The organism is Cupriavidus oxalaticus, assembly GCF_016894385.1.
In the GTDB taxonomy this organism is placed as follows: domain Bacteria; phylum Pseudomonadota; class Gammaproteobacteria; order Burkholderiales; family Burkholderiaceae; genus Cupriavidus; species Cupriavidus oxalaticus.
Genome location: NZ_CP069812.1, coordinates 787,047 through 843,772 on the forward strand (window position 1 = coordinate 787,047; position 56,726 = coordinate 843,772).

52 protein-coding genes and 1 other RNA gene (2 of these 53 cut by a window edge) are annotated in these 56,726 nt (G+C 65.6%); 36 read left to right on the plus strand and 17 right to left on the minus strand.

The window, feature by feature from the left end; all coding sequences use genetic code 11:
• Both cphA (JTE92_RS15945) and cphA (JTE92_RS15950) read right to left on the minus strand, forming a co-directional pair.
• Positions 1-540, minus strand: partial view of a cyanophycin synthetase gene (gene cphA / locus JTE92_RS15945; RefSeq protein ID WP_063237061.1) — the beginning only. It extends 2,031 nt beyond the left edge of the window; only the first 540 of its 2,571 coding nucleotides appear in the window; it begins with the start codon at positions 538-540; the stop codon falls past the left edge of the window.
• A 43-nt stretch (positions 541-583) separates the two neighbouring features.
• A complete protein-coding gene (cphA, locus tag JTE92_RS15950; RefSeq protein ID WP_063237062.1) occupies positions 584-3,220 on the minus strand; it encodes a cyanophycin synthetase in 2,637 nt (878 codons plus the stop codon).
• Between the two features lie 253 nt (positions 3,221-3,473).
• Here cphA (JTE92_RS15950) and JTE92_RS15955 point away from each other — a divergent pair, with 253 nt between their 5' ends.
• Together JTE92_RS15955 and JTE92_RS15960 are read left to right on the plus strand one after the other, a co-directional pair.
• Complete coding sequence (locus JTE92_RS15955; protein WP_063237063.1) at positions 3,474-5,771, plus strand: cyanophycin metabolism-associated ABC transporter; 2,298 nt, start codon at positions 3,474-3,476, stop codon at positions 5,769-5,771.
• Complete coding sequence (locus JTE92_RS15960; protein ID WP_063237064.1) at positions 5,761-6,267, plus strand: cyanophycin metabolism-associated DUF1854 family protein; 507 nt, start codon at positions 5,761-5,763, stop codon at positions 6,265-6,267. The genes JTE92_RS15955 and JTE92_RS15960 overlap by 11 nt, the downstream gene beginning before the upstream one ends.
• A gap of 38 nt (positions 6,268-6,305) precedes the next feature.
• On the opposite strand, the gene JTE92_RS15965 is transcribed toward JTE92_RS15960, so the two are convergent.
• From JTE92_RS15965 to ompA, 6 genes are all read right to left on the minus strand, one after another.
• Positions 6,306-6,707, minus strand: a complete 402-nt coding sequence (locus JTE92_RS15965; RefSeq protein WP_063237065.1) for a hypothetical protein — start codon at positions 6,705-6,707, stop codon at positions 6,306-6,308.
• Between the two features lie 117 nt (positions 6,708-6,824).
• Positions 6,825-7,793, minus strand: coding sequence for a fimbrial protein (locus JTE92_RS15970; protein ID WP_084254435.1), 969 nt, complete (start codon positions 7,791-7,793; stop codon positions 6,825-6,827).
• Between the two features lie 183 nt (positions 7,794-7,976).
• Positions 7,977-8,334: a transfer-messenger RNA gene (ssrA, locus tag JTE92_RS15975) on the minus strand.
• Positions 8,335-8,422: 88 nt separating this feature from the next.
• A complete protein-coding gene (gene gph, locus JTE92_RS15980; RefSeq protein ID WP_063237067.1) occupies positions 8,423-9,097 on the minus strand; it encodes a phosphoglycolate phosphatase in 675 nt (224 codons plus the stop codon).
• Positions 9,094-9,840, minus strand: a complete 747-nt coding sequence (ubiG, locus tag JTE92_RS15985) for a bifunctional 2-polyprenyl-6-hydroxyphenol methylase/3-demethylubiquinol 3-O-methyltransferase UbiG (protein ID WP_063237068.1) — start codon at positions 9,838-9,840, stop codon at positions 9,094-9,096. Before ubiG ends, gph begins: the two co-directional genes overlap by 4 nt.
• 111 nt (positions 9,841-9,951) lie before the next feature.
• Entirely contained in the window at positions 9,952-10,605 is a 654-nt protein-coding gene (ompA, locus tag JTE92_RS15990) for an outer membrane protein OmpA (RefSeq protein ID WP_063237069.1), read from the minus strand.
• A gap of 433 nt (positions 10,606-11,038) precedes the next feature.
• Between ompA and gyrA the strand changes: the two genes are divergently transcribed.
• From gyrA to aroA, 7 genes are all read left to right on the plus strand, one after another.
• On the plus strand, positions 11,039-13,690 hold the full coding sequence (gene gyrA, locus JTE92_RS15995) for a DNA gyrase subunit A (RefSeq protein ID WP_063237070.1): 2,652 nt from the start codon (positions 11,039-11,041) through the stop codon (positions 13,688-13,690).
• A 113-nt stretch (positions 13,691-13,803) separates the two neighbouring features.
• Complete coding sequence (locus JTE92_RS16000) at positions 13,804-14,367, plus strand: DUF2059 domain-containing protein (protein WP_029045717.1); 564 nt, start codon at positions 13,804-13,806, stop codon at positions 14,365-14,367.
• Positions 14,368-14,525: 158 nt separating this feature from the next.
• Positions 14,526-15,683 (plus strand): 3-phosphoserine/phosphohydroxythreonine transaminase, encoded by a 1,158-nt coding sequence (gene serC / locus JTE92_RS16005; protein WP_063237071.1) that lies wholly within the window; start codon positions 14,526-14,528, stop codon positions 15,681-15,683.
• 103 nt (positions 15,684-15,786) lie between these two features.
• Entirely contained in the window at positions 15,787-16,935 is a 1,149-nt protein-coding gene (pheA, locus tag JTE92_RS16010; protein WP_063237072.1) for a prephenate dehydratase, read from the plus strand.
• Between the two features lie 29 nt (positions 16,936-16,964).
• A complete protein-coding gene (hisC, locus tag JTE92_RS16015) occupies positions 16,965-18,092 on the plus strand; it encodes a histidinol-phosphate transaminase (protein ID WP_063237073.1) in 1,128 nt (375 codons plus the stop codon).
• Positions 18,093-18,197: 105 nt separating this feature from the next.
• Entirely contained in the window at positions 18,198-19,097 is a 900-nt protein-coding gene (locus JTE92_RS16020; RefSeq protein WP_116386757.1) for a prephenate dehydrogenase, read from the plus strand.
• A gap of 104 nt (positions 19,098-19,201) precedes the next feature.
• Positions 19,202-20,506 (plus strand): 3-phosphoshikimate 1-carboxyvinyltransferase, encoded by a 1,305-nt coding sequence (gene aroA / locus JTE92_RS16025; protein ID WP_063237074.1) that lies wholly within the window; start codon positions 19,202-19,204, stop codon positions 20,504-20,506.
• Here aroA and JTE92_RS16030 read toward each other — a convergent pair.
• The gene (locus JTE92_RS16030; protein WP_063237075.1) at positions 20,496-20,732 is read right to left on the minus strand and encodes a DUF2061 domain-containing protein; all 237 of its coding nucleotides are present in this window, start codon (positions 20,730-20,732) and stop codon (positions 20,496-20,498) included. The genes aroA and JTE92_RS16030 overlap by 11 nt on opposite strands.
• 125 nt (positions 20,733-20,857) lie before the next feature.
• On the opposite strand from JTE92_RS16030, the gene cmk reads away from it, so the two are divergent.
• The 11 genes from cmk (at position 20,858) to cysM (ending at position 32,321) form a co-directional block, all read left to right on the plus strand.
• Positions 20,858-21,526 (plus strand): (d)CMP kinase, encoded by a 669-nt coding sequence (gene cmk, locus JTE92_RS16035; protein ID WP_063237076.1) that lies wholly within the window; start codon positions 20,858-20,860, stop codon positions 21,524-21,526.
• Positions 21,527-21,696: 170 nt separating this feature from the next.
• Positions 21,697-23,391, plus strand: coding sequence for a 30S ribosomal protein S1 (rpsA, locus tag JTE92_RS16040; RefSeq protein ID WP_063237077.1), 1,695 nt, complete (start codon positions 21,697-21,699; stop codon positions 23,389-23,391).
• Positions 23,392-23,421: 30 nt separating this feature from the next.
• Positions 23,422-23,832 carry an integration host factor subunit beta gene (locus tag JTE92_RS16045; RefSeq protein ID WP_063237189.1) on the plus strand — a complete coding sequence of 137 codons (411 nt, stop codon included), beginning with the start codon at positions 23,422-23,424 and terminating at the stop codon, positions 23,830-23,832.
• A gap of 274 nt (positions 23,833-24,106) precedes the next feature.
• Positions 24,107-24,454: a LapA family protein gene (locus JTE92_RS16050; protein ID WP_063237078.1), complete on the plus strand. Its 348-nt coding sequence runs from the start codon at positions 24,107-24,109 to the stop codon at positions 24,452-24,454.
• A gap of 3 nt (positions 24,455-24,457) precedes the next feature.
• Positions 24,458-25,693, plus strand: coding sequence for a lipopolysaccharide assembly protein LapB (gene lapB, locus JTE92_RS16055; RefSeq protein WP_063237079.1), 1,236 nt, complete (start codon positions 24,458-24,460; stop codon positions 25,691-25,693).
• 37 nt (positions 25,694-25,730) lie between these two features.
• Positions 25,731-27,146, plus strand: coding sequence for a UDP-glucose dehydrogenase family protein (locus JTE92_RS16060; RefSeq protein ID WP_063237080.1), 1,416 nt, complete (start codon positions 25,731-25,733; stop codon positions 27,144-27,146).
• An 80-nt stretch (positions 27,147-27,226) separates the two neighbouring features.
• Positions 27,227-28,171, plus strand: coding sequence for a D-glycero-beta-D-manno-heptose-7-phosphate kinase (gene rfaE1, locus JTE92_RS16065; RefSeq protein ID WP_063237081.1), 945 nt, complete (start codon positions 27,227-27,229; stop codon positions 28,169-28,171).
• Between the two features lie 27 nt (positions 28,172-28,198).
• Positions 28,199-29,194, plus strand: a complete 996-nt coding sequence (gene rfaD / locus JTE92_RS16070; RefSeq protein WP_063237082.1) for an ADP-glyceromanno-heptose 6-epimerase — start codon at positions 28,199-28,201, stop codon at positions 29,192-29,194.
• 169 nt (positions 29,195-29,363) lie between these two features.
• Positions 29,364-29,741 (plus strand): ComEA family DNA-binding protein, encoded by a 378-nt coding sequence (locus JTE92_RS16075; RefSeq protein ID WP_063237083.1) that lies wholly within the window; start codon positions 29,364-29,366, stop codon positions 29,739-29,741.
• Between the two features lie 253 nt (positions 29,742-29,994).
• Positions 29,995-31,296 (plus strand): solute carrier family 23 protein, encoded by a 1,302-nt coding sequence (locus JTE92_RS16080; protein WP_063237085.1) that lies wholly within the window; start codon positions 29,995-29,997, stop codon positions 31,294-31,296.
• A 122-nt stretch (positions 31,297-31,418) separates the two neighbouring features.
• On the plus strand, positions 31,419-32,321 hold the full coding sequence (gene cysM / locus JTE92_RS16085) for a cysteine synthase CysM (RefSeq protein ID WP_063237086.1): 903 nt from the start codon (positions 31,419-31,421) through the stop codon (positions 32,319-32,321).
• A 69-nt stretch (positions 32,322-32,390) separates the two neighbouring features.
• On the opposite strand, the gene mltB is transcribed toward cysM, so the two are convergent.
• Positions 32,391-33,497 (minus strand): lytic murein transglycosylase B, encoded by a 1,107-nt coding sequence (mltB, locus tag JTE92_RS16090; protein ID WP_063237087.1) that lies wholly within the window; start codon positions 33,495-33,497, stop codon positions 32,391-32,393.
• A gap of 225 nt (positions 33,498-33,722) precedes the next feature.
• Here mltB and JTE92_RS16095 point away from each other — a divergent pair, with 225 nt between their 5' ends.
• From JTE92_RS16095 to JTE92_RS16125, 7 genes are all read left to right on the plus strand, one after another.
• A complete protein-coding gene (locus JTE92_RS16095; protein WP_063237088.1) occupies positions 33,723-34,646 on the plus strand; it encodes a histone deacetylase family protein in 924 nt (307 codons plus the stop codon).
• A 12-nt stretch (positions 34,647-34,658) separates the two neighbouring features.
• The gene (locus JTE92_RS16100) at positions 34,659-35,462 is read left to right on the plus strand and encodes an enoyl-CoA hydratase (protein ID WP_063237089.1); all 804 of its coding nucleotides are present in this window, start codon (positions 34,659-34,661) and stop codon (positions 35,460-35,462) included.
• A 165-nt stretch (positions 35,463-35,627) separates the two neighbouring features.
• Complete coding sequence (locus JTE92_RS16105) at positions 35,628-36,662, plus strand: methionine ABC transporter ATP-binding protein (RefSeq protein WP_063237090.1); 1,035 nt, start codon at positions 35,628-35,630, stop codon at positions 36,660-36,662.
• Positions 36,652-37,305 carry a methionine ABC transporter permease gene (locus JTE92_RS16110; RefSeq protein ID WP_042884496.1) on the plus strand — a complete coding sequence of 218 codons (654 nt, stop codon included), beginning with the start codon at positions 36,652-36,654 and terminating at the stop codon, positions 37,303-37,305. The genes JTE92_RS16105 and JTE92_RS16110 overlap by 11 nt, the downstream gene beginning before the upstream one ends.
• A gap of 32 nt (positions 37,306-37,337) precedes the next feature.
• Positions 37,338-38,135: a MetQ/NlpA family ABC transporter substrate-binding protein gene (locus tag JTE92_RS16115; RefSeq protein WP_063237091.1), complete on the plus strand. Its 798-nt coding sequence runs from the start codon at positions 37,338-37,340 to the stop codon at positions 38,133-38,135.
• A gap of 240 nt (positions 38,136-38,375) precedes the next feature.
• Entirely contained in the window at positions 38,376-39,125 is a 750-nt protein-coding gene (locus tag JTE92_RS16120; protein WP_063237092.1) for an electron transfer flavoprotein subunit beta/FixA family protein, read from the plus strand.
• A gap of 20 nt (positions 39,126-39,145) precedes the next feature.
• Positions 39,146-40,081 (plus strand): electron transfer flavoprotein subunit alpha/FixB family protein, encoded by a 936-nt coding sequence (locus JTE92_RS16125; protein WP_029045693.1) that lies wholly within the window; start codon positions 39,146-39,148, stop codon positions 40,079-40,081.
• A gap of 186 nt (positions 40,082-40,267) precedes the next feature.
• On the opposite strand, the gene JTE92_RS16130 is transcribed toward JTE92_RS16125, so the two are convergent.
• Positions 40,268-41,572 carry a D-amino acid dehydrogenase gene (locus tag JTE92_RS16130; protein WP_063237093.1) on the minus strand — a complete coding sequence of 435 codons (1,305 nt, stop codon included), beginning with the start codon at positions 41,570-41,572 and terminating at the stop codon, positions 40,268-40,270.
• A gap of 108 nt (positions 41,573-41,680) precedes the next feature.
• Here JTE92_RS16130 and JTE92_RS16135 point away from each other — a divergent pair, with 108 nt between their 5' ends.
• Positions 41,681-42,184, plus strand: a complete 504-nt coding sequence (locus JTE92_RS16135) for an Lrp/AsnC ligand binding domain-containing protein (protein ID WP_063237094.1) — start codon at positions 41,681-41,683, stop codon at positions 42,182-42,184.
• An 80-nt stretch (positions 42,185-42,264) separates the two neighbouring features.
• Complete coding sequence (locus JTE92_RS16140) at positions 42,265-43,431, plus strand: PA0069 family radical SAM protein (protein ID WP_063237190.1); 1,167 nt, start codon at positions 42,265-42,267, stop codon at positions 43,429-43,431.
• 350 nt (positions 43,432-43,781) lie between these two features.
• Here JTE92_RS16140 and JTE92_RS16145 read toward each other — a convergent pair whose 3' ends face one another.
• From JTE92_RS16145 to JTE92_RS16160, 4 genes are all read right to left on the minus strand, one after another.
• Positions 43,782-44,288, minus strand: a complete 507-nt coding sequence (locus tag JTE92_RS16145) for an NINE protein (RefSeq protein ID WP_063237191.1) — start codon at positions 44,286-44,288, stop codon at positions 43,782-43,784.
• A gap of 123 nt (positions 44,289-44,411) precedes the next feature.
• Entirely contained in the window at positions 44,412-44,570 is a 159-nt protein-coding gene (locus JTE92_RS16150; protein WP_167525685.1) for a hypothetical protein, read from the minus strand.
• 255 nt (positions 44,571-44,825) lie between these two features.
• Positions 44,826-45,230 (minus strand): hypothetical protein, encoded by a 405-nt coding sequence (locus JTE92_RS16155; protein ID WP_063237095.1) that lies wholly within the window; start codon positions 45,228-45,230, stop codon positions 44,826-44,828.
• 183 nt (positions 45,231-45,413) lie between these two features.
• Complete coding sequence (locus JTE92_RS16160) at positions 45,414-46,532, minus strand: PQQ-dependent sugar dehydrogenase (RefSeq protein WP_063237096.1); 1,119 nt, start codon at positions 46,530-46,532, stop codon at positions 45,414-45,416.
• Between the two features lie 153 nt (positions 46,533-46,685).
• Here JTE92_RS16160 and rpsP point away from each other — a divergent pair, with 153 nt between their 5' ends.
• From rpsP to JTE92_RS16185, 5 genes are all read left to right on the plus strand, one after another.
• Positions 46,686-46,937, plus strand: a complete 252-nt coding sequence (gene rpsP, locus JTE92_RS16165; RefSeq protein WP_029045686.1) for a 30S ribosomal protein S16 — start codon at positions 46,686-46,688, stop codon at positions 46,935-46,937.
• 151 nt (positions 46,938-47,088) lie between these two features.
• Positions 47,089-47,673 carry a ribosome maturation factor RimM gene (gene rimM, locus JTE92_RS16170; RefSeq protein WP_232353344.1) on the plus strand — a complete coding sequence of 195 codons (585 nt, stop codon included), beginning with the start codon at positions 47,089-47,091 and terminating at the stop codon, positions 47,671-47,673.
• 43 nt (positions 47,674-47,716) lie between these two features.
• A complete protein-coding gene (gene trmD, locus JTE92_RS16175; protein WP_063237097.1) occupies positions 47,717-48,499 on the plus strand; it encodes a tRNA (guanosine(37)-N1)-methyltransferase TrmD in 783 nt (260 codons plus the stop codon).
• Positions 48,500-48,574: 75 nt separating this feature from the next.
• On the plus strand, positions 48,575-48,967 hold the full coding sequence (gene rplS, locus JTE92_RS16180) for a 50S ribosomal protein L19 (RefSeq protein ID WP_063237098.1): 393 nt from the start codon (positions 48,575-48,577) through the stop codon (positions 48,965-48,967).
• 153 nt (positions 48,968-49,120) lie between these two features.
• Complete coding sequence (locus JTE92_RS16185; protein ID WP_063237099.1) at positions 49,121-49,801, plus strand: CoA pyrophosphatase; 681 nt, start codon at positions 49,121-49,123, stop codon at positions 49,799-49,801.
• Positions 49,802-49,822: 21 nt separating this feature from the next.
• Here JTE92_RS16185 and JTE92_RS16190 read toward each other — a convergent pair whose 3' ends face one another.
• On the minus strand, positions 49,823-50,668 hold the full coding sequence (locus tag JTE92_RS16190; protein WP_063237100.1) for a sulfurtransferase: 846 nt from the start codon (positions 50,666-50,668) through the stop codon (positions 49,823-49,825).
• Positions 50,669-50,884: 216 nt separating this feature from the next.
• Between JTE92_RS16190 and dnaE the strand changes: the two genes are divergently transcribed.
• A complete protein-coding gene (dnaE, locus tag JTE92_RS16195) occupies positions 50,885-54,400 on the plus strand; it encodes a DNA polymerase III subunit alpha (protein WP_063237193.1) in 3,516 nt (1,171 codons plus the stop codon).
• A 31-nt stretch (positions 54,401-54,431) separates the two neighbouring features.
• On the opposite strand, the gene JTE92_RS16200 is transcribed toward dnaE, so the two are convergent.
• Positions 54,432-55,439, minus strand: a complete 1,008-nt coding sequence (locus JTE92_RS16200) for a glycosyltransferase family 2 protein (protein ID WP_063237101.1) — start codon at positions 55,437-55,439, stop codon at positions 54,432-54,434.
• A gap of 224 nt (positions 55,440-55,663) precedes the next feature.
• Between JTE92_RS16200 and JTE92_RS16205 the strand changes: the two genes are divergently transcribed.
• Positions 55,664-56,726 carry the 5' portion of an O-antigen ligase family protein gene (locus tag JTE92_RS16205; RefSeq protein WP_063237102.1) on the plus strand. It continues 263 nt past the right edge of the window, so the window shows 1,063 of its 1,326 coding nt (coding positions 1-1,063); it begins with the start codon at positions 55,664-55,666; its stop codon lies beyond the right edge, outside the window.

The following is a 56,726-nucleotide window of genomic DNA, read 5'->3' on the forward strand; positions in this document are numbered from 1 at the left end:
GCCCCAGCCGAACTGCACCATCGAGCCCTGCGTCAGGCGCCGGTAGGGGATGCCGCGCGCCACGCCGGCGTACACGATCGAGCCGGTGCTGGGCCCCAGGCGCACGTCCTCGTCCAGCTCGCGCAGGCGGTGCAGCGCATCGGCCAGGTCGAACGGCGTGTCGTCGCGCGCGGCCAGGCACAGGGTCTGGGCCAGCTCGAATGCCAGCCGGCCGACCTCTTCCTCGCTGTACTGCACGATCACCTGGTAGGTGCCGGGCTCCACCGTCTGCGCGGTGCGGCTGAAAGTGACCGGGCAGCCGGCCGCGGCCTGCAGGCGCAGCGCCGTCATTTCCAGCACGTGGGCCAGCGACATCTCGCCGGCTTCCTCGTCCGGGTGCAACGGGCCGACCTCGGGAAAACGGGCGCGCAGCCGGTCTTCAAAGCCGGGCAGGTCCGACAGCATGTCGGCGGTGTCCTGGCATGCCACGATGGCTTCAATGGCGGTGTGGCGGCACCACAGGTTCGGGCCCCGCAGGGCCCGGATACGGGAGACTTCCATGGAACGGTTCCGTGTCTTCTATGCGCTGTGTTCAGGCGCCGCGTCAGGCGCGGCGCGCAGGCTGGCCCATCCAGTGGTGCACCAGGTCGACGGTGGCCGCGGTGGCGGCCTCGTCGCACTGCAGCACCAGCAGGTCGCCCGGCACCAGCTGGCCGAGCGCGGTTTCGATGGCATCGGCACGTGCGCCTTCGTCGATGATCTTGGTGACGCGGCGGCCTTCGTACAGCCCTTGCTTGAGCAGCGCGCGCGCCTCGGCATCGGGCAGGCCGCGCTTGACGCTGCGGTCTTCGCACAGGAAGACCCGGTCGAAATGCTGGCCCAGCACCTTGCCCTGGCATACCAGGTCTTCATCGCGGCGTTGCACGCCGGCGCCGTAGACCACCATGCGGCGTTCGGACGGGAAGCGCTCCAGCGCGGTCGCCAGTGCTTCCAGCGCGGGCGCGTTGTGGGCGTCGTCGACGACCACGGTGGCGCCGTTGCGCTCGAACAGCGTGAAGCGGCCCGGCACGTCGACCTGGCCGACGTCGAACGTCACCACGCCGGCGCGGATCAGGTCGTTGGAGATGCCCAGCGCCCAGCCCGCGGCCACGGCCGCCAGCACGTTCTCGACCTGGAATGCCACGCGGCCGGCGTAGGTCAGCGGCACCGCGGCCACGTCGACCAGCGGCGTTTCCTTGCTGCCGGTGGCCAGCACGATCTTGCCTTCGCGCACATACACCGCGCGCCTGCCTGCGGCGCGGTGCGACATGATCGCGGGCAGCTCGGGCGTCAGGCCGAAGAAGATCACGTCGCCGTCGCACAGCCCGGCCATCTCGACCAGGCGCTCGTCGCGCGCGTTCAGCACGGCGGCGCCGTCCTTGAGCACCACGTCGACCTGCGTGCGCAGCACGCTGTACATGCGGTCCTCGTCCTCGACGTAGTAGTCGCCGAGGTGGTCGGGCTGGTCGAAGTTGGTGACCACGCCGACCTGGCAGCGGTCATAGACCAGTCCTTCGGACAGGATGCTGCCGCTGTCGTTCTCGAACACGGCGGCCTCGACCGCGCGGTTCATCAGGATGCGGTGGCCGGCGTCCCAGTTGGCGCGGTCGCCGCCCTGCACCAGGCGGCGGTCCAGGAACAGGCCGTCGCTGCAGGCCAGGCCGGTATGCTTGCCCGAGAGCTGCAGCAGGCGCGCGACCAGGCGCGCCACCACGGTCTTGCCGTTGGTGCCCGTCACGCCGACCACCGGGATGCGGCCGCAGTCGTCCTGCCCGGACTCGGGGAACAGGTGGTTGACGATGGCGCGACCAACCGGACGCGGCGTGCCTTCGGCCGGCTTGATGTGCATCAGCAGGCCCGGACCGGCGTTGACCTCGACGATGGCGCCGCGCTGTTCGGCCAGCGGGCGCGAGATGTCCTCGGCCACCAGATCCACGCCGGCGATGTCCAGTCCAACCACGCGCGCGGCCAGCGATGCATGCGCGGCCACGCTCGGGTGGACGCGGTCGGTCACGTCGAAGGCGACGTTGCCGTTGCGCTGGATCAGCACGGTGCGGCCCTCCGCCGGCACCGAGCTGCCATCCATGCCCTGGCGCTTCAGCTCCAGCCGCGCGGCGGAATCCAGGCGCACGCGGTTCAGCGGATGGTCTTCGGTGCTGCCCCGGCGCGGATCGGAATTGATCTGCAGCTCGATCAGTTCGTCGATGGTGGACTTGCCGTCGCCGACCACGCAGGCGGTCTCGCCCATCGCGGCGGCAACCATGCGGCCGCCCACCACCAGCAGGCGGTGTTCGTTGCCGGGGATGAAGCGCTCGACGATGACGCCGCTGCCTTCGTCCAGTGCCACGGCGTAGGCGGTCTCGACTTCCTCGCGGGTGACCAGGTTGGTAAAGACGCCGCGGCCGTGGTTGCCGTCATAGGGCTTCACCACCACCGGCACGCCGATGTCTTCGGCGGCATCCCAGGCATCTTGCGGCGAGTCGACCATGCGGCCTTCCGGCACCGGCACGCCGCACGACTCCAGCAGGCTCTTGGTGAGATCCTTGTCGCGCGAGATGCTTTCGCCGATGGCGCTGGTCCGGTCGGTCTCGGCCGTCCAGATGCGGCGCTGGCGCGCGCCATAGCCCAACTGGACCAGGTTGCCGTCCGACAGGCGGATGGCGGGGATGTCCCGGTCGTCGGCGGCATCGACGATGCACGCGGTGCTGGGGCCGAGGCAGTGCTCGTCGACCAGGCGGCGCAGGTGATCCACGGCGGCGGGGACGTCGAAAGGACGGTCCTCGATCGCGGCCATGACCAGGTCGCGCGCGCTGAACAGGGCGGCGCGGGTGACTTCCTCGTGCCAGGCACGGACGATCACCTTGTAGACGCCGCGCACCGGGGTCTCGCGTGCCTTGCCGAAGCCGCCGGGCATGCCCGCCAGGTTCTGCAGCTCAAGCGTCACGTGTTCCAGGATATGGCCGGGCCAGGTGCCTTCCTTCAGGCGCTGCAGGAAGCCGCCGCGCTCGCCGATACTGCAGCGATGCTCGATCAGCGAGGGCAGCCATGCCGACAGGCGCTCGTAGAACCCTGGAATCGTGTTGGAGGGAAAGTCCTCCAGTTCCCCGATATCGACCCACGCCTCCAGCACGGGCCGATATGTCCACATATTCGGGCCGCGCAGCGACATGACATCGAAAATCTCAATGTCCTTCTTTTTCATTGAATTTGCTTGAGGCAATGGGCGGAACGCCCGAGAAATGGAAGCCTAACCTTTCAATAACGTTACAGCTGCGTTCAGGTTGACTATCTTCGATTAAAAGTATTTGTGCAGTGCATCAGGGTGACCCGCGGTTCGCTGTTATTAGCGCCGTTATGTATACTGCGGGCGAATTCGCGGGCAGCCAGTGCGCGCCCGGCCTAAATTTGTTTCAAGTTATGTCCATTCCCCCCGGACGCTGCACGGCGCGCCACCCATGACCCAGTCCTCCCTGCCTGCTCCCAACACCCCCGCTGCCGACGAGCCGTGGCGTGCCGATTCCGGAACGTGGCTCCGTTCCGGCGAGAACGTCCTGGCCGGACTGGTGCTGGACCTCGACGCGAGGCTGCATTTTACTCAAGGGTGGCTGGCTGTGACGGACCAGCGCATCGTGGCCCGCGCGCCCGGTGAGAAAAATGTGCGGGAATGGAAGATCTCCGCCGAACTGCGGCTTTCCCATACCGATCATGCGGGGGTCGGCACCCTCGAGCTGTCTGGCCCGGGGGGGCGACTGGCCAGCTGGCGATATACGCTTGGTTACAATCCTGCCGCATTGCGGCTGGCCGACCAGTTCGAGACGCGGCGCGACGCAGCCTCCGCGGCCGACGCAGGCAAGTCAGGCGATGTGGTGTGTCCGACCTGCAAGGCGCCGCTGCCGCCGGATGAAGAGGAGTGCCCGCAGTGCAACCGGGAGCTGGAAACGCCGCCGTCGACCTGGGCGCTGCTGCGCCTGTGGCGCTTTGCCCGACCCTACCGCTGGCAGCTGCTGGCCGGATTTGTGCTGACGCTGCTGTCCACCGGGGCCACGCTGGTACCGCCGTACCTGACCATGCCGCTGATGGACAAGGTGCTGATTCCGTACCAGAACGGGGTGCCGATCGACTACGATCTCGTGCGCATGTACCTGGGTGGCCTGCTTGGCGCCGCGCTGGTGGCATGGAGCCTGGGGTGGGCGCGCACCTATCTGCTGGCGCGCGTATCCGAGCGCATCGGCGCAGATCTGCGCATAACGACCTACGAACACCTGCTTAAGCTGTCGCTGGAATACTTCGGCGGCAAGCGCACCGGCGACCTGATGGCCCGCATCGGCTCGGAAAGCGACCGCATCTGCGTGTTCCTGTCGCTGCACCTGCTGGACTTTGCCACCGACGTGCTGATGATCGTGATGACCGCGGTGATCCTGGTCTCGATCAACCCCTGGCTGGCGCTGGTAACGCTGGTGCCGCTGCCGTTCATCGCCTGGATGATCCATCTGGTGCGCGACCGCCTGCGGCATGGCTTCGAGAAGATCGACCGTATCTGGTCGGAGATCACCAACGTGCTGGCCGATACCATCCCCGGCATCCGCGTGGTCAAGGCCTTTGCGCAGGAAAAGCGCGAAGTGACGCGCTTCCGCGAGGCCAACAAGCATAACCTCGCCATCAACGACCGCGTCAACGCGGTATGGTCGCTGTTCACGCCGACCGTGACGCTGCTGACCGAGATCGGGCTGCTGATCGTGTGGGTGTTCGGCATCTGGCAGGTCTCGCACAGCGCCATCACGGTAGGCGTGCTGGTAGCCTTCCTGACCTATATCAGCCGCTTCTATACGCGCCTCGATTCGATGAGCCGCATCGTTTCCGTGACGCAGAAGGCCGCGGCGGGGGCCAAGCGGATCTTCGACATCCTCGACCATGTCTCGAGCGTGCCCGAGCCGGTGCGTCCGGCGAAGCTCGACAAGGTCGAAGGCGCCATCGACATGCGCGACCTCGGCTTCCGCTATGGCAACCGGGCGGTGATCCGCGGGCTGGACCTGTCGATCGCGCCGGGCGAGATGATCGGGCTGGTCGGGCACAGTGGCTCGGGCAAGAGCACGCTGGTCAACCTGATCTGCCGCTTCTACGATGTTTCCGAAGGCGCGATCCGTGTCGACGGCGTCGACATCCGCTCGCTGCCGGTGTCCGAGTACCGTCGCCATATCGGCCTGGTGCTGCAGGAGCCGTTCCTGTTCTTCGGCACCATCGCCGACAACATCGCCTATGGCAAGCCCGATGCCACGCGCGAGCAGATCATCGCCGCCGCGCGCGCCGCGCATGCGCACGAGTTCATCCTGCGCCTGCCGCACGGCTATGACTCGCTGGTAGGAGAGCGCGGCCAGGCCCTGTCGGGCGGCGAGCGCCAGCGCATCTCGATCGCGCGTGCGCTGCTGATCAACCCGCGCATCCTGATCATGGACGAGGCGACGTCATCGGTGGACACGCAGACCGAGAAGGAAATCCAGAAGGCGCTCGACAACCTGGTGCAAGGCCGCACCACCATCGCCATCGCGCACCGCCTGTCGACGCTGCGCAAGGCCGACCGGCTGGTGGTGATGGACCGCGGCAAGATCGTCGAAGTCGGCAGCCACGATGAGCTGTTGCTGCGCGAGGGCGCGTACTACAAGCTCTATCAGGCGCAGGCGCGCAACGTTGATACCGAGGATGACGACGAGCGCGAAGCCGTGACCGAACTGCCGGAGGTGGCCAATGCCCACTGACATCAAGTTGGCGGACATCGATGCCGCAGCTACAGCGACCTTCACGCTGTCGCGTAATCCGTTCGGCCGCCTGACGCTGATCCATGACGACGGCACGGTCTACGAGGGGGTGGTGCCGGTGCGGGCCTTCCCGATCTCCGCACCGCAGGGCGGCATCGGCATGATGAGCGCCGACGGACATGAGGTGGTATGGATCCCGCGGCTTGAGGCCTTGCCTGCGGCCGAGCGCAGCATGATCGAAGAAGAGCTCGCATCGCGCGAGTTCATGCCGGAGATCGAGCGCATCGTCGAGGTTTCGACGTTTGCCACGCCGAGCGTATGGACCGTGCAGACCGATCGCGGCCGCACGTCGCTCGTGCTGCGCGGGGAAGAGGCGATCCGCCGGCTGTCCGGCAACACGCTGATGGTGTCGGACAGCCATGGCATCCATTACCTGATCCGTGACCTGATGGCGCTGGACAAGCACAGCCGCAAGCTGCTGGACCGGTTCCTGTAAGAGCGCCACGCCGGCCCGGCACGCCCGGGCTGATCGGCCTAGTGCAGCATCTCGGACGAATCGTCGTCCTCGTCCCAGTCATCGTGCAGCAATGGCGCATCCGGCGCCATGTCGAAGACCATGGAGTGGTAGCGGATGCTGAACCACTCCCGGAACATGTCGAGTGTCAGGGTCTCGGGCCATACCGAGTCGTCGAACCACTCGCCCAGCATGAATTCGAAGTATTCCTGCCAGCGCTTCTCGACCCAGTGGACTGCATTGGCATGCGTATCCGCGAGTTCTTCGGGCAGCAGGAAGACGCTCTGGTCCTCGCGCACCTGTTCCAGCGTGAGGCCGGCAACCGGCTGCGGGTCAACCGCCTGGATCCAGTCCAGGAACGGCTGTTCCGGAACCAGCGCGACCATGGCGCGGTTGATGGTAAAGCGGGGATAGTCGGACATGCGGAAGGCGGAAAGGCATCAAGGGCTACGGCTGGGTATTGTAATCCCCTGCATACGCGAGGCAACGTCATGCCATCACGAATGTTTGGCGCTCGCCTTTCCCGGCTTCGGCGGACCCTACTGGTAGGTCATCGAGAACGTCGCGACGGCATTGACCAGTCCGCTCGATACCACCTGGCTTGTCTTGTAGTACCGCGCGACCATCGGAATGCTTATCGACTGGTTATCGCTGCTTGTCTTGATGCCGGCGTCCATTACCGCGCCGAGGGTGACCGGTGATCCGCCTTGCAGTATCTGCACGCCCACGCCAGTCGCCATTCCGCTCCCGCTTCCGTTCGCGAGCACGCCGGGAGCATTGGCAGGATCGGCCGGCCCGTCGATGCTGTAGTGGAGGTTGATGTTCGCATCGCATACCAGAGGGATCGTGAACGCCGTGGCGCCCTGCGTCGAACCGACCGTGGCGAGGCTCTGCGCGCTGGTGGTCGGTAGCTTGACGACGATATTGCTGTTGGTCACGCGGCAGCTGGCGGTTTTCACGTTGATCTGCGTGCTGGTGAAGAACGTCGAGACTGCGATGACGCCGCCGTACACGGCTGTCGCGGTCGGGTTCTGGAATGAGATGACGCCGGGGCTGGTCGCGCCCGTCTTGATGAATTGCGCGCGATAGAGCGCGGGCGGCAGGTAGACGCCGTTGAGGTAGGGCAAGGTGAACTGCGCGCGCGGCCAGTTCTGGATCATGGCCTGGTTGATATCGCCCGGCCTATCGGCAATCGCATTGGACCAAGCAATCTTGATGCCGACGCCTGGGACGCCCGTTTCATACACGCCAGCGATTCCGGTTGGTGTCATCGGCGCTGCATATCCATAGCTCCACGGCTCGTATGGGGTGCATTGGATGTAGGCAGAGTTGGTGCCGACCCAACCGGTGTCATAGATGATTGTGCCGACCGGCAGGTCCTTGGGAATCTCGAGGCTTGCGGGGAAGCTCATCGTCGAGGTGACACCGGTTCCGGTGCAGGCGCGGGCGGGGCCGGCGGAAACGATCAGCAACGACAGGCAGGCGAGCATACAGAGCAATTGGCGCATGACAGGCAAACAGGATGGTCGGTGCGACGATTCTATGAGCCATGTCTTGCCGCCCGCGTCTGATTTTTCCGAGCATGCCGGGGGAAATGTCTAGGACTGCAGCAGGAAACAAAAAACCCGTGAGGACGCTGGTCATCACGGGTTTCCCGGGCTTCGGAGATGGACGCCTCCGAAGTGTTTGACTGGTGGAGCCGGCGGGAATCGAACCCGCGTCCGCAAGCCCTCCACAGAGAGTTCTACATACTTAGTTCTGTCATTTGATTTAACCGGCGCATCGCGGACGAACACGCTCTACGACGGCGAGTCACTAGGTTTTCGTCCCCGGACCCGTGACACTTCCGGAGCTTATCTGACGTAAATGACCTCGCTGGTCTTGCGACCCTAGCCCGTCAGCGAGCCAGTGCGAGGACGGCGGCCCTTAGGCTGCCAGTGCGTAACGTTCGTCGTTAGCAGTTATTGCATTCCCATTGATTAACGAGGTGACGGGTCCTCGGTATGCCCTCCACTGCTTTGTAACCCACGTCGAAACCAGGTCGGCCCCAGTGAGAAGAAGCTGGATTGTACCCGGTTGGACGGAAAGTGTCTCGGTGAGTTCCACGCCGGCCAGCTGTGCGCCGGCCGCCACATCGCTAGCTGCCGGCCCCTGGCACCAGCAGGGGGATCAGTTCGGCCGGATGGCGCACCAGGTGGTCGGCGCCCCAGGCCTCCGGCGGCTCGCCGTCGCCGCAGTAGCCGTAGGCGGCTGTAACCGTCATCATGCCGGCGGCCTTGCCCGCCTGGATGTCGCGCAGGTCGTCGCCGACGTATACGCAGCGGCGCGGATCGACGCCCGCGCTCGCCGCGGCGTGCAGCAGCGGGGCAGGATGGGGCTTGGCGTGGGCCGTGGTGTCGCCGCTGACCACGGCACTGGCGCGCGGCGCCAGCCCGATGGCGGCGACCAGCGGCACCGTGAAGCGCGCGATCTTGTTGGTGACGATGCCCCAGGGGATGCCGGCCGCTTCCAGCGCCGACAGGACCTGCGGCATGCCGTCGAACAGGCGCGTGTGGACGGCGATGTCGGCTTCGTAGTAGTCGAGAAAGATATCCCGCAGCGCCGGAAACTCGGCGTCGTCCGGCACCAGGCCGAAAGCCGCGCCGAGCAGGCCGCGCGCGCCATGCGAGGCCACGGGGCGCAGCTTCTCATATGCCACCGGCTGGCGGCCGCGCTCGATCACGAGCCGGTTGGCGGCGGCGGCCAGGTCGGGGGCCGTGTCCGCCAGCGTGCCGTCCAGGTCAAAGAAGACGCCTGCGATGCCCCCGCTCATGCCGCCACCCGGCGGAACGCCATCATGTAATTCACATCCGTGTCGCGGCCCAGCGCATAGACCTGCGACAGCGGGTTGTAGGTCATGCCGCGCATCTCGATCAGGTCCAGCCCGGCATTGCGCGCAAAGCGCGCCAGCTCGGATGGCGTGATGAACTTGTCGTAGTCGTGCGTGCCACGCGGCAGCATGTTCAACACGTACTCCGCACCCACGATGGCCAGCAGGTATGCCTTCAGGTTGCGGTTGATGGTCGAGAAGAAGACTTGGCCGCCCGGCTTCACCAGCGTCGCGCAGGCCCGCACGATGGAGGCCGGGTCCGGCACGTGTTCCAGCATCTCCATGCAGGTCACCACATCCACACTGGCGGGCTCGCGCGCGGCCAGCGCTTCTGCCGCGATTTCTTCATAGGTCACGGCAACGCCGGACTCCAGGCTGTGCAGGTCCGCAACCTTCAGCGCCTTGCTGGAGAGATCGATGCCGCGCACGGTCGCACCAAGGCGCGCCATGCTCTCGGACAGGATGCCGCCGCCGCAACCCACGTCCACTACGCGCTTGCCGGCCAGGCCGGCGAGCCCGTCGATCCAGCCCAGGCGCAGCGGATTGAGTTCGTGCAGTGGCTTGAACTCGCTCTCGGGATCCCACCAGCGGTGGGCCAGTTCGCTGAACTTGTCGATTTCCTTGGGGTCGGCGTTCCGGCGCAGCGGATCGGGATGGGCGGACAGGGTCTGGGAGGGCAACGTCATCGTATGCGGGCCGGCGGCAACTGCCCACGCCGGCGGAGGAGGTGTGTGGGCAACTGTATCAAAAAAAAAGCCCAGCTTGCCGCTGGGCTTTCTTGATCGGAAAGGATCCGATTAACGTGCGCTGCGGGTGCCGACCACTTCGACTTCCACGCGGCGGTTCGGCTGCTGGCAGGCGATCTGAGCGGTGCGGTTGCCCTTGCACGACTTCGGATCGACCTTCAGCTGGCGCTTGCCCTTGCCTTCGGTGTAGACGCGGTTGGCTTCAACGCCCTTGCTCACCAGGTATGCCTTGACCGATTCAGCGCGGCGGATCGACAGGCGATCGTTGTACTTGTCCGAGCCGAACGAGTCGGTGTGGCCAACGGCGATGATGACTTCCAGGGTGATGCCTTGCAGCTTCGAGACCAGGTCGTCCAGCTTGGCCTTGCCTTCCGGCTTCAGCACAGCCTTGTCGAAGTCGAACAGGGTGTCAGCAGCGAAAGTGACCTTCTCGCTCGACACGACCGGCGGAGCCACCGGAGCCGGTGCCGGTGCCGGTGCTGCGGGAGCCAGGGCGCCGTCGCACAGGGCGTTGGCGGTGGCCGGAGTCCAGGAGCTGTCGCGCCAGCAGAGCTCGTTCGTGCCATTCTTCCACACGTACTCGCTCGTACCGTTGCCCCAGTTATCGTTCACGGCCTTCTTTTCGTAGGGGACGGACTGGGCTTGAGCGGATGCAGCCATTACTGCGGTAGCTGCAACGAGCGCGAGCTTGGCAAATTTTTTCATATTTCTCCTCTCAGGATGAGATCACCGCAGGGTTACTGCGAGCAAATGGACGAAAACAAGTCATACATTCTTCGGAGTATAACATTCTCGATGTGGCGGATGCTCCACTTCGAACAATGTCTGGCTCTTCGCTGGGGAATTGTGCCACAAGGGTCGTTTCCTAAGAAGTAAATATATTCGATTCGCCCCATGGGTTTTGGGCCTGTGGTGTTTGTGCAACATGGGTCTTGTGCCGCCCGCAAAGCCTTGTGGCATCAGGGTTTCCGGGATTTGGGGGAGGCCGCCGGCGGGCTCCGGCGGGGCGGTTCCGGCGCGGTAAGCCGGGGGTGCCGGCATGTTAGAATGGCACGTTGCCCAGCCGTCAGGCGCCTGCCGGCGCCACGTGCAAAAGGGCCTGTCATTCGCTTAAACCTGCCGCATAAACCACGCCGCAATGGATCCATTCGCAAAAGAAACCCTTCCGGTCTCCCTCGAAGAGGAAATGCGCCGCTCTTATCTCGACTACGCCATGAGCGTAATCGTGGGGCGGGCGCTTCCCGATGTGCGGGACGGCCTGAAACCGGTGCACCGGCGCGTGCTGTATGCGATGCACGAGCTCAACAACGACTGGAACCGTCCGTACAAGAAGTCGGCCCGTATCGTCGGGGATGTGATCGGTAAGTACCATCCTCACGGCGATACTGCTGTATACGACACCATTGTCCGCATGGCGCAGGACTTCTCCCTGCGTTACATGCTGGTGGACGGGCAGGGCAATTTCGGCTCGGTCGATGGCGATAACGCCGCGGCCATGCGTTATACCGAAATCCGCCTGTCGAAAATCGCCCACGAGATGCTGCACGATATCGACAAGGAAACCGTCGATTTTGACAGCAACTATGACGGCTCTGAAAAAGAGCCTTCCATTCTCCCGGCCCGTATTCCCAATCTGCTAATCAACGGTTCCTCGGGTATTGCAGTGGGCATGGCCACCAATATCCCGCCGCATAACCTGAATGAAATCGTCGACGGCTGCCTGCATCTGCTGCGCAATCCGCAAGCGACGGTGGATGAACTGATTGAATTGATTCCGGCACCGGATTTTCCGACTGCCGGCATTATCTACGGCATCCAGGGGGTGCGCGAAGGCTATCGCACCGGCCGCGGCCGCGTGGTCATGCGTGCCAAGACGCACTTCGAAGACATCGACCGGGGCCAGCGCCAGGCGATCATCGTCGACGAGCTGCCCTACCAAGTGAACAAGCGCACCCTGCTGGAGCGCATCGCCGAGCTGGTCACGGAAAAGAAGATCGAGGGCATCTCGGATATCCGCGACGAGTCGGACAAGTCCGGCATGCGCGTGGTGATCGAGCTCAAGCGCAACGAGGTGCCGGAGGTCGTCCTCAACAATCTGTACAAGAACACCCAGCTGCAGGACACCTTCGGCATGAACATGGTGGCGCTGGTCGACCGCCAGCCGCGCCTGCTGAACCTGAAGCAGATGCTGGAGTACTTCCTCGCGCACCGCCGCGAGGTCGTCACTCGCCGCACCGTGTTCGAACTGCGCAAGGCGCGCGAGCGCGGCCATGTGCTGGAAGGCCTGGCCGTGGCGCTGGCGAACATCGACGAGTTCATCGCCATCATCAAGGCTGCACCGACGCCGCCGATCGCCAAGCAGGAGCTGATGTCCAAGGCCTGGGATTCGGGGCTGGTTCGCGAGATGCTGGCACGGGCGGAAAGCGAGACCCCGGGCGGCCGCGCCTCGTATCGCCCGGACGGCTTGCCGGCGGTCTTCGGCATGCAGGCCGACGGCCTCTACAAGCTGTCCGACAGCCAGGCCCAGGAAATCCTGCAAATGCGCCTGCAGCGCCTCACTGGGCTGGAGCAGGACAAGATCGTCCAGGAATACCGCGACATCATGGCGGTAATCGCCGATCTGCTGGATATCCTGGCGCGGCCGGAGCGTATTACTGCAATCATCACCGACGAAATCACCGCGATCCGCGCTGAATTCGGCGATGAGCGTCGTTCGCAAATCGAGCTGAACGCGACCGAGCTGGACACGGAAGACCTGATCACGCCGCAGGACATGGTGGTCACCCTGTCGCACAGCGGCTATATGAAGAGCCAGCCGATCTCCGAGTACCGCGCGCAGAAGCGCGGCGGGCGCGGCAAGCAGGCGGCGGCAACCAAGGAAGACGACTGGATCGACACCCTGTTCGTGGCCAACACCCACGACTACATCCTGTGCTTCTCGAACCGCGGCCGGCTGTACTGGCTGAAGGTCTATGAGGTGCCGCAGGGCTCGCGCAACTCGCGCGGCCGCCCGATCGTCAACATGTTCCCGCTGTCGGACGGCGAAAAGATCAACGTGATCCTGCCGGTGCGCCAGTTCGACGCCGAGCACTTTATCTTCATGACCACCGCCCGCGGCACGGTCAAGAAGACCGCGCTGACCGAGTTCTCCAACCCGCGCAAGGCCGGCATCATCGCGGTCGACCTGGATGAGGGCGACTACCTGATCGGTGCTGCCGTGACCGACGGCCAGCACGACGTGATGTTGTTCTCCGATGCCGGCAAGGCGGTGCGTTTCGACGAGAACGACGTTCGCCCGATGGGCCGCCAGGCACGTGGCGTGCGCGGCATGAACCTGGAAGATGGCCAGGCGGTGATCGCCATGCTGGTGGCGCCCGCGGAAACCGCAGAGGAAGCGGAGGCGGGCGTGCGCGGCAGCGTGCTGACCGCGACCGAGAACGGCTACGGCAAGCGCACGCCGATCGCCGAGTACACTCGACACGGCCGCGGCACCAAGGGGATGATCGCGATCCAGACCAGCGAGCGCAACGGCCGTGTGGTGGCGGCGGCGCTGGTGTCGCCGGAGGACGAAATCATGCTGATCACCACGGGCGGGGTGCTGATCCGTACCCGTGTCGGTGAAATCCGTGAAATGGGCCGCGCCACGCAGGGCGTCACGCTGATCAACGTCGACGAGGGCACCAAGTTGTCCGGCCTGCAGCGCATCGTCGAAAGCGACGCCGATAATGGCGCCGGTCCGGAAGAGACTGAAGAGGCGGGCGGCAACGCCGATGCCGACGCCAATTCGTAACCAATTGGCCCCATCGCGCGTTAAAACGTAAATTGTTGCAACAACAGGACGCCAGCCGGAACTCGCCTTGCGGCTGTCCGGACTAAAACGGACGTATTTACCAGGGAGTCACAATGCTCAAAACCTATCGACGTATCGCTGTTCTGGCCGCTTTCGTTCCGACCTTCATGGTGGCGCAGCATGCCCATGCACAGGACGCGGAAAAGACGGCAGCCATCAAGGAACTGCTTTCCGTCATGCAGGCTGACCAGGCCGTCAAGGGCCAGGCAGAAAACTGGCAGCAAGGCGCCAAGCAGGAAGCCCCGCTGGTGCTGGAGCAGGTCCTGGTCGAGAACAAGACCCTGAGCGACAAGCAGAAGCAGGCCGCGGTTGAAAAGCTGAAGAAGAACGGCGCGGTCCAGCGCATGGTTGACGGCGCCGGCACGGCATTCAACACCGATGGTTTCCGCAAGGATGCCATCCAGGCCCACTACGACGCCTTCGGCAAGTACTACTCCACGCAGGAGCTGAAGGACCTGACCACGTTCCTGAAGTCGCCGACCGGCCAGAAGTTCATGGCCAACCAAGGCAAGGCAACCCAGGAAATCTGGGGTTCGATGATGCAGAAGTACGGCCCGCAGGTTGGCAAGTCGATGCGCGACGCCGCCGAGAAGGAAATCACCGCCGCGTCGAAGTGATCTTCGCTGCCGGTTCCGACTGAGGCAAGGCGCTGTTCCGGCCGCCTCGCGCGGGCTGGCGCGGCACCGGGGCAGGCCCCGGGCGCCCAACCGGGCGCGGGTTTGAGGGATAATGGCTGCTTGGGTAACACCGGCAGCCATTTTTCCATTCCCGTCTCATGAACGATCCCCAGAATCCCGCAATTGCCGGCATGATGCAGCGTGCATTGGCCGAACGCGTCTACAACTTCTCCCCGGGCCCGGCCATGCTGCCGGCCGAAGTGCTGCAACAGGCTGCCGAGGAAATGCTGTCATGGCGCGGGACCGGGGTTTCGGTGATGGAGATGAGCCATCGCAGCCGCGAGTTCGAGGGCATCCACAACGAGGCCATCGCCGACCTGCGCGAACTGCTGCATATCCCCGACAATTTCCGCGTGCTGTTCCTGCAGGGTGGAGCCATCGGCGAAAACGGCATCGTGCCGCTGAACCTGATGCGCCTGCGCAATGCCGAGCAGCCCAAGGCCGACTTCGTCGTCACCGGCACCTGGTCGATCAAGACCGAGCAGGAAGCGCGCCGCTACGGCGCGGTCAATATCGCCGCGTCCAATGAAGCGGAAAAATTCCACCGAATTCCCGCTGTTGCCGACTGGAAGCTGTCGGATGACGCCGCCTACGTGCACCTGTGCACCAACGAGACCATCGTTGGCGTGGAGTTCCAGGACATTCCCGATATCGGCCAGGTCAAGGGCAAGCGCGTGGTGGTGGCCGATGCCTCGAGCCATATCCTGTCGCGCCCGATCGACTGGTCGCGCGTGCAGGTGGTCTACGGCGGCGCGCAGAAGAATATCGGCCCGGCCGGCGTCACCATCGTGATCGTGCGCGAGGACCTGCTGGGCCACGCGCATCCGCTGTGCCCGTCGGCATTCAACTGGCGCCAGGTGGCAGAGCACAACTCGATGTACAACACGCCGCCGACCTACGCCATCTACATCGCCGGCCTGGTCTTCAAATGGCTCAAGCGCCAGGGCGGCGTGCCCGCGATCGAGCAGCGCAATATCGCGAAGGCTACCGCGCTGTACGACTTCCTGGACCAGAGCGGCTTCTATCGCAACGAGATCGATCCGAACTGCCGTTCGCGCATGAACGTGCCGTTCTTCCTCGGCGACGAATCGCGCAACGAGGCCTTCCTGGCGCAGGCACGCGCCAACGGCCTGGTGCAGCTCAAGGGCCACAAGACCGTGGGCGGCATGCGCGCCAGCATCTACAACGCGATGCCGCTGGAAGGCGTGACGGCGCTGATCGATTTCATGCGCGAGTTCGAACGCACCTCGGCCTGAGGCGCGTGACCGCGACCCAGCCGGCGCGCCATCGGGTGCGCAGGCTGGCGCGGACAGGTTTTTCCCCGGCCGCCGCGCCCCGGCGGCCCACCGGATTCATACAATGACAAGTCAAGACAGCACCCCTGCGCACGAGGAGACGCAGCCCAACGGCAATCACCAGAGCGAGGCCGAACGCAATCTGTCGGTCGAGCTGGCGCCCTTGCGCGAGCAGATCGACACGGTGGACCGCGAACTGCTGGCCAAGCTGAACCATCGGGCCAAGCTCGCGCTCGCAGTCGGCGAGGTGAAGAAGAAGTACGGCGCGCCGGTGTTCCGCCCCGAGCGCGAGCTGCAGGTCATCCGCAAGGTGCAGGGCGCCAACCCGGGTCCGCTGCTAGGCGAGAGCGTGGCCGCGATCTGGCGCGAGGTGATGTCCGCCTGCCGCGGGCTGGAGAAGCCGCTGGAAGTCGCTTTCCTGGGCCCGGCCGGCACGTTCTCGGAGCAGGCGCTGTATGCGCACTTCGGCCATGAAGTGAGCGGCGTGCCTTGCCCCAGCATCGACGAAGTGTTCCGCGCGGTGGAGGCAGGTACCGTCGAATACGGCGTGGTGCCGGTGGAGAACTCGACCGAGGGAGCGGTGTCGCGCACGCTCGACCTGTTCCTGCAGACGTCGCTGAAGATCAGCGGCGAGATCGCGCTGAAGGTGCACCATAACCTGATGGCATCGACGCCCGACATGCAGGGCGTGACCGTGGTGCGCGCGCACGCGCAGGCGCTGGCGCAGTGCCAGCACTGGCTGACCGCCAACTATCCGCACCTGGAGCGGCAGGCGGTATCGAGCAATGCGGAAGCGGCGCGCATGGCCAGCGAGGATCCGACCGTCGCGGCGATCGCCGGCGAAACCGCCGCCAACCGCTACCACCTGCACCTGGTGCGCACGCATATCCAGGACGATCCGCACAACCGCACCCGTTTTGCCGTGATCGGCCGCTACGAGACCGAGCCATCGGGCAGCGACCAGACCTCGCTGATCCTGTCGGTGCCGAACAAGGCCGGCGCGGTGTACCAGCTGCTCGCGCCGCTGGCCGAGAACGGCGTGTCGATGTGCCGCTTCGAATCGCGTCCGGCGCGCAGCGGTGCCTGGGAGTACTACTTCTACGTCGACGTCGAAGGGCACCAGCATGAACCGTCGGTGGCGCGTGCCATCGATGAACTGCGCCGCAACGCGGCCTACCTGAAGGTGCTGGGCTCGTATCCGTCGAGCAAGTAAGGCCAGCGCGAACGCAGCAAGGAGACAAGATGGCAGAGCAGGGTAAGCAGGGCGGTACGGTGTTCGGGCCGGACTATGTGCGGGCGATCTCGCCGTACGTGGCCGGCAAGCCGATTTCCGAAGTCGCGCGCGAGTTCGGCCTGGACGAGGCCGGCATCGTCAAGCTCGCCTCCAACGAGAACCCGCTGGGCATGCCGGCGTCGGCGCAGCGCGCCGTTGCCGCCGCCGTGACAGACCTTGGGCGCTACCCGGACTCGAACTGCTTTGCGCTGAAGGCCGCGCTGTCGGCGCGTTTCGGCGTGCCGGAGGACTGGCTCACGCTCGGCAACGGCAGCAACGATATCCTCGAGCTGGCAGCCCATGCGCTGGTCGAGCCCGGCCAGTCGATTGTCTATGCCGAGTACTCGTTCGCGGTCTATGCGCTGGCGACACAGGAGATCGGCGCGCGGGCCATTGAAGTCCCTGCGCGCGCCTACGGCCACGATCTCGATGCCATGGGCGCCGCGATCGCGCCGGATACGCGGCTGGTCTTTATCGCCAACCCCAACAACCCCACCGGCACCTTCCTGCCGGCTGTGCAGATCGAAGCCTTCCTGCAGGCGGTGCCGCCGCACGTGGTGGTGGTTCTGGACGAGGCCTACAACGAATACCTGGATGCCGACCAGCAATACGATTCGATCGAGTGGGTACGCCGCTATCCCAACCTGATGGTGTCGCGCACCTTCTCCAAGGCGTATGGCCTGGCGGGGCTGCGCATCGGCTATGCGGTGGCGCAGCCGGCACTGACCGATCTGCTCAACCGCATCCGCCAGCCGTTCAATGTCAACAGCGTGGCGCAGGCAGCGGCGATCGCCGCGCTGGGCGATGCCGAGTTCCTGCGCCGCAGCGCGGAGCTGAACCGCGCGGGCAAGGCGCAGCTGGTGGAGGCCTTCGATCGCCTCGGGCTGGAATACGTGCCGTCATTTGGCAACTTCGTGCTGGTGCGCGTCGGCGATGACGACGGTGCCGGTGCGCGCGTCAACCTGGCCCTGCTGAAGCAGGGCGTGATCGTGCGCCCGGTGGGCAACTACAACCTGCCGCGCTGGCTGCGCGTGACCATCGGCCTGCCCGAGGAAAACGCGGCCTTCATTGCGGCACTGGAGCGGGCGCTGGCGTAAGCCCCGCTACAATCGCGGCGTTTCGCGCCGGGCCGCCGTGCCCGGCGCCGTGCCTTTTTGCTATCGCTCGGCCCGGCCGAGCCACTGCCCGTCGGGCCTGAAATCGTGAGTGCTTTGCATTTTTCCCGTGTTGTCATTGTCGGCGTCGGCCTGATCGGCGGCTCGCTCGCGCTGGCGCTCAAGCGCGCCGGCGTGGCGGGCACGGTGGTCGGCGTGGGCCGCTCGCCCGCGTCGCTGCAGAAGGCGCTGGACCGTGGCGTGATCGATGAGGCCGCGACGCTGGCCGATGCCGCCCGTGGCGCCAGCGTGATCGTGCTGTGCGCGCCAGTGGCGCAGAATTTCGCGCTGCTGCATGCGCTCGAGCCGCACCTGGAGCCCGGCACCATCGTCACCGATGCGGGCAGCACCAAGTCCGACGTGATCATGGCGGCCAAGACCGCGCTGGGCGACAAGGCCGCGCAGTTCGTGCCGGCGCATCCGATCGCCGGGCGCGAGCTCAACGGCGTCGAGGCCGCGCTCGCCGACCTGTATGTCGGCAAGAAGACCGTGTTGTGCCCGCTGCAGGAAAATGCGCGCGACGATGTTGCGGCCGTGCGCGCGATGTGGGAACACGCCGGCGCGCAGTGCCACGTGATGTCGGCGGTGCAGCATGACGCGGTGTTCGCTGCAGTCAGCCACTTGCCGCACGTGCTGTCGTACGCGCTGGTGGCGCAGGTGGCCAATGCCGAAGACGCGGCGCTGAAGCTCGATTTCGCCGGCGGCGGTTTCCGCGATTTCACGCGCATCGCGGCGTCGTCGCCGGAAATGTGGCGTGACATCTGCGTAGCCAACCGCGATGCGCTGCTGCGTGAGCTCAATACCTACCAGTCGGTGCTCGCGCACCTGAAGACACAGATCGAGAAGGGCGACGGCGACGCGCTCGAACGCATCTTCACGCGCGCCAGCAAGACCCGGCTGGCCTGGGGCGCCGAACGCGCCGCGGGCAACAACAATATCGAACCCTGATATCGAACCGTAAGCCAGCGCGAGCGCGGCAGGCTGCCGCATCGCCACGGAACTGCCAACTGCTGAATTTGCCTTACCGCGGCGCCCCGGCGCCTACCGAGACCATGGAACACCTGACGCTAGGCCCCCTGACCCGCGCCACCGGCACCGTGCGGTTGCCGGGCTCGAAGAGCATCTCCAACCGCGTGCTGCTGCTGGCGGCACTGGCAAGCGGCGAGACCCGCGTGCGCGACCTGCTCGACTCCGACGACACCCGCGTGATGCTGCAGGCGCTGCGCACACTGGGCGTGGCATGGCGGCAGGACGGCGCCGACTACATCGTCACCGGCGCCGGCGGGAATTTCCCGAACAAGGCGGCGGAGCTGTTCATGGGCAATGCCGGCACGGCGATCCGCCCGCTGACGGCCGCGCTGGCGCTGCAGGGCGGCAGCTACAAGCTGTCGGGCGTGCCGCGCATGCACGAGCGGCCGATCGGCGACCTCGTCGACGGCCTGCGCCAGGTCGGCGCGGTGATCGACTACCTGGGCAATGAAGGCTTCCCGCCGCTGCATATCCAGCCGGCCAGCATCCGCATCGACGCCCCGATCCGCGTGCGCGGCGATGTGTCGAGCCAGTTCCTGACCGCGCTGCTGATGAGCCTGCCGATGGCGCAAAGCGACAGCGGCCGGATCGAGATCGAGGTGGTGGGCGAGCTGATCTCCAAGCCCTATATCGAGATCACGCTGAACCTGCTGGCGCGCTTCGGCATCCAGGTCGAGCGGCACGGCTGGGAGCGCTTCGTGCTGCCGGCCGGCGCGGCCTACACGTCGCCCGGCGAGATCTATGTGGAGGGCGATGCCTCCTCGGCATCGTATTTCCTGGCGGCCGGCGCGATCGGCGGTGGCCCGGTGCGGGTCGAGGGTGTGGGCATGTCCAGCATCCAGGGTGACGTTCGCTTCGCCGATGCGCTCAACCGCATGGGCGCCAACATCATGGCCGGCGACAACTGGATCGAAGTGCGCGGTACGGAACGCGACGACGGCCGCCTGCACGGCATCGAACTGGACTGCAACCACATCCCGGATGCGGCCATGACCCTGGCGGTGGCGGCGCTGTTTGCCGAAGGCACCACGACGCTGACCAATATCGCCAGCTGGCGCGTCAAGGAAACGGACCGGATCGCGGCGATGGCAACGGAACTGCGCAAGCTCGGCGCAGTCGTGGAAGAAGGGGCGGACTATCTGCGTGTGACGCCGCCGCCCGCCTGGCAGACCCCGGCCGACGGTATTGGCACCTATGATGACCATCGCATGGCGATGTGTTTCTCGCTGGCCGCATTCGGGCCGCTGCCGGTGCGGATCAACGACCCGGGCTGCGTGGCGAAGACGTTCCCGGACTACTTCAGCGTGTTTGCCGGCGTTACGCGCTGACCAGGTCGCCGGTCGTGGCTGGGGTCCTGGTTGCTTCGCCGCTGGCAGCAGCCTGGCGGCGCTCGCGCCGTTCCCAGTAGCGATCGAAGAAGTAGTGGGCCACGGTATTGACGGCCGGTTCGATGAAGGTGACGGCACCGCTGATGGCGAGGCTGCCGGTCAGCGCATACGTCACGCTGAAAGCGATGCCGAGGTGCATGATGCCGAACGTCAGGGTTTTTGCCATGGTAGATTGCCTCGCAACTGAAAACTGGAGCGTGCTGGCCGCGATTGCCGCGAAGCACCATGAATCAAATGATAATGATTCTCAGTTGAATTAACAATAAATCGTTTCTTTGAGTTTCATAACCAATGACTATCGTCAACGTCATCACCATTGACGGGCCGACCGCCTCGGGCAAGGGCACGGTGGCACACAAGGTCGCCGATGCGGTGGGCTTCCACCTGCTCGACAGCGGGGCCCTGTACCGGCTGGTGGCGTTGGCCAGCGACCGCGCCGGCGTTGACCTGGCCGACGTGGACACCCTGGCAAAGGTTGCCTCCCGCCTGGAAGTGAAGTTCGGCCCTGATCGGGTCTGGCTGCAGGGAGAGGAAGTCAGCCTGGCGATCCGGGCCGAGGCCATCGGCAACCGCGCCTCGGCCATTGCCGTGCACCAGCCGGTGCGCGACGCGCTGACCCAGTTGCAGCGCGATTTCCGCAAGCTGCCCGGCCTGGTCGCCGATGGCCGTGATATGGGCACCGTGATCTTCCCGGACGCCCAGCTGAAAGTGTTCCTGACGGCAAGTGTCGAGGCGCGTGCTCGCAGGCGCTATAAACAATTGATTGATAAGGGAATTTCTGCTAATATCGAAGACCTTTTGCGTGACCTCGAGGCGCGCGACGCGCGGGATCGCAACCGTGCCGCCGCACCGCTGCGTCCCGCCGAGGATGCAAAGCTGCTCGATACCTCCGACATGACGGTGGATCAGGCAGTGGCGCAGGTGCTGGAGTGGTTTGCCGCTGTGCGGTCCGGTGCATGAATGCATCGGGCGCATGACAAGCGAACGGACCTCGCCCGCACCGGATGGCGCCAGCCCGGACATGCCTGACCGGCCCGACGCTGGCTTTTGTCAAACCTGACCCCGCTGCACTGGCAGACTGAGCGCGATAGTCGCGCCGGCCAGCGTACTGCGGATTTCACCTTACGTTTATGTCCGACCTGCAAACTAACGAATCCTTTGCCGCACTGTTCGAGGAATCGATCGCCCGCTCCAATATGAAGGCTGGCGAAGTGATCTCCGCTGAAGTCGTGCGCATCGACCACAACTTCGTGGTCGTCAACGCCGGCCTCAAGTCCGAGGCATTTGTGCCGGTGGAGGAGTTCCTGAACGACCAGGGCGAACTCGAAGTGCAGGCCGGCGACTACGTCTCCGTGGCCATCGACGCACTCGAGAACGGCTATGGCGACACCATCCTTTCCCGCGACAAGGCCAAGCGCCTGGCATCGTGGCTGAACCTCGAGAAGGCGCTGGAAGACGGCGAGATCATCTCGGGTACCGTGACCGGCAAGGTCAAGGGCGGCCTGACCGTGATGGTCAACGGCATCCGCGCGTTCCTGCCGGGCTCGCTGGTCGACGTGCGTCCGATCAAGGACACCACCCCGTACGAAGGCAAGACCCTGGAATTCAAGGTCATCAAGCTGGACCGCAAGCGCAACAACGTTGTGCTGTCGCGCCGTGCCGTGGTCGAAGCCACGCTGGGCGAAGAGCGCCAGAAGCTGATGGAAACCCTGAAGGAAGGCGCCATCGTCAACGGTATCGTCAAGAACATCACCGACTACGGTGCGTTCGTTGACCTGGGCGGTATCGACGGCCTGCTGCACATCACCGACCTGGCCTGGCGCCGTGTCCGCCACCCGAGCGAAGTGCTGTCGGTTGGCCAGGAAATCACCGCCAAGATCCTCAAGTTCGACCAGGAAAAGAACCGCGTCTCGCTGGGCGTGAAGCAGCTGGGCGAAGACCCGTGGGTCGGCATCTCGCGCCGCTACCCGCAAGGCACCCGCCTGTTCGGCAAGGTGACCAACCTGACCGACTACGGCGCGTTCGTCGAGATCGAAGCCGGCATCGAAGGCCTGGTGCACGTGTCCGAAATGGACTGGACCAACAAGAACGTGGCCCCGTCCAAGGTTGTCCAGCTGGGCGACGAAGTGGAAGTCATGGTCCTGGATATCGACGAAGACAAGCGTCGTATCAGCCTGGGCATGAAGCAGTGCAAGGCCAATCCGTGGGACGATTTCTCGCGCAACCAGAAGAAGGGCGACAAGCTGAGCGGCCAGATCAAGTCGATCACCGACTTCGGCGTGTTCATCGGCCTGCCGGGCGGCATCGACGGCCTGGTGCACCTGTCCGACCTGTCCTGGCAAGAGTCCGGCGAAGAGGCCGTGCGCAAGTACAAGAAGGGCGACGAAGTCGAAGCCGTGGTCCTGGGCATCGACGTCGACAAGGAACGCATCTCGCTGGGCATCAAGCAGCTGTCGGGCGATCCGTTCAACAACTTCATCTCGGCCAACGACAAGGGCTCGATCGTTACCGGCACCATCAAGGCGGTTGACGCCAAGGGCGCCGTGGTCCAGCTGGCTGACGATGTGGAAGGCTACCTGCGTGCTTCGGAAATCTCCGCTGACCGCGTGGAAGACGCCCGCAACGTGCTGAAGGAAGGCGAGCAGATCACCGCCCTGGTGGTGAATGTCGACCGCAAGTCGCGCAACATCAACCTGTCGATCAAGGCCAAGGACAGCGCAGAGCAGCAAGAAGCGATGCAGAAGTTCCAGGCTGACACCGGCACGGCTGGCACGACCAACCTCGGCGCCCTGCTGAAGGCCAAGCTCGGCCAGGACAACCAGTAATCGCAGGCCCCCGCGCTTGCGCGAATGCCCATGACCAAGTCGGAGCTCGTCGAAAAACTGGCTGCCCGCTTTCCCCAGCTGCTGCTGCGGGATGCGGACATCTCGGTCAAAACGATACTCGACGCGATGTCCGAGGCGCTGGCCGACGGCCATCGCATCGAGATCCGCGGATTCGGCAGTTTTGGTCTGAACAAGCGTCCGCCTCGCGTGGGGCGCAATCCCAAGTCCGGCGAACGGGTGCTGGTGCCTGAAAAACGGGTACCGCACTTCAAGGCGGGCAAGGAGTTGCGCGAACGGGTTGACCGCAGCCAGCCGGCGCCTGCGGGCGTCAATGGCAACGGCCATTCCGTCGGCGCGGCCCCGGCCGTGCCGGGCAAGGCAAGCCCTGGCGCCGCGCCGTCGGCGCTGCACGAAGGCGGACTGAACCTGGTCCGCTCCTGAGCATCGTCTGCCTGCCCAGTTGTCTGCTAAATAAAAAAAGCGCCTTTCGAGGCGCTTTTTTTATTTAGCATCGCCGATCCTTCGTTGCTCGCGGAAGGTGAGGCATCGCCGCGCAATCCGTGTCAGCGCCCGCAGCGTGGCGCGCGTTAGCCTCCCGTAACCGCCGCGTTACCGAATCGAGGAAGTGATTCCGTTACAATGCCGGGGTCATTGCCAGCCCGCGTGCAAGCGCTGGCGCTGCCTGAAACGTCACGCTGCCAAGCTGCCTACCTGCATGAAACTGTTCGCCTGGGTCGTCCGTATCGTCGTATTCGTGCTGCTGTTCGTGCTGGCGCTGCGCAATACCGCCGACGCTTCGCTGCAGCTGTTCTTCAATGCCGTCTGGCACGCGCCGCTGATCCTGATCCTGTTCGCCGCCTTCGTGCTTGGCGCGGTCGCGGCGCTGGCCTCGGTGGCACCTGGCCTGATGCGCCAGCGCATGGAGGTCGCCAGGCTGCGCCGCGCGCTGACGCAGGTGCAGGCGGCCGCCGCATCCGCATCGCCGCAGCCGGCGGCTGCAAGCACGGCCACGCCGCGCGACGCCAAGCCGGTCCCTTACAACGTAGTCGGCCCGAAAGTCTGATCCATGATGTTTGAAACCTGGTGGCTGCTGGCGCTGCCACTTGTCTTTGGCCTCGGCTGGATGGCCGCGCGCTTCGACGTGCGGCAGCTCATCAGCGAGCAGGGTGCGCTGCCGCGTTCGTATTTCAAGGGCCTCAATTTCCTGCTCAACGAGCAACCCGACAAGGCCATCGACGCCTTTATCGAGGTGGCCCGCCTTGATCCCGAAACCACCGAACTCCACTTTGCCCTCGGCGCGCTGTTCCGCCGCCGCGGCGAAACCGAGCGCGCCATCCGCGTGCACCAGAACCTGGCAACCCGTCCCGACCTGCCGGAGCCGGAGCGGGAACATGCGCTCTACGAGCTTGGCCAGGACTTCCTGCGCGCCGGGCTGCTCGATCGCGCCGAAGAGTCGCTGCGCCGGCTGATGTCCGGCCCGTATGCGGCCTCGGCCAAGCGCGTGCTGCTCGAACTGTATGAGGTGGAGAAGGAGTGGCAAAAGGCCATCGACGCCGCGCGCGAGCTGCAGACGCTGGAGCAGAAGAGCTACAGCCTGCAGATTGCCCAGTTCTGCTGCGAACTGGCGCAGGACGCGCTGCAGCGCAAGCGTCCCGAGGATGCGGTGAAGTGGCTGAACCAGGCCATCGAAGAAAATCCGGCCAATGTGCGTGCCCCCATCCTGCTGGGCGACGTGGCGGCTGCCGCCGGCGACGCCCGCGCGGCGCTCGGCCACTGGCTGGGCATCGAACGACAGGACGCCTCTTATCTGCCGCTGGTCGCCGACCGCGTGGTCAAGGCCTATGCCAGCCTGCAGCAGGAAGGCACGGCACTGGAGTGGCTGCACGGCCTGCTCAAGGGCAAGCTTGCGCCGGAACTGCTCGATACCGCCTACAAGGCCGAACTGGAAACGAATGGCCCCGAAGCCGCGGCGCGCCTGATGCGCGAGCAGCTGCGGCGCCAGCCCACCCTGCTGGCGCTGACGAAGTATTTCGAGGCGCAGGCCGCCGCGACCTCGGCCGCAACCTCGGCTGCAATCTCGACCGAAGTACCGGCGGGCGCCGATGCTCCCGCTGAGGACGTCGCCAGCGACCGCGAGCAGGAAACCGGCGCGATCCGCGACCTGCTGCAGGCGCGCACGCGCAACCTCGCGCGCTACACCTGCCGCGAATGCGGATTCCGCGCCCGCCTTTTCTACTGGCAATGCCCGGGCTGCAACCGCTGGGAAACCTACGCGCCGCGGCGCTCCGAGACGCTGGGCTGAGCCCGGCGTGCAGCGCCACAGAATCTGATCTGAAGCCATGAAAGTCACCATTATCGGCAGCGGCTATGTCGGCCTCGTCACCGGCGCCTGCCTGGCGGAGCTGGGCAACGATGTGTTCTGCCTCGACCTGGACGAAAAGAAGATCGCGCTGCTCAATGCGGGCGGCGTGCCGATCTACGAGCCGGGGCTGCAGGAGCTGATCCAGCGCAACCGCGCCGCCGGCCGCCTGGTTTTTTCCACCGACGTCGCCGCCAGCGTGGAGCATGCCGACGTGCAGTTCATCGCCGTCGGCACGCCGCCGGACGAAGACGGCTCGGCCGACCTGAAGTACGTGCTGGCCGCGGCGCACAATATCGGCCGGCACATGACGGGCTTCAAGGTCGTGGTCGACAAATCCACCGTGCCGGTGGGCACGGGCGACCGCGTCACTGCCGCGATCCGCGAGGAACTGGCCGCGCGCGGGCTGGAAGACTTGCAATTTTCAGTGGTGTCGAACCCCGAGTTCCTGAAGGAAGGCGCCGCGGTCGAGGACTTCATGCGCCCCGACCGCATCGTGCTGGGCTGCAACGCGGACGCCGCCGGCCGTCATGCGCAGGCTACCATGCGCACGCTGTACGCGCCGTTCAACCGGCACCATGAGCGCACGTTCTACATGGATGTGCGTTCGGCCGAATTCACCAAGTACGCCGCCAATTCGATGCTGGCCACGCGCATCTCGTTCATGAACGAACTGGCCAACCTGGCCGACGAGGTCGGCGCCGACATCGAACTTGTGCGCATGGGTATCGGCTCGGATCCGCGTATCGGCTACAGTTTCCTGTACGCTGGCGCGGGTTACGGCGGTTCGTGCTTTCCCAAGGACGTGCAGGCGCTGATGCGCACCGCGGCCGACCATGGCAAGCCGATGCGCGTGCTCGAGGCGGTGGAGGCGGTCAACGGTGCGCAGAAGCGCGTGCTGGGCGAGAAGATCGTGCGCCGCTTCGGCGATGACCTTGCCGGCCGCTCCTTTGCTGTCTGGGGGCTGGCCTTCAAGCCCAATACCGACGACATGCGCGAGGCGCCGTCGCGGATCCTGGCGCGGGAACTGGTGTCGCGCGGCGCGGCACTGCGTGTGCACGACCCGGTATCGATGGCAGAAGCGCGCCGCGCGCTGGAGTCCGACCTGTCCGGCCTGCCGGACGCCATGGCGCGCGTCAGCTTCCACGACAACCAGATGGATGCGCTGGACGGCGCCGATGCGCTGGTCATCGTGACCGAATGGAAGGTATTCCGCAGTCCGGACTTCGGCCAGATCAAGCGGCGGCTGAAGACGCCGGTGATCTTCGACGGGCGCAACCTGTACGAGCCCCAGGCGATGGTCGAGAGCGGCGTCGAGTACCACGCCATCGGCCGTCCGGTCCGGCCCGGACCCCCGCCCGGACAACAGGCCGCGCACGATTCCGCGAACAAGTAGAGCGTGCATGGGTCAACGACTGATCAACTGACATGCTGACGAGGCGGCGCTGGCTGCCTCGCAAACGCCCAAGGATCTTCATGAACAAGACCATCCCGCAGGAACAGATCCGGCAGTCCCATATCCTGGTGGTCGGCGACATGATGCTGGACCGCTACTGGTTTGGCGACGTCGAACGCATCTCGCCGGAAGCCCCGGTGCCGGTGGTGCAGGTCAAGCGCAGCGACGAGCGCCTGGGCGGCGCCGCCAACGTGGCGCGCAATGCCGCCGCGCTGGGCGCGCGCGTGGGCATGCTGGGCGTGGTCGGCGACGACGAGCCGGCGCGCACGCTGGAGGCGCTGCTGGCCGAGAGCCACGTCGAGCCCTACCTGCACCGCGATGCCAAGCTGAACACCACCATCAAGCTGCGCGTGGTCGCCCACCAGCAGCAGCTGCTGCGCGTGGATTTCGAGAACGCCCCGGCGCACGAAGTGCTGGCCGCGGTACAGGACCGGTTCCAGGGCCTGATCAACGACTACCAGGTGCTGGTGCTGTCCGATTACGGCAAGGGCGGCCTGACGCACGTCTCCCGCATGATCGATGCCGGCCGCGCGGCCGGCCGCAAGGTGCTGATCGACCCCAAGGGCGACGACTACTCGCGTTACCGCGGCGCCACGCTGATCACCCCCAACCGGTCCGAGATGCGTGCCGTGGTCGGCGCCTGGAAGACCGAGGCCGACCTTACCATCCGTGCGCAGAACCTGCGCCGCGAGCTGCAGCTCGAAGCGCTGCTGCTGACGCGCTCGGAAGAGGGCATGACGCTCTACACGGAAGCCGAAGTGCTGCACGTCTCGGCCCAGGCGCGCGAGGTCTATGATGTATCGGGTGCCGGCGATACCGTGATCGCCACCCTGGCCACCATGCTCGGCGCCGGCGTGCCGCTCAAGGAAGCCGTGCAGCATGCCAACCGCGCCGGCGGCATCGTGGTCGGCAAGCTCGGCACCGCCGTCGTCACCTACCCCGAATTGTTCGGCGCCGCCCCGTGACGCGCGGCGCCCATTACTGAAGCGACCATGACCATCATCGTGACCGGCGCCGCCGGCTTTATCGGCAGCAACCTCGTCAAGGGCCTGAACGACCGGGGCGAGACCAACATCATCGCTGTCGACAACCTGACCCGCGCCGACAAGTTCCACAATCTCGTCGACTGCGAGATCTCCGACTACCTGGACAAGGAGGACTTCCTCGACCGCTTTGCCAAGGGGCAGTTCGGCAAGGTCCGCGCGGTGTTCCATGAAGGTGCCTGCTCCGACACCATGGAGAGCGACGGGCGCTACATGATGGAGAACAATTACCGCTACACGCTGTCGCTGATGGAGAGCTGCCTGGAGCAGGGCGCGCAGTTCCTCTATGCCTCGTCGGCCGCGACCTACGGCGCCTCGCAGGTGTTCCGCGAGGACCGCGAGTTCGAGCGTCCGCTGAACGTGTACGGCTACTCCAAGTTCCTGTTCGACCAGATCGTGCGGCGCAGGCTGCCGTCGGCGCTGTCGCAGGTCGTCGGCTTCCGCTATTTCAACGTGTATGGTCCGCGCGAGAACCACAAGGGCCGCATGGCCTCGGTGGCCTTCCACAATTTCAACCAGTTCCGCGCCGACGGCACCGTGAAGCTGTTCGGCGAGTACGGCGGCTACGGTCCGGGCATGCAGAGCCGCGACTTCATCTCGGTCGAGGACGTGGTCAAGGTCAACCTGTACTTCCTGGACCATCCGGAGAAATCCGGCATCTTCAACCTGGGCACCGGCCGGGCGCAGCCGTTCAACGATATCGCCGTTACCGTGGTCAACACGCTGCGCGAGGCGGAAGGCAAGCCGCGCCTGTCGCTGGAAGAACTGGCGCAGGAAGGCCTGGTCGAGTACGTCAAGTTCCCGGACGCGCTGCGCGGCAAATACCAGTGCTTTACGCAGTCCGATGTCTCGAAGCTGCGCGGCGCCGGCTACACCGAGCGGTTCCTGACGGTCGAGGAAGGCGTGGCACGCTACTGCCGCTGGCTGATCGAGCGCAACGGCTGACGCTGGCCCCCGCAATACCGCGATGCCAATGACCGGCCGACACGTTTTCGTGCGCCGGTGTCAACTTGTGTTGCCGTATGCGCTGCCGTGGCGCGCTGAACCTATCCTGAGCTGGCCTCGCCGCGATGGCGGGGTGGTACTTCACACCATCCACAGCAAAGGAGCTTTCATGTTCAAGCATTGGGTCTGGCAACAAGTCCGTCATTTTTTCCTGCTGGCTGCGATGTGCCTGTGCGCGGGCGGCGCGGCGCATGCCGCCATCGACGTCAATACGGCCGACGAGGCCGCGCTGACTTCGGTCAAGGGGGTTGGCCCCGCCACCGCACGCAACATCATCGATGAGCGCAACAAGCGCGGTCCGTACAAGGATGCCGCCGATCTTGCCGAGCGCGTGAGCGGGGTCGGGCCGAAGTCCGTGACCAGGTTGCAGGAAGGGGGACTGGTGTTCGGCGCCGTCGCCGCTGCGCCGGCCACCGCGGCCACCGCGGCCAAGCCTGCCAAGGCGGCTGCCGCACCGCCAGCCGGCGCCGCCAAGGCAGCGCGCTGAAGCGGCAAGCGGAGCCTGTGGTCCTGTGCCGGGTCCGGATGCGTCCGGGCTCGTTCTTGCTGGTACGTCTCGTGCTACACCTGTGCGGCTTCGCAGCCATCCGGCTGCGGAGTATCATGCGGACGCCGCGCCGGCAGGATCTGCCGCGCGCGCGTGCCAACCGGCAATATGCGGCCGGTCGGCAGCTGATCACCAACCACAATCGCGGCGGCCGCTGACGGAGCGGCCCGCCCGGACACAGGGAGCACAACACATGGCGAATGGCGAGGACGCGGGTTTCCTGCCGAACTGGCGGCTCAAGACCGAAGGGGTAATCGGGCCCGACGAACGGCTGCCGGCCGGGCAGACGCTGCTGGCCGGCATCCAGCACGTGGTGGCGATGTTCGGCTCGACCGCCATCGCGCCGATCCTGATGGGCTTCAATCCCAATATCGCCATCCTGTTTTCCGGTATCGGCACGCTGATCTTCTTTCTGTGCGTGCGCGGCCGGGTGCCCAGCTACCTCGGTTCCAGCTTTGCCTTTATCGCGGTGGTGATCGCGGCCACAGGCTACGCCGGCAGCGGCCCCAACCCCAATATCCCGGTGGCACTGGGCGGCATCATTGCAGCCGGTGCGCTCTACACGGTGATCGGCCTGGTGGTGCAGGCCGTGGGCTACGCCTGGGTGGAAAAGCTGATGCCGCCGGTGGTCACCGGCGCGATCGTCGCGGCCATCGGGCTGAACCTGGCACCGGTCGCGGTCAAGGCGGTCAGCGGCTCCTCGCTCGATACCTGGGTGGGCCTGCTGACGGTGCTGGCCGTGGGCCTGGTCGCGGTGCGCGCGCCCGGCATGCTCGGCCGCCTGCCGGTGCTGATCGGCGGGCTGGTGGGGTACGTTGCCTACTACGTGGGCACCAACGTGATGGGACTGGGCAAGCCGATCGACTTCTCCAGCGTTGCCGCGGCCAGCTGGTTCGGCCTGCCTGCGTTCACCACACCGGTGTTCGAGGTCAGCGCCATGCTGCTGATCGCCCCGGTGGCGATCGTGCTGGTGGCAGAGAACCTCGGCCACATCAAGGCCATTGGCGTGATGACGGGCCGCAATCTCGATCCGTATATCGGCCGCGCGTTTATCGGCGACGGCATCGCGACCATGCTGTCGGCCAGCGGCGGCGGCACCGGCGTGACCACCTATGCCGAAAACATGGGTGTGATGGCGGTCACCAAGATCTACTCCACGCTGATCTTCGTGGTGGCGGCGGCGGTGGCCATCGTGCTGGGCTTTTCGCCCAAGTTCGGTGCGCTGATCCTGACCATCCCGGGACCGGTAATCGGCGGCCTGACCATCGTGGTGTTCGGCCTCATCGCCGCGACCGCGGGCCGGATCTGGGTGCAGAACAAGGTGGATTTCTCCAGCTCGCGCAACCTGATCACGGTCGGCGCCACGCTGACGGTGGCCGCGGGCGACCTGACGCTGAAGCTGGGCGGCATGACACTGGGCGGCATCGGCACTGCTACCTTTGGCTGCATGCTGCTGTACCACCTGCTGGGCGATGGCAACCACGAGGCCGACTGAGTCGCGCGGGGAAGCGGGGAAGGGGACGGCGCATTTGCGCAATTCCCGCCTGGCGGCGAGGGAAAGGTGACTGGATTACAATGGCCGGCGAACCTGACCTACCATCGCCCATCCTCTCCCCCATGGCCTACAAGACAATTGAAGACACCATCGGCAATACGCCGCTGGTCAGACTGCAGCGCATTCCCGGTGCCGCCAACGACGCGCGCGGCAATGTGATTCTCGGCAAGCTGGAAGGCAACAACCCGGCCGGCTCGGTCAAGGACCGCCCGGCGGTCTCGATGATTGCCCGCGCCGAGGCGCGTGGCCGCATCAAGCCGGGCGATACGCTGATCGAGGCGACTTCGGGCAATACCGGCATCGCGCTGGCCATGGCGGCTGCCATCCGCGGCTACAGGATGGTGCTGATCATGCCCGAGGACCTGAGCCTGGAGCGCCGGCAGAGCATGGCAGCCTACGGTGCCGAGATCGTCCTGACCCCGGTGAAGGGCGGCATGGAATACGCCCGCGACCTCGCGGACGCGATGGAGCGCGAAGGCAAGGGTGTCATCCTCGACCAGTTCGCCAATCCGGACAACCCGCAAGCGCACTATGAAGGTACCGGCCCCGAGATCTGGCGCGACACCGACGGCCGTGTCACCCATTTTGTTTCGGCAATGGGCACCACCGGCACCATCACCGGTGTGTCGCGCTATTTGAAAGAGCAGAACCCGGCGATCCAGGTCATCGGCGCCCAGCCGGCCGAAGGCTCTCGCATCCCCGGCATCCGCAAGTGGCCGGAAGCCTACCTGCCCAAGATCTATGATCCCGCGCATATCGACCGCACCGAGCCGGTGAGCCAGGCCGATGCCGAGCACATGGCACGCCGCATGGCGGCTGAAGAGGGCATCTTCTGCGGCATCTCGGCGGCCGGCGCATTGTGCGTGGCGTTGCGGATCGCCGAGGAAGTGGAGAACGCCACCATCGTCTTCGTGGTGTGCGATCGTGGCGACCGCTACCTGTCGACCGGCGTGTTCCCGGCCTGATCCGGGCGGTGCCGTCTGACAAAAAAGCCTCGCGCAAGCGAGGCTTTTTTTCGTCCGGAGGCTGCAAATTCAGCCCATCGCCGCCTTGACGGCTTCACCCAGCTGATACACCGCCAGCGCATAGAAGAAGCTGCGGTTATAGCGCGTCAGCACATAGAAGTTGCGCAGGCCCAGCAGGTACTCGGTAGGCTGGTCCGGCGTGGGCAGGTCGACCACCAGCACGCCGGTCTCGCCTTCGCGCGCCGTGTCGATGGGCTCGTCGACGCGCAGGCCGGCGCGGGTCAGCTGGTTGAGCGTGCGCGTCGGCCACGGCTCGCCATCCGCCGCGGCGGTGGCGACGCCCAGGCTGCCGCTGTCGCCGGCAATGCGCCATGCCACCGGCCGGCCTGGTTCCCAGCCGTGCAACTGCAGAAAGCGCCCTACGCTGCCGATCGCATCGGTCGGGCTGTTGCGCAGGTCGATGCGGCCGTTGTTATCGTAGTCGATGGCATATTCGCGCAGGCTGGTCGGCATGAACTGCGGGATGCCGATCGCGCCGGCATATGAGCCCAGCACCGAGTACACATCGGTGCGCGTATCGCGGCACCACAGCAGGTAGTCGGCCAGCTGGTTGCGGAACAGCGTGGAGCGCGCGGCGCGGTTCGGCGTGTCGGGGTAGTCGAAGGCCAGCGTCGACAGCGAATCGAGCACGCGGAACGTGCCCATGTCGCGGCCATAGATGGTTTCCACGCCAATGATGCCGACGATCACCGAGGCCGGCACGCCGAATTCGGCCTCGGCGCGGCGCAGCGTGTTGCGGTTGTCCTGCCAGAAGCGTACGCCGGCGTTGATGCGGATCGGCTCGATAAAGCGCGAGCGGTAGGCGCGCCAGCTTTTGCGTCCGGTGGTGGCGGGCGGCATGATCAGCCGCACCACCGTCGAGGAATAGACCGCCTGGCCGAACCACTCATTCAGCGTGCCGCGGTCGAAGCCATGGCGCGCCGCCATTTCATCGATAAAGGCGCGGGTTTGCGGGTTGTCGCGGTAGCGGCCGGGTTCGATCTCTTCTTCACGCACGCTGACGCGGCGCTTGCCGGCAGCGAGAAGACTGGGTGAGAGGCCGCAGAGTCCGAGTGCGGCAGCGGAAAGCGCGGCGCCCAGCAGGGGGCGTCGCAGTGAGCGCTGGGTGTCGGTCATGGTGTCCTTTGCAAGTCGCTCCGAGTATAGCGGATGCCACTGCACCGGCCCGGCGCGAACCCGCTGGAATCGGCCCAACCGCGGCCCAACCGCGGCCCAACCGCAGGCTCAACCGCAGGCTCAACCGCAGGCTCAACCGCGCGCCCGCCGCGAGGACGCGCATTGGGTGGCCAGGCCCGCGCTGTGCTAACGTAGCGAATGGAGACCACCGAGCGACGATAAGAGATGCCGACAGGCTATTACACGCACCCCGAGTTCCAGCGGCACGAGATGGGGCATTTCCATCCCGAGTGTCCGGAACGCCTGCAGGCGATCGAGGATCACCTGATTTCGCACGGCCTGGACGGGCTGCTGGAGCGCCGCGAGCCAACGCCGGCCACGCGCGAGCAGATCGAACGCGTGCACCAGGCCAATTATGTCGATTCGCTGGAAAGCGCCAGCCCAGCCAGCGGCTACTACCCGATCGACCCGGATACGTCGATGAACGCCCACACCCTGAGCGCGGCCAGGCTGGCCGCCGGCGCCGCGGTGGCAGCGACCGATGCGGTGATCTCGGGCGAGTTCGAGAACGCTTTCTGCTGCGTGCGCCCGCCCGGCCACCATGCCGAGCCGGACCGCGCCATGGGCTTCTGCTTCTTCAACAACGTGGCCATTGCCGCACGCCACGCGCTGCAGGCTCACGGGCTGGAACGCGTCGCCATCGTCGACTTCGATGTCCACCACGGCAACGGCACCGAGTCCGCCTTCCGCGGCGACGAGCATGTGCTGATGTGCAGCTTCTTCCAGCACCCGTTCTATCCGTACAGCGGCACCGAGCACCTGGCGGCCAATATGGCGAACATCCCGCTGCCGGCCTACACCAACGGCATGGCCGTGCGCGAGGTGGTCGAGACCATCTGGCTGCCGCGCCTGCATGAGTTTCGCCCGCAGATGCTGTTCATTTCGGCTGGCTTTGACGCGCACCGCGAGGACGACCTGGGGCAGATGGGCCTGGTGGAGCAGGACTATGCGTGGATCACCGGCCAGCTTGTCGACGTGGCGCGCACGTACGCGCAGGGGCGCATCGTCAGCTGCCTGGAAGGCGGCTACAACCTGAGTGCGCTCGGCCGCAGCGTGCTGGCCCACCTGAAAGTCCTGCTGGAACGATAGGAGGCATCCGCCATGGCCGAGAACGATGCGCGCGTGGACGCGCCGCTGCTGACCGAAACGCGCGATGCCGCGGGCGTGGTCCGGGTGACCATGAACCGGCCCCAGGCCTTCAACGCCTTGTCCGAAGGCCTGCTGGACGCGCTGGCCGAGACCTTCCGCCGGCTCGCCGCCGACGACGCCGTGCGCGTGGTGGTGCTGGCCGGTGCGGGCAAGGCCTTCTGCGCCGGCCATGACCTGCGCGAGATGCGCGCGACACCGTCGCACGATTACTACCGGCGCCTGTTCGACCGCTGCACGCGCATGATGATGGCGATCCAGAAGATGCCGCAGCCCATGATCGCGCGGGTACAAGGCATCGCCACCGCGGCCGGCTGCCAGCTGGTGGCGATGTGCGATCTTGCCGTTGCCGCCGACGACGCGCGCTTTGCGGTGTCCGGCGTCAACCTCGGCCTGTTCTGCTCGACGCCGGGCGTGGCGCTGTCGCGCAACCTGCACCGCAAGCAGGCCATGGAAATGCTGCTGACCGGCGACATGATCGATGCCGCCACCGCGCGCGAGCGCGGGCTGGTCAACCGCGTGGTGCCGGCCGCCGCGCTGGACGACGAGGTGGCGCGGCTGGCCGCCAGCATCTGCGCCAAGCCGGCAGCGGCCGTGGCCGCCGGCAAGGGGCTGTTTTACCGCCAGCTTGAAATGGGCATCGAAGCCGCCTACCAGCTGGCCGGCCAGACCATGGCCTGCAACATGATGGAAGACTCCGCGCTGGAAGGCGTGCAGGCCTTTCTCGACAAGCGTGCGCCGTCCTGGCGTGGCGAATAGCCGACTTCACCGGCTTCTTTATGCTGTGTGTGCATAAAGACATCGGTAAAAATTCGTTTATGGTATGAAGCGAATCGCATAAAATACCGGCTTCACAAAAAATAAGTGCGGCAACAGCGCTCGAGACAACCTCGCCTGTTGCCGTTTTCTTTTGGTCACCTTTACATGATCGAACTGCAAGGACTGTCGCAGCGCTTCCCGGGCGCGTCTGGCGACGTGCATGCATTGCGGGACGTCAGCCTGTCGATTGCAGCGGGCGAAGTCTTCGGCATCATCGGCCGCAGCGGCGCCGGCAAGAGCACGCTGGTTCGCGCCATCAACCTGCTGAACCGGCCCAGCAGCGGCCGCGTCATCGTCGACGGCCAGGACCTGACCGCGCTGGACAACGGCGCGCTGCGCCTGGCCCGGCGCGAGATCGGCATGATCTTCCAGCATTTCAACCTGCTGTCCTCGCGCACCGTCTATGACAACGTGGCACTGCCGCTGGAACTGGCGGGCAAGCCCAGGGCGGAAATCGCCGCCACGGTGCTGCCGCTGCTGGAGCTGGTCGGGCTGTCGGCGCTGAAGGACCGCTACCCGGCGCAGATCAGCGGCGGGCAGAAGCAGCGCGTGGGCATTGCGCGCGCGCTGGCGAGCAAGCCCAAGGTGCTGCTGTCTGACGAAGCCACTTCGGCGCTGGACCCGGAAACCACGCGTTCCATCCTGGAGCTGCTCAAGCAGATCAACCGGGAGCTGGGCCTGACCATCGTGATGATCACGCACCAGATGGAGGTCATCAAGCAGGTGTGCGACCGCGTCGCGGTGCTCGAAGCCGGCCAGGTGGTTGAGCAAGGGCGCGTGATCGACGTGTTCCTGCGTCCGCAGCACGACGTCACACGCGCCATGATCGGCGATGTCATTTCGCAGGAGCTGCCGGCAAGCGTGCTCAAGCGCGTCGAAAGCCGGCTCGGCAACGGCCGCGACCACGTCTACCGCCTCGCCTTCACCGGCGAGGGTGTCGACCAGCCGGTGCTGGCGCAGGCGATCCGCCGCTACGGGCTGGACTTCAATATCCTGCACGGCCATATCGACGAGATCCAGGGCCAGGCCTTCGGCTCGCTCGCGATCATGGCCACCGGCGAGTTGGCCGACGTGAAGGCAGCCATGGAATACCTGCAGGCGCAAGGCGTCGTGGTGGAGGAGTTCGAGCATGTGGTCTGAAATGTCTGACCTGTTCCTGACCTCGTTCAACGAGACGCTGCTGATGGTGGCGATCTCGGGCGTGGTCGGCTCGCTGCTGGGCGTGCCGCTGGGTGTGCTGCTGCACCTGACCAACCGCGGCGGCGTGCTGTCGCACCCGCTGTTCAACCGCACCATCGGCGTGGTGGTCAATGCGGTGCGCTCGATTCCGTTCATCATCCTGCTGGTGGTGGTGATTCCGTTCACGCGCTTTATCGTGGGTTCGTCGATCGGCACCACCGCGGCGATCGTGCCGCTGACCATCGCGGCGATTCCGTTTATCGCCCGCCTGGTCGAAAGCGCGCTGCGCGAGGTCGACAAGGGCCTGGTCGAGGCCGCCCAGTCGATGGGTGCCACTACTGGCCAGATCGTATGGAAGGTGCTGCTGCCCGAGGCCATGCCCGGCATCGTCGCCGGCCTGACCATCACCTTCGTCAGCCTGGTCGGCTACTCGGCCATGGCCGGTGCGATCGGCGGCGGCGGCCTGGGCGACCTGGGCATCCGCTATGGCTACCAGCGCTACATCACCGAGGTGATGGTGGCGGTGGTGGTGATCCTCATCGTGTTCGTGCAGGCGGTGCAGAGCTTCGGCGACTGGCTGGTCCGGCGCATCAGCCACCGCTGAACCAAAACTTTCTCGAGATAGGAACGCACATCATGCAACGTCGCAACCTGCTGCAATGGATCCTCGGCGCCGCGCTCGGCGCGTCGCTCGCCACCGGCGCGATCGCCCAGGAAAAGCCGATCAAGATCGGCGTGACCGGCGGCCCGCACGCCCAGATCATGGAACAGGTGAAGAAGGTCGCCGCCAAGGACGGCCTGAACATCCAGGTGGTCGAGTTCAGCGACTACATCCAGCCCAACGCCGCGCTCGCCGCCGGCGACCTGGATGCCAACAGCTACCAGCACCTGCCTTACCTGGAAGCCCAGATCAAGGACCGCGGCTACAAGTTCACGCACATCGCCTATACCGTGACCTTCCCGATGGGCGTGTACTCCAAGAAGATCAAGTCGCTCGACCAGCTCAAGCAGGGCGCGCGCGTGGGCGTGCCCAACGATCCGACCAACGGCGGCCGCGGCCTGCTGTTGCTGCAGAGCAAGGGCGTGATCAAGCTCAAGCCCAACGCCGGCCTGAAGGCGACCCCGCTGGACATCGCCGAGAACCCGAAGAAGATCCGCATCGTCGAGCTGGACGCCGCGCAGCTGCCGCGCTCGCTGGATGACCTGGATGCCGCCGCGATCAACGGCAACTATGCGGAATCGGCCGGCCTGTCGCCGACCAAGGACGCGATTGGCATGGAAGGCCCGAAGGGTCCGTACGCCAACTTGATCGCGATCCGCGAGGCCGACAAGAGCAAGCCGTGGGTGGCCAAGCTGGTGAAGGCATACCATTCGCCCGAAATCAAGCAATACGTCACTTCGACCTTCAAGGAATCGGTCATCACGGCCTGGTAAGCGTTGAAAAGCCGGTTGTAAAGCCTTGGTCACTTTGCGGGTTTCATCCAATCAGACGATCCCCGCAGGCCAGGGTTTGCGGCACAATCTCCTGACGGCTGGTGGCTGCCGGGCTATGCCCGGCATCATTTTGCCGATAAAATAGTACGATCGTTCGAAAAACAGGAGAGCCGCCCACCCGGTGGTTATAATGACGAGCGAACAAAATTTCTGACTATCAGCTATCAGTGGAGTGAGCGCATGAAAGTACTCGTCGCAGTCAAGCGGGTGGTGGATTACAACGTCAAGGTCCGCGTCAAGGCGGACGGCACCGGCGTCGATCTGGCCAACGTCAAGATGAGCATGAACCCGTTCGACGAAATCGCCGTGGAAGAGGCCGTGCGCCTGAAGGAAGCCGGCGTCGTCACCGAAGTCGTCGCCGTCTCGTGCGGTGTCACGCAGTGCCAGGAAACCCTGCGCACCGCGATGGCCATCGGTGCCGACCGCGGCATCCTGGTGGAGTCGAATGAAGACCTGCAACCGCTGGCCGTGGCCAAGCTGCTGAAGGCGCTGATCGACAAGGAGCAGCCGCAACTGGTGATCCTGGGCAAGCAGGCCATCGACGATGACTCGAACCAGACCGGCCAGATGGTGGCCGCGCTGGCCGGCCTGCCGCAAGCCACGTTCGCCTCGAAGGTGGTGGTGGCCGACGGCAAGGCCTCGGTGACCCGCGAAGTCGACGGCGGCCTGGAAACGCTGTCGCTGACGCTGCCGGCCGTGGTGACGACCGACCTGCGCCTGAACGAGCCGCGCTACGTCACGCTGCCGAACATCATGAAGGCCAAGAAGAAGCCGCTGGATACCGTCAAGCCGGAAGACCTCGGCGTGGACGTGAAGCCGCGCCTGTCGACCCTGAAGGTGGTCGAGCCTGCCAAGCGCAGCGCCGGTGTGATGGTGCCGGACGTCGCGACGCTGGTGCAGAAGCTGAAGAACGAAGCCAAGGTTATCTGAGAGCGCGGGGGAGAAATAACATGACTGCACTCGTCATTGCTGAACACGACAATCAATCGATCAAGGGCGCCACGCTGAACACCGTGACCGCCGCAGCCCAATGCGGCGGCGACGTACACGTGCTGGTGGCCGGTTCCAACGCCAAGGCTGCGGCTGACGCCGCCGCCAAGATCGCCGGCGTGACCAAGGTCCTGCTGGCCGACGCCGCCTACTTTGGCGACGGCCTGGCCGAAAACGTGGCCGAGCAGGCACTGGCCATCGCCAACGACTACTCGCACATCCTGGCGCCGGCCACCCCGTACGGCAAGAACATCCTGCCGCGCGTGGCCGCCAAGCTGGACGTGGCCCAGATCTCTGAAATCTCCAAGGTCGACGCTCCGGACACCTTCGAGCGCCCGATCTACGCCGGCAACGCCATCGCCACGGTCAAGTCGGAAGACAAGATCAAGGTGATCACCGTGCGCGGCACCGCGTTTGACGCCGCCGCCGCCGAAGGTGGCTCGGCCGCCGTCGAAACCCTGCCGGCCGTGGCCGACGCGGGCGTTTCGCAGTTCGTCTCGCGCGAAGTGGCCAAGAGCGACCGTCCGGAACTGACCGCCGCCAAGATCATCGTCTCGGGTGGCCGTGGCGTGGGTTCGGGCGAGAACTACACCAAGGTGCTGACGCCGCTGGCTGACAAGCTGGGCGCCGCGCTGGGTGCCTCGCGCGCCGCCGTGGACGCCGGCTTCGTGCCGAACGACTACCAGGTCGGCCAGACCGGCAAGATCGTCGCGCCGCAGCTGTACATCGCCGTCGGTATCTCGGGCGCGATCCAGCACCTGGCCGGCATGAAGGACTCCAAGGTGATCGTCGCGATCAACAAGGATGCCGAAGCCCCGATCTTCTCCGTGGCCGACTACGGCCTGGTGGGCGATCTGAACACCGTGGTGCCGGAGCTGGTGGCCGCGCTGGGCTGATGCCGTCAGCTTGCCGGCCGTGAGGTGGATGATACGGCCGGCAATGTTCGCAAAAGGAGCCGTTCCCGGGATTTCCCGCGAACGGCTTTTTTGCGTCTGGTGATGGCTACGGGGAGGTCCGCGATATCAGCAAACAAAAAGGGCGGCCCGCGGGGCCGCCCTTGTGTCGTCTATGCGTGGTCGCTGTCAGGCATGCGCCGGCCGTGGCGCCAGGTGATGGCGCGTGGGCTTGAGATAGCGTCCCACCGACAGGTCATCGGCACGGATCGCCGGTGAAGTCCCGGAAACCAGGTCCGACAGCAGCTTGCCGGAGCCGCAGGCCATGGTCCAGCCGAGCGTGCCGTGCCCGGTGTTCAGCCACAGGCCGCGTACCTGCGTCGGGCCGACGATCGGCGTGCCGTCCGGCGTCATCGGGCGCAGGCCGGTCCAGAAGGTGGCCTGGCTGACATCGCCGGCGCCGGGGAACAGGTCGGTGACCACGTGTTCGAGCGTGCGGCGCTTGGCCGGGTCGAGGCTGCGGTCATAGCCGACGATCTGCGCCATGCCGCCGACGCGGATGCGGTCGTCGAAGCGGGTGATGGCGACCTTGTAGGTTTCATCCAGCACCGTCGACACCGGGCTGCGCGAGGCGTCGCTGAGCGGCACCGTGATCGAGAAGCCCTTGAGCGGATACACCGGCAGGTTGGACATGCCCGACAGGAACGGCTTCACCAGCTGCGTCGACCAGCTGCCCAGCGCCACGACCACCAGGTCGGCGGAGATCGGCTCGCCGTTGACCACCGCGCCGGTGACGGCATCGCCCTGTGTCATCAGGCTGTCGATCGAGCGGTTGTACAGGAACCTGACGCCCAGCATCTCGGCCATCTGCGAAAGCCGTGTCGTGAACAACTGGCAGTCGCCGGTTTCATCGTTGGGAAGGCGCAGGCCGCCGCTCAGCTTGTGGCTGACTGCGGCCAGCGCCGGTTCGCTCGCGGCGAGTTCTTCGCGCGAAAGCAACTGGTAGGGCACGCCGGCTTCTTCCAGCACGGCGATGTCCTTGGCCGCGCCTTGCAGCTGCTCGTCGGTGCGGAACACCTGCAGCGTGCCTTGCTGGCGGCCTTCATAGGCGATGCCGGTTTCCGCGCGCAATGCGCGGATGCAGTCGCGGCTGTATTCGGCCAGCCGCACCATGCGCTCCTTGTTCGCGGCATAGCGCTCGGCGCTGCAGTTCAGCAGCATCTGCCACATCCATTGCAGCTGGAACAGCGTGCCGTCCGGACGGATGGACAGCGGGGCGTGTTCCTGGAACATCCACTTGATCGCCTTCAGCGGCACGCCCGGGGCAGCCCACGGCGACGCATAACCCGGGGAGATCTGCCCCGCGTTCGCAAAGCTGGTGCCAAGTGCGGGCCCGGCCTCGCGATCGACGACGGTCACTTCGTGACCGGCCTTGGCCAGGTACCACGCACTGGTGACGCCAATGACGCCACTGCCAAGTACGAGAACGCGCATTTCGGGGGCTCCCAACTACGATGTCAGGTTGAAGAAGGATTTATCTCTATACTATTGAAATCAATCCAGTCATAGTTATCGAATTTCTCAGGAAAACAGGAAAAACTCATGAGAACGAGTCGCCAGCCCATACGCACCCTAGACCGGCTCGATCGCAGGATCCTGACGCTGCTGCAGGCCGACGGAAGGATCTCGATGAAAGACCTGGCGGAGGCGGTCGGCCTGACCATCACGCCCTGCATCGAGCGGGTCAAGCGCCTGGAGCGCGATGGTGTCATCATGGGCTACTACGCGCGGCTGAACCCTTCCTTGCTGGGCAGTGCGCTGCTGGTATTCGTCGAGATCTCGCTGGGCAATAAATCGGGCAATATGTTCGAGCAGTTCCGGCGCGAGGTGCTGCGCATTCCGGAAGTGCTGGAATGTCACCTCGTGTCGGGCGATTTCGACTACCTGATCAAGGCGCGCATCCGCGAGATCGGGGAATACCGGCGGCTGCTGGGCGACATCCTGCTGCAACTGCCCGGCGCCGCGCAGTCGAAAAGCTATGTCGTGATGGAAGAAATCAAGGAAACGCTGGCAATCGCGGTCGAGGACAAGAGCCAGCCGACCTGACCACCCAGGCCAGGCGAACGATGCCGGCAACCATGAAGCGCCCCACCAATCCTCCTGAAGACACGGACACCGATGCCGATATGGAGGCGGCCCCACGGCCGCCCGTCGCGCGCAAGGGACGCGGCGCGGTCAGCAACCTGCAGGGACGCTTCGAGCGAGACCAGCGCGAGGCCTTCGACGACGGCTGGGGTGCTCCGGCCATGGACGAGCCATCCGCCGCGGCAAGTCAGGGGCATCCGGAGGATACCTCCGGCGCCGCGCCGGCGCCGGAAATGCCCTTGCCGCCGCTGCGCACGCAGGTACGCATCGAACGTGCGCGTTCGATCCTGACGCGCAACGCGTCGCCGGATATCCCCTTCGACGTTTCGCTGAACCCGTACCGCGGCTGCGAGCACGGCTGCATTTACTGTTTTGCGCGGCCCACGCACGCCTACCTTGACCTGTCGCCGGGGCTCGACTTCGAAACCCGGCTGTTCGCCAAGGCCAACGCGGCCGAGAAGCTGCGCGAGGCCCTGGCTCGCCCCTCATACCGCTGCGAAACCATTGCGCTCGGCGTCAACACCGACGCCTACCAGCCGATCGAGCGCGAGCAGCGCATCACCCGCGGCATCCTCGAGGTGCTGAGCGAGCACGACCATCCGGTCGCGCTGATCACCAAGTCTTCACTGATCGAGCGTGATATCGACCTGCTGGCGCCGATGGCTGCCAAGCGGCTCGCGGTCGCCGCGGTCACTATCACCACGCTGGATGCGGACATTGCGCGCACGCTCGAGCCGCGCGCGGCGACGCCGTCACGCCGGCTGCGCACGATCCGCACGCTGACCGACGCCGGCATCCCGGTGGGCGTAAGCATTGCCCCGGTGATCCCGTTCATCACCGAGCCTGACCTGGAGCGTGTGCTGGAAGCGGCGCGCGAGGCGGGCGCCGTCTATGCGAACTACATCGTGCTGCGGCTGCCATGGGAGGTGCGGCCGCTGTTCGAGGAATGGCTGCTGGCACATTTCCCCGACCGCGCCGAGCGGGTCATGAACCGCGTTCGCGACATGCGCGAAGGCAAAGCCTACGATGCCAGCTTTGCCACGCGCATGCGGGGCACGGGCGTGTGGGCGGACCTGTTGCGCCAGCGCTTCTACAAGGCCGCCGACCGGCTCGGCTTCCGCTATAACCGGTTCGAACTGGATACTTCGCGGTTCCGGCCACCCGCGGGACCAAGCGGCAAGGACGATCCGCAAGGTTCCTTGTTCTGAGCGGCTTCGGTGGCCTGCTGGTCGCCGATCATGCGGCTGGCCAGGTCCAGCGCGGCCTTCGCGCTCGATGGCGGCAGTCCGGAGGACAGCGCCAGCCTGACGGCGATGGCTGCCAGGCGTCCTTCGTCATACGTGGGCATGTCGATTGGTGCTCCTTTGCGCCGCCAGAGCCACGCTCCGCCGCGCATGTCGCCGCCAGGATCGGACGGTTTTATCAGTATGGGCGATTTGCAAGAAAGAGGAGCTGCCGATTGCGCCCGCATTGACCTCGCGCAAATGCCGGCTGCACTTAGCGCCCGCCTCGGTGCCCGGGTAAATTCCAGCAGGGTGGCATGGCGCCGCCGCCGTGGCTATTGCGACAGCTCGCGCGCCGCCTCGACCTGCGATTCGAAGAAGGTCTGGAAGCTGATTGCCAGCCCCGCCATCAGCAGGCCGGTGCCGATCAGCAGCGACAGGATCACCAGGATCACGACCGGCCAGCCGGAGCGCGTGGGCTTGCCATGGGGATTGAAGCGCGCGTCCCACTTGTCGTCCGGGCGCAGGCCATAGACGATCGCGGCCAGGAAGGCGCTGATGACCGAGACGCCGCCGGCAACGGCGAACGTCCAGTTGAGCGCGGGGGTCCCGGCATCGGTCGCCATCGAGGCAATACCGATGGCGCCCGCCAGCAACGCCAGCAGGTGAGCCCAGCCGTACACGTCGCGCAGCCCGCCCAGGTAAAAGCGGTGCGCCCCGAGGCTGCCGAACAGGAACGCCAGCGCGACCGTCAGCAGCTTGGACTTGCCGCGGGCCGGGATGGGAGCGCGGATGGTGGCGGGAGGGGTGGTGGCGGGACTGGCTGGCGTGGCGGCAGGCATGGCGTAGGGGCGTGCGTGGCAGTTCAGGTAAAACGGCGGCACACGCGTGCCTGCCGGCAGTCATTGTACGCCGACGGTCACGGCCAGGGAGAGGAAGTGCATCAGCAGACGCGCGGGGCGACGCTAATGCCAGCCGCCTGCGAGCAGGCTCTTGATAAAGGTGGCGGCGTGTTCGCTGATGTGCGTTTCGCCGTAAAGAACCAGGGTAAGGAAACCCATGAACAGGACGGACAGCGATAACTGGCCGGCGTGTTCGGCCAGGTCGCTAAGCAGGGGTGACATGACAAACCTCACAGAATTATTGTCATTCTGGAGGCTGCGCCCGAGCTGTCGTGATCGGGTCCGACAGGAGGTGTCGGGCAGAGGCAGGTCAGTTCGATTGCCGTCTGCACTGGACGGCACGCTGTGAGCCCCGGGCAGCGCCGGGCGGCAGCCTGTGTGCGGCACCCGGAAAGTGGGGCACACACTCAGATACAGACAGTCGGAGCGCGGCGCGAGTTCCGCAGTGAGTTCGCGGGACGCCGGCCACCAGGCGAATCAGCGTCCGCCGTTGTCGCGGCCGCGCGCCTGCCAGCCGGGCCCCACGTTGGTGGGGCGTGAGTCGTTGCGGTTGTCGGCAGGGTCGCTGCGCTGATCCTGGGCCCGCGCGCGGTTGTCGTCGCGAGCGCCCTGCATGGCGGCTGCGCGGCGGCCGTTCAGGCGGTCGTCGGCACGGGCGCGGGCTTCCATGCGGTCGATCTGCGCCTGTACGTGATCGCGGCTTTCGGCGCGCACGCTGGCGACCTGCCAGCCGTCGCCGGCCTTAAGCCGCACCGGCCGGGCGTCGGCACGGCCTTGTTGCCAGAACGCGACCTGGGCATGACTGGCGGCTACCGCGCCGACCAGGCCCGAGGCCACCAGGATGCCAGCCACCAGGTCGCGCAGGAGAGAGCGGGTGAGCATGCGGATTCCCTGGTCCCTGTCGCGCTAAGTTGCTGTTGGAAGATGGGTTCATGGTACGCATGGGCCATCGGGTCGCGCTATGCCAAGCGCGTTACCGGTGTAACGGATTGTTTCGGACGCACCGCCCTTGCCTTTCCCTCGTGCTTTGGCTGTTTTGCGGGCTTCGCGCGGGCCGTCCCCCGCCTACGGCGCGTAGCGGATCCGGTAGATCGCGCCGGCCAGGTCGTCGCTGACCAGCAGCGAGCCGTCAGGGGCGACCAGCACGTCGGCCGGGCGTCCCCAGGGCCGGCCGCGCAGCCATCCCTGGGCAAACACTTCCTGTCGGACTGCCTTGCCGGACTCGTCCAGCACCACGCGCACGACGCGGTAGCCGGATGGCTCGCTGCGGTCCCAGCTGCCGTGTTCGGCGATGAACACGTTGTTGCGGTACGCCGGCGGGAACTGGTTGCCGGTGTAGAAGCGCATGCCGAGCGCGGCCACATGCGCGCCCAGCCGCGCCACCGGGCCGACAAACTCCGAACACGCGCGCTGGCTGCCGTACTCGGGGTCGGCGACGTTGCCGGCATGGCAGTACGGATAGCCGAAATGCTGGTTGGCCGCGGTGACGCGGTTCAGCTCGTCGTCCGGCACGTCGTCGCCCATGCGGTCGCGGCCATTGTCGGTGAACCACAGCTCGCGCGTGGCCGGATGCCAGTCGAAGCCGACGGTATTGCGCACGCCGCGGGCTACCACCTGCAGGTCGCTGCCGTCGGGCTTCATCTTCATGATGTTGGCGTAGCGGTTCTCGTCCTTTGCGCAGATATTGCAGGGTGCGCCGACCGGGACATACAGATATCCGTCCGGCCCGAAGGCGATGAATTTCCAGCCATGGTGCGTCTCGGTGGGAAAGCGGTCGCTTACCACCACCGGCTCGGGCGGATTGTCCAGGCGGGCTTCGATATGATCGAAGCGTACGATCCTGGACACGGACGAGGCGTACAGGCTGCCATCTCGCAGGGCCACGCCGGCTGGCATGCGCAGGCTGCTGGTGATGGTCCGCACGCGCGGCCTGGCGCCGAGCGCGTCGGTCACCGCGTAGACCTTGCCCTCCCGGAGCGTGCCGACGAACAGCGTGCCCGCCGGTGACAGCGCCATGGCGCGTGCGCCCGGCACGTCCTGTGTCAGCACCTCGATACGGAAGCCGGCCGGCAGCTTGATCTGATCGAGTGGCAGCGCCGCTGCCGCGCTGCCTGCCAGCAGGATCACGGCGAGCAGGGCGGACTGCCGCACGGAACGAATCAAGAAGTGCAGATGCGGACGCATGTCAGGCCTCCTGTCGCGGTTTTTGCCACGATGCCTGCACGGCACCGGCACGTCAATCGCCTAAGTGTTTGTTTGGCCTCGGAAACTGGGCTATACTCTTGCGTTTCGTGTTCGTTTGAACACCCGGACACCCGTTTTCTGAGGAATCATCCCATGGTCGTTATCCGTCTGGCTCGCGGCGGCAGCAAGAAGCGCCCGTTCTTCAACATCGTCGCTACCGATTCGCGCAACCGTCGCGATGGCCGTTTCATCGAGCGCGTTGGCTTCTACAACCCGCTGGCTTCGGAAGGCGAAGAAGGCCTGCGCCTGGCGCAGGATCGCCTGGCCTACTGGCAAGGCGTTGGCGCCCAGCTGTCGCCGACCGTTGCCCGCCTGGTCAAGCAAGGCGCCAAGGCTGCGGCCTGATTACCGCCGGTCCATCGGACTGAGCGAACTATAGCGTGCCCGCAAGGGCACGTTCTTCGTTGCGCACGTGACTGAACGCAAGCAGCGGCCGCTGAACCGGCCGCAGGACCCGCAAGGCGAGGCCCTCAAGGCCCCTGCCAAGGCCCTCAAGATGCCCGCGGCGCTGCTGTATGCCGACGCCCTGCCGGAGGACCTGGTGGAAGTCGGCTATGTCGGCGCAGCCTACGGTATCCGTGGCTGGATCAAGGTCCAGCCACATGCCAATGACGCGTCCGCCCTGCTGCATGCGCGTCGCTGGTGGCTGCTGGCGCCGCCGCAGGCGGGGCTGGTGGCGGCCGATGCGCAGCAGGCCCAGCCGGTCTGCGTGAAGATCGCGCAGTCGCGCGAGCACAGCGGCACGGTGGTGGCGAATGCTGCCGGCGTTGCCGACCGCAATCTTGCGGAAGCGCTGCGGGGCCGTCGCGTGTGGATCCGGCGTGCGGATTTTCCGGCGCCGGAAGACGATGAGTTTTACTGGGTCGACCTGATCGGCTGCAGCGTCAGCAACGAGCAAGGCGAGTTGCTGGGCGAAGTATCCGGCCTGATCGACAACGGTGCCCACCAGATCCTGCAGATCGCGTACGCGCTGCCGGACGGCAAGGCCGGTGAACGGCTGATCCCGTTTGTCGATGCGTTCCTGCGCACGGTCGATACCGCCGGCAAGCGCATCGTGGTGGACTGGGGGCTCGATTACTGACCCCGGCACCGAGCCCGGCTTGTGCCCAGGAGGGGGAGAGCGGATGCAGTTCGATGTGATCACGCTGTTTCCCGAGATGTTTCGTGCGCTGACCGACTGGGGCATTACCAGCCGGGCGGCCAAGCAACAGCGGTATGCGCTGCGCACCTGGAATCCACGCGATTTCACGGTCGACAACTACCGCACCATCGACGATCGCCCCTATGGCGGCGGCCCCGGCATGGTGATGCTGGCCAAGCCGCTGGACGATGCGATCGATGCCGCGGTGGCAACGCAGGCGCAGGCCGGCGTGCCGCAGCCGCACGTGGTGCTGATGTCGCCGCAAGGCAAGGCGCTGTCGCACGCCAAGGTGATGGAGCTGGCCGAACGGCCTGGCCTGGTCCTGCTGTGCGGCCGCTACGAGGCCATCGACCAGCGGCTGATCGACCGCCGCGTGGACGAGGAAATCAGCCTCGGCGACTTTGTGCTGTCGGGCGGCGAACTGCCGGCGATGGCGCTGATCGACGCGGTGGTGCGCCACCTGCCCGGCGTGCTGGGCGACGCGCAGTCCGCAGTGCAGGACAGCTTCGTCAACGGCCTGCTGGATTGTCCGCACTACACGCGGCCGGAAGAATATGAAGGCGTGCGGGTGCCCGAGATATTGCTCGGGGGCCATCACGCCGAGATCGAGAAATGGCGGCGCCAGCAGGCGCTGGCCAATACCGCGAGAAAGCGCCCCGACCTGATCGAGGCGGCTCGCGAACAAGGTTTGCTGTCCCGCGCCGACGAGAAATTCTTGTCGGAATGGGCGGCGAAGGAAGGGCGGGAGGCAACTCCCGCCAGGTAAAACCCCATCCTCTGCCGGGGCCCGGGACATGCCTGGGGCATACAACGCCGGCACGATGGTTACGGAGAAAAAACGATGAACCTCATCGAGCAGATCGAGAAGGAAGAGATCGCGCGTCTGACCGCGAACAAGACCATCCCCGCATTCGCACCCGGCGACACCGTGATCGTCAGCGTGAACGTGGTGGAAGGTACGCGCAAGCGCGTGCAGGCCTACGAAGGCGTGGTGATCGCCAAGCGTAACCGCGGCCTGAACTCGTCCTTCATCGTGCGCAAGATCTCGTCGGGTGAAGGCGTGGAACGTACGTTCCAGCTGTACTCGCCGCTGATCGCCGGCATCGAAGTGAAGCGCCGCGGTGACGTCCGCCGCGCCAAGCTGTACTACCTGCGCCAGCGTTCGGGCAAGTCCGCACGTATCAAGGAAAAGCTGGTGTCGAAGGCTGCCGCCGCTGCCAAGGCTGCGGAGTAAGCCGGACCTGCCGGCCGGGGCAACCCGGCCGGCATTTCCTCAGGAAGGGCACCCGCTGGGTGCCCTTTTTGCATTGGCCGCATTGGCGCACTGGCAACAGCCCGATTTTGCTGCGGCGCCGAATTGCGCGCTTCTGTCATACTTGCAGTTGTTATGCGTCCCGCCTTCGATCCCGAAACCCTTCCCGTCGTCGACACCGACCTGCGCAATGCGCCATTGAGCGAGCCGCGCCTGCAGGTCGACTTCATCCGGCACCGCTTCGAGTTGCCGCCGGCCTGGGCGCCGGAGCTGACCGACGAATCGCGCGTCTACGACCGCAGCCGAGGCCTGCGCGATGCCGCCGTGCTGGTGCCGCTGGTGGAGCGTCGCGATGGCCTGACCGTGCTGCTGACCCAGCGCAATGCCAACCTGAGCGCGCATGCGGGGCAGATCAGTTTCCCCGGCGGCAGGCAGGAGCAGTGGGACACGAACCGCATCGACACGGCGCTGCGCGAAACGGAAGAAGAGGTGGGCCTGGCGCGCAACTACGTGGAAGTGCTGGGCGCGCTGCCTGACTACATCACCGGCACGGGGTTCCACGTCAGCCCGGTGGTCGGCCTGGTGCGCGATGGATTCACGCTGCGCCCGGATGCCTCGGAAGTGGCCGATGTCTTCGAGGTGCCGCTCGCTTTCCTGATGAACCCGTCACACCATGAGCGGCGCCTGTTCCGCTGGGTCGACGGCGAACGCCTGTTCTACGCCATGCCCTATCCGCGCGAGGGCGGCGGCCACCGCTTTATCTGGGGCGCCACCGCGGGCATGCTGCGCAATCTCTACCACCTGTTGGCGGCCTGAGCGGCCGCCCCCGGTCTTCTGTCAGGCTGCGGCCTGCTTCGTGCCGATGCAGTGCGGGCAGCTCTTGCCGATCACGTAGTGCGGGCTCTGCTGTTCTTCCGGCGTGACCACGGCACGGCAGGCGAAGCACTGCTTGGGGCCGGCGGGCTCCAGGTTCGGGTTCAGCGCGGTGCGGTAGTCGAAGACGAAGCAGTCACCGCGATAGTGGCTGCCGCCGACTTCCTCGAAGTACTTCAGGATGCCACCCTCGAGCTGGTACACGCGCTCGACGCCGACTTCCTGCATGTGGATCGCGGCCTTCTCGCAGCGGATGCCGCCGGTGCAGAACGACACCACGGTCTTGCCTTCCAGCTCTGCCCTGTGCGCGGCGACGGCCTCGGGGAATTCGCTGAACTTGGCGATGTCGTACTCGACCGCGTCTTCGAAGGTGCCGACCGCCACCTCGAAGTCATTGCGCGTATCGAGCATCACCACCGGGCGGCCCTCATCGTCATGCCCCTGGTCCAGCCAGCGCTTCAGGTCCACCGGCCGCACCGACGGCGCGCGGCCCTCTTCGGGGCGGATCAGCGGCATCTTCATGGTGATGATTTCCTTCTTGGCACGCACCAGCATGCGCTTGAAGGGCTGGTTCTCCGACAGGCTTTCCTTGGGCGCGATATCGGCGAAGCGCGCGTCGGCATGCAGCCACGCCATGAAGCCATCGATGGCTTCGCGCGGGCCGGCCAGGAACATGTTGATGCCCTCGGGCGCGAGCAGGATCGTGCCTTTCAGGCCGGCCGCTTCGCAGCGCTCGCGCATGGCCGGGCGCAGGGTCTCGATGTCGTCCAGCGAGACGAATTTGTAAGCGGAAATATTGACGATCTGCATGAGGGACGGCGCCTGCACGGCAGCGCCCGCAAAGGCGGGAAGGGCGCTGGCGGCTTGCGATAACTGCCTGACAGGAAAGGCGAAATTATAACGCGGGCGGGCGCTCCTGCCGCGCATTCCCAAGCACCCCGATCAGCTTTGCGCAGCGGCCGGCACGCGTCGGCTGCACGCAATATTGGAGGCCGGCAGGCGGGTCGAGCCGGTACAATGACGCCCATGTCCGCACCCCGCTTCGTCCACCTCCGCCTGCATTCCGAATACTCCGTCGTGGACGGCATCGTCCGCCTCGACGACGCCGTCAAGGCCGCTGCCGCCGATGGCATGGGCGCGCTTGCCCTGACGGATCTTGCCAACGCCTTCGGGCTGATCCGCTATTACAAGGAAGCGCGCGGCAAGGGCGTGAAGCCGGTGGTCGGGGCCGATGTCTGGCTGACCAATGCCGAAGACCGCGACAAGCCCGCACGCCTGCTGCTGCTGGTGCAGGACCGGCGCGGCTACCTGAACCTGTGCATGCTGCTGTCGCGCGCATGGCTGGGCAACCAGCACCGCGGCCGCGCCGAGATCGATCCCTCGTGGTTCCTGGAGCCGGGCGAGGACGACATGCCGCTCGCCACCGGCCTGATCGCGCTGTCCGGCGCGATGGGCGGCGATATCGGCATGGCGCTGGCCAACGGCAATGCCGATGGCGCGCGCCGTGCCGCGCAGCACTGGGCATCGGTGTTCGCGCAGCGTTTCTATATCGAGTTGCAGCGCGCCGGCCATGCCGGCACCGATGCCTACGTGCAGCAGGCCGTGCAACTGGCGGCCGAACTGCAGTTGCCGGTGGTCGCCACGCATCCGGTGCAGTTCATGACGCCGGACGACTACACGGCGCACGAAGCGCGCGTGTGCATTGCCGAGGGCGAGCTGCTGGCGAACCCGCGCCGCACGCGGCGCTTCACCACCGACCAGTACTTCAAGACGCAGGACGAGATGTGCGCGCTGTTCGCGGACATCCCCTCGGCGCTGGAGAACGCGGTCGAGATCGCGCGCCGCTGCAACCTGACGCTGGAGCTCGGCAAGCCGCGCCTGCCGCTGTTCCCGACGCCGGACGGCATGTCGCTGGACGACTACCTCGTCTTCATGGCCAAGGACGGCCTCGAGAAGCGCCTGGCGGTGCTGTTCCCGGACGAGGCGGTGCGCGAAGCAAGGCGCCCGGAATACTACGCACGGCTGGAGTTCGAGACCGGCACCATCATCAAGATGGGCTTCCCGGGCTACTTCCTGATCGTGGCGGACTTTATCAACTGGGCCAAGAACAACGGTGTGCCGGTCGGGCCCGGCCGGGGCTCCGGTGCCGGTTCGCTGGTCGCGTATGCGCTGGGCATTACCGACCTCGATCCGCTCAAGTACGCACTGCTGTTCGAGCGTTTCCTGAACCCGGAACGGGTATCGATGCCCGACTTCGATATCGACTTCTGCCAGCACGGCCGCGATCGCGTGATCACGTACGTGAAGGAGAAGTACGGCAAGGACGCGGTGTCGCAGATCGCCACCTTCGGCACCATGGCTGCCAAGGCCGCGGTGCGCGACGTGGGCCGCGTGCTCGACCTGGGCTATGGCTTCGTCGACGGCATCGCCAAGCTGATCCCATTCAAGCCGGGCAAGCTGGTCACCATCGAGGAAGCGAAGAAAGAAGAGCCGCTGCTGACCGAGCGCGAGAACAACGAGGAAGAAGTGCGCCAGCTGCTGGAGCTGGCGCAGCGCGTCGAAGGCATGACGCGTAACGTCGGCATGCACGCCGGCGGCGTGCTGATTGCGCCGGGCAGGCTGACCGATTTCTGCCCGCTGTACACGCAGGGCGCGCAGAACGACGGCATGAGCGGTGTCGTCAGCCAGTATGACAAGGACGATGTCGAGGCCGCCGGCCTGGTCAAGTTCGACTTCCTGGGCCTGACCACGCTGACCATCCTCGACTGGGCCGAGCGCTATATCCGCCGCCTGGACCCGAGCAAGGCCGACTGGAACTGCAGCCATATCCCGCTCGACGACGGCCCCGCCTTCGACATCCTCAAGACCGCCAACACGGTCGCCGTGTTCCAGCTGGAAAGCCGCGGCATGCAGGGCATGCTGAAGGACGCCAAGCCTGACCGCTTCGAGGACATCATTGCGCTGGTGGCACTCTACCGCCCGGGCCCGATGGACCTGATCCCCAGCTTCTGCGCGCGCAAGCACGGCCGCGAGAAGGTGGAGTATCCCGATCCGCGCGTCGAACCCGTCCTGAAAGAGACCTACGGCATCATGGTCTACCAGGAGCAGGTGATGCAGATGGCGCAGATCATCGGCGGCTACTCGCTCGGCGGCGCCGACCTGCTGCGCCGCGCGATGGGCAAGAAGAAGCCGGAGGAGATGGCGCAGCATCGCGTCATGTTCCGCGAAGGGGCCGACAAGAACGGCCTGTCCTCGCAGCAGGCCGACGACATCTTCGACCTGATGGAGAAGTTCGCGGGCTACGGCTTCAACAAGTCGCACGCGGCCGCGTATGCGCTGCTGGCGTACTACACCGCCTGGCTCAAGGCCCACCACCCGGCCGAATTCATGGCAGCCAACATGTCGCTGGCCATGGACGACACCGACAAGGTCAAGATCCTTTACGAGGACTGCAAGCTCAACAAGATCGCGGTGCTGCCGCCGGATGTCAACGCCAGCGAATACCGCTTCGCGCCGACGGATCCCAAGACCATCCGCTATGGCCTGGGCGGCATCAAGGGCAGCGGGCAGGGTGCGATCGAAGACATCCTGCGCGCGCGCGAAGAGGGTGGCGCGTTCAAGGACCTGTTCGACTTCTGCGAGCGCGTCGACCGCCGCCAGGTCAACCGCCGCACCATGGAAGCACTGATCCGCGCCGGCGCCTTCGACGGCCTGAACGACAACCGCGCCCAGCTGCTGGCGTCGGTGCCGATCGCCATGGAGGCCGCCGAGCAGAAGGCCGAGTCCGCCAATCAGGTGTCGCTGTTCGACCTGATGGGCGATGCCGGCGAAGCGCACCGCCCCGAACTGCTCGACGAACCGCGCTGGAGTCCCAAGCGCACGCTGCAGGAAGAGAAGCAAGCGCTCGGCTACTACTTCTCCGGCCACCTGTTCGACGCCTACCGCGACGAGGTGCGCCGCTTCAACAAGGGCACGCTGGCCTCGCTGGAAAAGGAAGTGCAGGGCAACGGCGGCGGCTTTGGCCGCGACGTGCGCGGCAAGACCATCGCCGGCGTGATCAGCGGCATGCGCACGCAGATGACGCAGCGCGGCAAGATGCTGATCGTCACGCTGGACGACGGCACCGGGCTGGTCGAGATGACGGTGTTCAACGAAGTCTTCGACGCCAACCGGCAGATGTTCCGCGAGGACGAGCTGCTGATCGCCACGGGCAATGCCCGGCACGATACCTTTACCGGTGGCGTGAGGTTTACCGCGGAGTCGGTGATGGACCTGACCGCGGCACGCATCAGGTTCGCCAGCGCCGTGCGGCTGGCGATGAATGGCAATTCGTCGACGGGCATGCTGCGCGAGTTGCTGATGCCGCATCTGGCGCGCGCCAATAACGCACAGGGCTTGCCGGTATGTATTCGCTACGAGGCCAGGACGGCGTCGTGCGAAGCCGTGCTGGGGCCGGACTGGCAGGTGGTGCCGTCCGACGACGCACTGGCCGCGCTGCGGCAGGCGCTGTCGCCGGAGAGTGTGAGCACTATGTACGACTGAGCAGGGCGGACGAAGCTGCTTCCGGGCGGTTTCAACTGCGCCTGAACAGGTTGCCCAGGAAGTAGAACGGCGCGTAGGCCGCCGGCGCCGCGGCGTACAGGAACATGCGAACCCGGTGGCCGAGCGTGACGCGCCGTGCGCCAAGCAGGATCCTCAGCCGCGCCATATTGTCAGGGGCGGCAAATACATCGGCGGTGTACTGTTCACGGGCCAGCTTGTGCGCCTTGAGCCGGCGCATGGCATCGCCATAGCCGGCACGTTCGGCGTCTTCGATGAACTGCAACGTTTCCGCCAATGAACTGCGATTGGTCAGCCTGATGCGGCGGACGAAATCCGCAGGTGTGCGCCATCTGCGCTTGCCCGAGGTGCCGCCGCGGCGGTAGTGCACCAGCGGCCGCCGCAGATTGTATGCGCCCCCCAGCAGCGATGCCCGCAAGGTCGTGATCTGGTCTTCCGAAATCATGCCGGGTGCGATCGGGCCGAAGCGGTCGAACATGGTTCTCGTCCAGGTATGCGATGCACCGATGACATGGGGAGGGTGTTCCGCCCAGTATTCGAACGAACGATAAGAACCAAGCTCACTGTGCCTGATTTCGCCATGAAGCGTGCCGTCATACGCCATGTCGATGAGATCGGTCGCAATCAGGTCGGGCTTGCGGTCTTGCGACAGCCACGCCTGCACCACCTCGCTGCAGCGGGTGGGTAGCGAGAAGTCGTCCGCTGCGGCGACAAAGATGAGTTCGCCGCGCGCCTGGGCCACCAGCTTGCTCAGGTGTCCGCTGATCCCAAGGTTGGCGGGATTGCGCAGCAGCGACACCTTGTGCGGGCCGGCGTACCCTTGCAGCGCACGTTGTGCGGCGCCATACGTACCATCGGTGGAAGCGTCATCCGAGACAAGGATTTCAAGTTTCGGGTAGTCCTGGGCCAATGCGCCGCGGATTGCCGCTTCAACGAAATCCTGCTGGTTATAGGCGATCACGAGCATCGAAACCAGCGGGAGCGCTGCTTCGGTGGCCTTGTCGCGATGAGGCAATTCCATCACAAATCCCTGGATAGACAAGCGCGCAAGATACCACGCCGCGTCACGCCCTGGATCGGCAGTCCGGTTACCTCAGATTGGTATAATGCGCGGTTTTGCAGGGTGATTGGTCCGGCGGCAGTTGCCGCGCTTTATCTGCACGCTATTTGCGTCGTAAATATTAGAGATGTAACGCCCTGTATCAACGCCCCGTCAAAGCGAGCCAATCAGATAGAAGTACCCGGATGCAAACGAACAGTTTCGCCATTCGCATGGCGGCAATTGCTGCCGCCTTGTCGCCATTCCTGATCCTTACCGTGCAGGGGGGCGCCGGATACTGCTATTTCGCGGTTTTTGCTGCCGGCCTGCTTTGGCTGCGGGACGCCGCCAACCGACAGGCGGGTTGGCGCTTGCTGGGCGAGTACAAGTGGTACGTGCTCGCGATGATGGCCTATCCGGCCGTCGTGCTGCTGCAGCAGGTGGCCGGCGGTTACCTGCTGCCGCGCGCGCTGGACGCGCCGGCGCGATTGCTCCTGATCCTCCCTGGCTTCCTGCTGATGTGCGCCGTGCCGGCGAGCCAGTTGCGCGCGATCCAGATCGGTTGTGCGCTGGGAGCGGTCAGCGCGGCGTGCTGGTCGGTGCTGGTACTGGTTTCGCCCGCCGATTGGGTCATTTCCGGCCGCGCCGGCAATCCATTCACCAACCCGATCCCGTTCGGGGACACGGCAATACTGCTGGCCTTCATGAGTGCCGCGCCGCGCCGCGAAAGCGGCAGTTCCCCGGCATGGGAACGTGCGCTGCGGCTGTTCGGGCTGGCTTGCGGCCTGTTCGCATCGTTTGTCTCCGGCAGCCGCGGAGGCTGGATTGCGGTGCCGATCATGCTGTGGCTGCTGACCATGCACCTGCGCCGCCAGCACACCGTATCGCCGGGACTGCGCATCAGCGCGATCGTCATCATGACGCTGGGCCTGACTGGCATCGCCAGCACGCCCATGTTCCACGAACGCATGAACGCGGCGATTTCCGATTTCGACAAGATGGCGCATGGCGATTCGAGTACGTCGATCGGCATGCGGCTGCAACTATGGGAGGCATCCTGGACGCTGTTCAAGGAGCATCCCGTGCTGGGCGTGGGGCGCGGGCGGCTTGAGGCATCGTTGCAGGAAATGGCCGACCAGGGGCGTATTTCCGAGCAGATCGTCAACGCCCATGCGCATAATGAGATTTTTTCCACGATGGCGGAAATGGGCAGCATGGGCCTGATTGCGCTGTTCCTGCTTTATTTCGGCTCCAGCTATTACTTCTGGC

Coding starts and splice junctions, on each gene's coding strand:
- cphA (WP_063237062.1), bottom strand. CDS start 3,220: ATGAAAAAGAAGGACATTGAGATTTTCGATGTCATGTCGCTGCGCGGC.
- JTE92_RS15955 (WP_063237063.1), top strand. CDS start 3,474: ATGACCCAGTCCTCCCTGCCTGCTCCCAACACCCCCGCTGCCGACGAG.
- JTE92_RS15960 (WP_063237064.1), top strand. CDS start 5,761: ATGCCCACTGACATCAAGTTGGCGGACATCGATGCCGCAGCTACAGCG.
- JTE92_RS15965 (WP_063237065.1), bottom strand. CDS start 6,707: ATGTCCGACTATCCCCGCTTTACCATCAACCGCGCCATGGTCGCGCTG.
- JTE92_RS15970 (WP_084254435.1), bottom strand. CDS start 7,793: ATGCGCCAATTGCTCTGTATGCTCGCCTGCCTGTCGTTGCTGATCGTT.
- gph (WP_063237067.1), bottom strand. CDS start 9,097: ATGAGCGGGGGCATCGCAGGCGTCTTCTTTGACCTGGACGGCACGCTG.
- ubiG (WP_063237068.1), bottom strand. CDS start 9,840: ATGACGTTGCCCTCCCAGACCCTGTCCGCCCATCCCGATCCGCTGCGC.
- ompA (WP_063237069.1), bottom strand. CDS start 10,605: ATGAAAAAATTTGCCAAGCTCGCGCTCGTTGCAGCTACCGCAGTAATG.
- gyrA (WP_063237070.1), top strand. CDS start 11,039: ATGGATCCATTCGCAAAAGAAACCCTTCCGGTCTCCCTCGAAGAGGAA.
- JTE92_RS16000 (WP_029045717.1), top strand. CDS start 13,804: ATGCTCAAAACCTATCGACGTATCGCTGTTCTGGCCGCTTTCGTTCCG.
- serC (WP_063237071.1), top strand. CDS start 14,526: ATGAACGATCCCCAGAATCCCGCAATTGCCGGCATGATGCAGCGTGCA.
- pheA (WP_063237072.1), top strand. CDS start 15,787: ATGACAAGTCAAGACAGCACCCCTGCGCACGAGGAGACGCAGCCCAAC.
- hisC (WP_063237073.1), top strand. CDS start 16,965: ATGGCAGAGCAGGGTAAGCAGGGCGGTACGGTGTTCGGGCCGGACTAT.
- aroA (WP_063237074.1), top strand. CDS start 19,202: ATGGAACACCTGACGCTAGGCCCCCTGACCCGCGCCACCGGCACCGTG.
- JTE92_RS16030 (WP_063237075.1), bottom strand. CDS start 20,732: ATGGCAAAAACCCTGACGTTCGGCATCATGCACCTCGGCATCGCTTTC.
- cmk (WP_063237076.1), top strand. CDS start 20,858: ATGACTATCGTCAACGTCATCACCATTGACGGGCCGACCGCCTCGGGC.
- rpsA (WP_063237077.1), top strand. CDS start 21,697: ATGTCCGACCTGCAAACTAACGAATCCTTTGCCGCACTGTTCGAGGAA.
- JTE92_RS16045 (WP_063237189.1), top strand. CDS start 23,422: ATGACCAAGTCGGAGCTCGTCGAAAAACTGGCTGCCCGCTTTCCCCAG.
- JTE92_RS16050 (WP_063237078.1), top strand. CDS start 24,107: ATGAAACTGTTCGCCTGGGTCGTCCGTATCGTCGTATTCGTGCTGCTG.
- lapB (WP_063237079.1), top strand. CDS start 24,458: ATGATGTTTGAAACCTGGTGGCTGCTGGCGCTGCCACTTGTCTTTGGC.
- JTE92_RS16060 (WP_063237080.1), top strand. CDS start 25,731: ATGAAAGTCACCATTATCGGCAGCGGCTATGTCGGCCTCGTCACCGGC.
- rfaE1 (WP_063237081.1), top strand. CDS start 27,227: ATGAACAAGACCATCCCGCAGGAACAGATCCGGCAGTCCCATATCCTG.
- rfaD (WP_063237082.1), top strand. CDS start 28,199: ATGACCATCATCGTGACCGGCGCCGCCGGCTTTATCGGCAGCAACCTC.
- JTE92_RS16075 (WP_063237083.1), top strand. CDS start 29,364: ATGTTCAAGCATTGGGTCTGGCAACAAGTCCGTCATTTTTTCCTGCTG.
- JTE92_RS16080 (WP_063237085.1), top strand. CDS start 29,995: ATGGCGAATGGCGAGGACGCGGGTTTCCTGCCGAACTGGCGGCTCAAG.
- cysM (WP_063237086.1), top strand. CDS start 31,419: ATGGCCTACAAGACAATTGAAGACACCATCGGCAATACGCCGCTGGTC.
- mltB (WP_063237087.1), bottom strand. CDS start 33,497: ATGACCGACACCCAGCGCTCACTGCGACGCCCCCTGCTGGGCGCCGCG.
- JTE92_RS16095 (WP_063237088.1), top strand. CDS start 33,723: ATGCCGACAGGCTATTACACGCACCCCGAGTTCCAGCGGCACGAGATG.
- JTE92_RS16100 (WP_063237089.1), top strand. CDS start 34,659: ATGGCCGAGAACGATGCGCGCGTGGACGCGCCGCTGCTGACCGAAACG.
- JTE92_RS16105 (WP_063237090.1), top strand. CDS start 35,628: ATGATCGAACTGCAAGGACTGTCGCAGCGCTTCCCGGGCGCGTCTGGC.
- JTE92_RS16110 (WP_042884496.1), top strand. CDS start 36,652: ATGTGGTCTGAAATGTCTGACCTGTTCCTGACCTCGTTCAACGAGACG.
- JTE92_RS16115 (WP_063237091.1), top strand. CDS start 37,338: ATGCAACGTCGCAACCTGCTGCAATGGATCCTCGGCGCCGCGCTCGGC.
- JTE92_RS16120 (WP_063237092.1), top strand. CDS start 38,376: ATGAAAGTACTCGTCGCAGTCAAGCGGGTGGTGGATTACAACGTCAAG.
- JTE92_RS16125 (WP_029045693.1), top strand. CDS start 39,146: ATGACTGCACTCGTCATTGCTGAACACGACAATCAATCGATCAAGGGC.
- JTE92_RS16130 (WP_063237093.1), bottom strand. CDS start 41,572: ATGCGCGTTCTCGTACTTGGCAGTGGCGTCATTGGCGTCACCAGTGCG.
- JTE92_RS16135 (WP_063237094.1), top strand. CDS start 41,681: ATGAGAACGAGTCGCCAGCCCATACGCACCCTAGACCGGCTCGATCGC.
- JTE92_RS16140 (WP_063237190.1), top strand. CDS start 42,265: ATGGAGGCGGCCCCACGGCCGCCCGTCGCGCGCAAGGGACGCGGCGCG.
- JTE92_RS16145 (WP_063237191.1), bottom strand. CDS start 44,288: ATGCCTGCCGCCACGCCAGCCAGTCCCGCCACCACCCCTCCCGCCACC.
- JTE92_RS16150 (WP_167525685.1), bottom strand. CDS start 44,570: ATGTCACCCCTGCTTAGCGACCTGGCCGAACACGCCGGCCAGTTATCG.
- JTE92_RS16155 (WP_063237095.1), bottom strand. CDS start 45,230: ATGCTCACCCGCTCTCTCCTGCGCGACCTGGTGGCTGGCATCCTGGTG.
- JTE92_RS16160 (WP_063237096.1), bottom strand. CDS start 46,532: ATGCGTCCGCATCTGCACTTCTTGATTCGTTCCGTGCGGCAGTCCGCC.
- rpsP (WP_029045686.1), top strand. CDS start 46,686: ATGGTCGTTATCCGTCTGGCTCGCGGCGGCAGCAAGAAGCGCCCGTTC.
- rimM (WP_232353344.1), top strand. CDS start 47,089: ATGCCCGCGGCGCTGCTGTATGCCGACGCCCTGCCGGAGGACCTGGTG.
- trmD (WP_063237097.1), top strand. CDS start 47,717: ATGCAGTTCGATGTGATCACGCTGTTTCCCGAGATGTTTCGTGCGCTG.
- rplS (WP_063237098.1), top strand. CDS start 48,575: ATGAACCTCATCGAGCAGATCGAGAAGGAAGAGATCGCGCGTCTGACC.
- JTE92_RS16185 (WP_063237099.1), top strand. CDS start 49,121: ATGCGTCCCGCCTTCGATCCCGAAACCCTTCCCGTCGTCGACACCGAC.
- JTE92_RS16190 (WP_063237100.1), bottom strand. CDS start 50,668: ATGCAGATCGTCAATATTTCCGCTTACAAATTCGTCTCGCTGGACGAC.
- dnaE (WP_063237193.1), top strand. CDS start 50,885: ATGTCCGCACCCCGCTTCGTCCACCTCCGCCTGCATTCCGAATACTCC.
- JTE92_RS16200 (WP_063237101.1), bottom strand. CDS start 55,439: ATGGAATTGCCTCATCGCGACAAGGCCACCGAAGCAGCGCTCCCGCTG.